This is a genomic window from Pseudomonas sp. GW456-E7, from assembly GCF_059424105.1.
Genome location: NZ_JBWKZB010000045.1, coordinates 1 through 49,778, shown reverse-complemented (window position 1 = coordinate 49,778; position 49,778 = coordinate 1). Strand labels below are relative to the sequence as shown.

Annotated in this window: 38 protein-coding genes; 11 read left to right on the top strand and 27 right to left on the bottom strand. The window is 59.9% G+C overall.

The window, feature by feature from the left end; genetic code table 11:
- Nucleotides 1–60 precede the first annotated feature (60 nt).
- The 5 genes from AC07YV_RS23910 to AC07YV_RS23890 form a co-directional block, all read right to left on the bottom strand.
- Complete coding sequence (locus AC07YV_RS23910; protein ID WP_102701670.1) at nucleotides 61–966, bottom strand: AraC family transcriptional regulator; 906 nt, start codon at nucleotides 964–966, stop codon at nucleotides 61–63.
- A 108-nt stretch (nucleotides 967–1,074) separates the two neighbouring features.
- Nucleotides 1,075–1,953 (bottom strand): phosphatidylinositol-specific phospholipase C domain-containing protein, encoded by an 879-nt coding sequence (locus tag AC07YV_RS23905; protein WP_102701669.1) that lies wholly within the window; start codon nucleotides 1,951–1,953, stop codon nucleotides 1,075–1,077.
- Nucleotides 1,954–2,130: 177 nt separating this feature from the next.
- Nucleotides 2,131–3,006: a phosphatidylinositol-specific phospholipase C domain-containing protein gene (locus AC07YV_RS23900; protein ID WP_102701668.1), complete on the bottom strand. Its 876-nt coding sequence runs from the start codon at nucleotides 3,004–3,006 to the stop codon at nucleotides 2,131–2,133.
- A 212-nt stretch (nucleotides 3,007–3,218) separates the two neighbouring features.
- A complete protein-coding gene (locus AC07YV_RS23895; RefSeq protein ID WP_102701667.1) occupies nucleotides 3,219–4,514 on the bottom strand; it encodes a glycosyltransferase in 1,296 nt (431 codons plus the stop codon).
- Nucleotides 4,515–4,588: 74 nt separating this feature from the next.
- The gene (locus tag AC07YV_RS23890) at nucleotides 4,589–4,951 is read right to left on the bottom strand and encodes a response regulator (protein ID WP_102701666.1); all 363 of its coding nucleotides are present in this window, start codon (nucleotides 4,949–4,951) and stop codon (nucleotides 4,589–4,591) included.
- Between the two features lie 257 nt (nucleotides 4,952–5,208).
- On the opposite strand from AC07YV_RS23890, the gene AC07YV_RS23885 reads away from it, so the two are divergent.
- From AC07YV_RS23885 to AC07YV_RS23865, 5 genes are all read left to right on the top strand, one after another.
- Nucleotides 5,209–8,700, top strand: coding sequence for a response regulator (locus AC07YV_RS23885; RefSeq protein ID WP_102701665.1), 3,492 nt, complete (start codon nucleotides 5,209–5,211; stop codon nucleotides 8,698–8,700).
- On the top strand, nucleotides 8,700–9,515 hold the full coding sequence (locus AC07YV_RS23880) for a CheR family methyltransferase (RefSeq protein WP_102701664.1): 816 nt from the start codon (nucleotides 8,700–8,702) through the stop codon (nucleotides 9,513–9,515). The genes AC07YV_RS23885 and AC07YV_RS23880 overlap by 1 nt, the downstream gene beginning before the upstream one ends.
- A complete protein-coding gene (locus AC07YV_RS23875) occupies nucleotides 9,512–10,105 on the top strand; it encodes a chemotaxis protein CheB (RefSeq protein WP_102701663.1) in 594 nt (197 codons plus the stop codon). Before AC07YV_RS23880 ends, AC07YV_RS23875 begins: the two co-directional genes overlap by 4 nt.
- Nucleotides 10,099–11,280, top strand: a complete 1,182-nt coding sequence (locus tag AC07YV_RS23870; protein WP_102701662.1) for a hybrid sensor histidine kinase/response regulator — start codon at nucleotides 10,099–10,101, stop codon at nucleotides 11,278–11,280. Before AC07YV_RS23875 ends, AC07YV_RS23870 begins: the two co-directional genes overlap by 7 nt.
- Before the next feature lie 77 nt (nucleotides 11,281–11,357).
- Nucleotides 11,358–11,735: a response regulator gene (locus tag AC07YV_RS23865; RefSeq protein ID WP_007970583.1), complete on the top strand. Its 378-nt coding sequence runs from the start codon at nucleotides 11,358–11,360 to the stop codon at nucleotides 11,733–11,735.
- 4 nt (nucleotides 11,736–11,739) lie between these two features.
- Here AC07YV_RS23865 and AC07YV_RS23860 read toward each other — a convergent pair whose 3' ends face one another.
- The 3 genes from AC07YV_RS23860 to AC07YV_RS23850 form a co-directional block, all read right to left on the bottom strand.
- The gene (locus AC07YV_RS23860) at nucleotides 11,740–13,410 is read right to left on the bottom strand and encodes a response regulator (RefSeq protein WP_102701661.1); all 1,671 of its coding nucleotides are present in this window, start codon (nucleotides 13,408–13,410) and stop codon (nucleotides 11,740–11,742) included.
- Nucleotides 13,407–14,909: an ATPase domain-containing protein gene (locus tag AC07YV_RS23855; RefSeq protein ID WP_102701660.1), complete on the bottom strand. Its 1,503-nt coding sequence runs from the start codon at nucleotides 14,907–14,909 to the stop codon at nucleotides 13,407–13,409. Before AC07YV_RS23855 ends, AC07YV_RS23860 begins: the two co-directional genes overlap by 4 nt.
- A 184-nt stretch (nucleotides 14,910–15,093) precedes the next feature.
- Nucleotides 15,094–16,149 carry a tetratricopeptide repeat protein gene (locus AC07YV_RS23850; protein WP_102701659.1) on the bottom strand — a complete coding sequence of 352 codons (1,056 nt, stop codon included), beginning with the start codon at nucleotides 16,147–16,149 and terminating at the stop codon, nucleotides 15,094–15,096.
- Nucleotides 16,150–16,426: 277 nt separating this feature from the next.
- Between AC07YV_RS23850 and AC07YV_RS23845 the strand changes: the two genes are divergently transcribed.
- The 4 genes from AC07YV_RS23845 to AC07YV_RS23830 all read left to right on the top strand — a co-directional run bounded on the left by AC07YV_RS23845 (nucleotide 16,427) and on the right by AC07YV_RS23830 (nucleotide 24,070).
- Nucleotides 16,427–20,689 (top strand): hypothetical protein, encoded by a 4,263-nt coding sequence (locus tag AC07YV_RS23845; RefSeq protein ID WP_102701658.1) that lies wholly within the window; start codon nucleotides 16,427–16,429, stop codon nucleotides 20,687–20,689.
- Nucleotides 20,690–20,774: 85 nt separating this feature from the next.
- Nucleotides 20,775–22,910 carry an FUSC family protein gene (locus AC07YV_RS23840; RefSeq protein ID WP_102701657.1) on the top strand — a complete coding sequence of 712 codons (2,136 nt, stop codon included), beginning with the start codon at nucleotides 20,775–20,777 and terminating at the stop codon, nucleotides 22,908–22,910.
- The gene (locus AC07YV_RS23835; protein WP_095966728.1) at nucleotides 22,900–23,100 is read left to right on the top strand and encodes a DUF1656 domain-containing protein; all 201 of its coding nucleotides are present in this window, start codon (nucleotides 22,900–22,902) and stop codon (nucleotides 23,098–23,100) included. Before AC07YV_RS23840 ends, AC07YV_RS23835 begins: the two co-directional genes overlap by 11 nt.
- Nucleotides 23,101–23,104: 4 nt before the next feature.
- Nucleotides 23,105–24,070 carry an HlyD family secretion protein gene (locus AC07YV_RS23830; protein WP_102701656.1) on the top strand — a complete coding sequence of 322 codons (966 nt, stop codon included), beginning with the start codon at nucleotides 23,105–23,107 and terminating at the stop codon, nucleotides 24,068–24,070.
- 206 nt (nucleotides 24,071–24,276) lie between these two features.
- Here the strand turns inward: AC07YV_RS23830 and AC07YV_RS23825 are convergent, their stop codons facing one another.
- From AC07YV_RS23825 to mexE, 3 genes are read right to left on the bottom strand one after another with little or no spacing between them, the layout of a single operon-like run.
- Nucleotides 24,277–25,698: an efflux transporter outer membrane subunit gene (locus tag AC07YV_RS23825; RefSeq protein ID WP_102673809.1), complete on the bottom strand. Its 1,422-nt coding sequence runs from the start codon at nucleotides 25,696–25,698 to the stop codon at nucleotides 24,277–24,279.
- A complete protein-coding gene (locus AC07YV_RS23820) occupies nucleotides 25,698–28,877 on the bottom strand; it encodes an efflux RND transporter permease subunit (protein ID WP_102701655.1) in 3,180 nt (1,059 codons plus the stop codon). Before AC07YV_RS23820 ends, AC07YV_RS23825 begins: the two co-directional genes overlap by 1 nt.
- A gap of 12 nt (nucleotides 28,878–28,889) precedes the next feature.
- Complete coding sequence (mexE, locus tag AC07YV_RS23815; protein WP_102701654.1) at nucleotides 28,890–30,143, bottom strand: multidrug efflux RND transporter periplasmic adaptor subunit MexE; 1,254 nt, start codon at nucleotides 30,141–30,143, stop codon at nucleotides 28,890–28,892.
- Between the two features lie 459 nt (nucleotides 30,144–30,602).
- Here mexE and AC07YV_RS23810 point away from each other — a divergent pair, with 459 nt between their 5' ends.
- Nucleotides 30,603–31,610 (top strand): Ldh family oxidoreductase, encoded by a 1,008-nt coding sequence (locus tag AC07YV_RS23810; protein WP_102701653.1) that lies wholly within the window; start codon nucleotides 30,603–30,605, stop codon nucleotides 31,608–31,610.
- A gap of 125 nt (nucleotides 31,611–31,735) precedes the next feature.
- On the opposite strand, the gene AC07YV_RS23805 is transcribed toward AC07YV_RS23810, so the two are convergent.
- From AC07YV_RS23805 to AC07YV_RS23730, 16 genes are all read right to left on the bottom strand, one after another.
- Complete coding sequence (locus tag AC07YV_RS23805) at nucleotides 31,736–33,316, bottom strand: aldehyde dehydrogenase (NADP(+)) (protein ID WP_102701652.1); 1,581 nt, start codon at nucleotides 33,314–33,316, stop codon at nucleotides 31,736–31,738.
- A 140-nt stretch (nucleotides 33,317–33,456) separates the two neighbouring features.
- A complete protein-coding gene (gene abaF, locus AC07YV_RS23800) occupies nucleotides 33,457–34,851 on the bottom strand; it encodes a fosfomycin efflux MFS transporter AbaF (RefSeq protein WP_102701651.1) in 1,395 nt (464 codons plus the stop codon).
- Between the two features lie 72 nt (nucleotides 34,852–34,923).
- Nucleotides 34,924–35,841 (bottom strand): dihydrodipicolinate synthase family protein, encoded by a 918-nt coding sequence (locus AC07YV_RS23795; protein WP_102701650.1) that lies wholly within the window; start codon nucleotides 35,839–35,841, stop codon nucleotides 34,924–34,926.
- 126 nt (nucleotides 35,842–35,967) lie between these two features.
- Entirely contained in the window at nucleotides 35,968–36,996 is a 1,029-nt protein-coding gene (locus tag AC07YV_RS23790) for a trans-3-hydroxy-L-proline dehydratase (RefSeq protein ID WP_007997730.1), read from the bottom strand.
- Nucleotides 36,997–37,111: 115 nt separating this feature from the next.
- A complete protein-coding gene (locus tag AC07YV_RS23785; RefSeq protein ID WP_047530195.1) occupies nucleotides 37,112–37,834 on the bottom strand; it encodes an amino acid ABC transporter ATP-binding protein in 723 nt (240 codons plus the stop codon).
- Nucleotides 37,827–38,477, bottom strand: coding sequence for an amino acid ABC transporter permease (locus AC07YV_RS23780; RefSeq protein ID WP_007997727.1), 651 nt, complete (start codon nucleotides 38,475–38,477; stop codon nucleotides 37,827–37,829). Before AC07YV_RS23780 ends, AC07YV_RS23785 begins: the two co-directional genes overlap by 8 nt.
- A gap of 10 nt (nucleotides 38,478–38,487) precedes the next feature.
- Nucleotides 38,488–39,153, bottom strand: a complete 666-nt coding sequence (locus AC07YV_RS23775; protein WP_007997725.1) for an amino acid ABC transporter permease — start codon at nucleotides 39,151–39,153, stop codon at nucleotides 38,488–38,490.
- Nucleotides 39,146–40,924: a cis-3-hydroxy-L-proline dehydratase gene (gene lhpI, locus AC07YV_RS23770; protein WP_102701671.1), complete on the bottom strand. Its 1,779-nt coding sequence runs from the start codon at nucleotides 40,922–40,924 to the stop codon at nucleotides 39,146–39,148. Before lhpI ends, AC07YV_RS23775 begins: the two co-directional genes overlap by 8 nt.
- 10 nt (nucleotides 40,925–40,934) lie before the next feature.
- Nucleotides 40,935–41,753, bottom strand: a complete 819-nt coding sequence (locus AC07YV_RS23765; protein WP_102701649.1) for an ABC transporter substrate-binding protein — start codon at nucleotides 41,751–41,753, stop codon at nucleotides 40,935–40,937.
- 377 nt (nucleotides 41,754–42,130) lie between these two features.
- Entirely contained in the window at nucleotides 42,131–42,880 is a 750-nt protein-coding gene (locus AC07YV_RS23760; RefSeq protein WP_102701648.1) for an AraC family transcriptional regulator, read from the bottom strand.
- Nucleotides 42,881–42,954: 74 nt separating this feature from the next.
- Entirely contained in the window at nucleotides 42,955–44,211 is a 1,257-nt protein-coding gene (locus AC07YV_RS23755) for an NAD(P)/FAD-dependent oxidoreductase (protein WP_102701647.1), read from the bottom strand.
- Nucleotides 44,208–44,444, bottom strand: a complete 237-nt coding sequence (locus tag AC07YV_RS23750) for a (2Fe-2S)-binding protein (RefSeq protein ID WP_102701646.1) — start codon at nucleotides 44,442–44,444, stop codon at nucleotides 44,208–44,210. The genes AC07YV_RS23755 and AC07YV_RS23750 overlap by 4 nt, the downstream gene beginning before the upstream one ends.
- The gene (locus tag AC07YV_RS23745) at nucleotides 44,437–45,552 is read right to left on the bottom strand and encodes an NAD(P)/FAD-dependent oxidoreductase (RefSeq protein WP_102701645.1); all 1,116 of its coding nucleotides are present in this window, start codon (nucleotides 45,550–45,552) and stop codon (nucleotides 44,437–44,439) included. Before AC07YV_RS23745 ends, AC07YV_RS23750 begins: the two co-directional genes overlap by 8 nt.
- Nucleotides 45,549–46,481 carry a 4-hydroxyproline epimerase gene (locus AC07YV_RS23740; RefSeq protein WP_102701644.1) on the bottom strand — a complete coding sequence of 311 codons (933 nt, stop codon included), beginning with the start codon at nucleotides 46,479–46,481 and terminating at the stop codon, nucleotides 45,549–45,551. Before AC07YV_RS23740 ends, AC07YV_RS23745 begins: the two co-directional genes overlap by 4 nt.
- 114 nt (nucleotides 46,482–46,595) lie before the next feature.
- The gene (locus AC07YV_RS23735) at nucleotides 46,596–47,279 is read right to left on the bottom strand and encodes a GntR family transcriptional regulator (protein WP_056724751.1); all 684 of its coding nucleotides are present in this window, start codon (nucleotides 47,277–47,279) and stop codon (nucleotides 46,596–46,598) included.
- Nucleotides 47,280–47,429: 150 nt separating this feature from the next.
- The gene (locus AC07YV_RS23730; RefSeq protein WP_053160139.1) at nucleotides 47,430–48,344 is read right to left on the bottom strand and encodes a LysR family transcriptional regulator; all 915 of its coding nucleotides are present in this window, start codon (nucleotides 48,342–48,344) and stop codon (nucleotides 47,430–47,432) included.
- A gap of 269 nt (nucleotides 48,345–48,613) precedes the next feature.
- Here AC07YV_RS23730 and AC07YV_RS23725 point away from each other — a divergent pair, with 269 nt between their 5' ends.
- On the top strand, nucleotides 48,614–49,636 hold the full coding sequence (locus AC07YV_RS23725; protein WP_102701643.1) for a zinc-dependent alcohol dehydrogenase family protein: 1,023 nt from the start codon (nucleotides 48,614–48,616) through the stop codon (nucleotides 49,634–49,636).
- Nucleotides 49,637–49,778 lie beyond the last annotated feature (142 nt).

Below are 49,778 nucleotides of genomic sequence, written 5' to 3'. Positions count from 1 at the left end.
GCCTTCGGCAGCTCCTACAGGAGGGTGTAGGAGCTGCCGAAGGCTGCGATCTTTTGATTTTTACCCGAGGTTTTGCTCGGTCAACCGCTGCACCACCAATCGCCGGTAATGCGAAGGCGTCATGCCCTTGAGCTGCTGGAAGCGCCGGTTGAAGTTGGAAATGTTGTTGAAGCCGGATTCGAAGCACACGTCCGTGACCGGTTTGTCGCCATCGGCCAGCAACTCGCAGGACTTGCTGATGCGCAGGCGATTGACGAATTCGATGAAATTGCGTCCGGTGGCCTGCTTGAATACGCGGCTGAAATACGTGGGTTTCATGCCCAGATGTTCGGCGACTTCTTCCAGCGGCAATTCCCGGCCGTAATGGGCGAAGATGTAATCCACCGCACGGTTGGTACGATCGATGTTGTTCTCGTCGGCCAACTGTGGCGTCGTGGCGCCGGAGAGCAATTGGTAGTCGTCGGTGGCGGCGAGCAATTCGAGCAGGATGAAAAAATGCCCGAGCCGGGTCATGCCGCTGGTATCGGCAATACGCTGCATCAACTGCATGGCCTGGACAATGGTGTGCTTGCTGCGAAACTCGATGCCGTATTGCGCGCGTTCCAGCAAGGGGGCCAGGGTCTTGAGCTCGGCGAACACTTGATAGCCGCTGTCGAACAACTCGTCGGTGAAGTTGACCAGCATGTCGCGCTTGGGCACCACTTCGTCCTCGGCCACCTGGCTGATCCAGTTGTGGGGCAGGTTGGGGCCCGTCAGGAACAGGGTTTGCGGATAGAAGTTGCCGATGTAATCGCCAATGAACACCTTGCCGGAACTGGCGACGATCAGGTGCAACTCGTATTCCTTGTGGAAATGCCAGCGCACCAGCGGGCAGGGGAAACCATGCTGGCGGTAAATGATGGACAAACCATTGTGGTCGTCCATCAACTCATAGGAAGGATCGGTGACTCTGGCAATACGGGGCATGTCGATGCACTTTTCTTGTTATCGCGTCCTGATCATGCCTCCTGTGGGGGGGCTAATGCCAGTTGTCGATGTCGCGCAACCTGACCGGAGCCTTCTCGGCTTTCGCGACTATCTGGCTTTTCTGGCTCTTCTGGCATTTATCAAGCTCGCGCTTCGGCAGTAGGCAACCAATTGCGACTCCTCCATGAAATCGACATTGATAATGTTGCACCTTTCGCTTCGGTCGTGGGAGGCGGGATCAAACCAGTTATCCAGTTCATCATGGATATCGACGGGGCCTCCAGCTATTGAGTAGCTTGTGGCGGACAGTGACCACAAGCTGGTACGCGGAGGTGGCGCCCTCAACACGTTCGTGATGTGCTGCTCGAGTTCCTTGACACTGGTGTCGCCAATCCCGCTCCATTTGTGTTCGATTTTATTGCAGAACCAGTCGGGATTTAACTCCGGATGTTGTTGGGCCGTTACCAGAACTCGCTGCTTGCCGCTGATTTTCTTGAGCACGCCAAGTGGCAGGCCTCTATTGCCGGTAGGGATTATTCTCTGGCCAAGATAACGGAGCATCATCTCGTTGAAGAGTGCGTAGTCGAACGATTGTTCCCCGTCCTTGAGTTGATGAAAATCCAGAATCACAAACTCGTCAGGGTTATCGCGTAAAAACAGATTCACTGCAGCAAATAAATCCAACAGGTTACGAGATGAGCGATAGCCATTGTGCTGGAATCGGAATTTTTCAAACTCTATGGCCGGGCCGTCAAAGTCCAGTCGTAAATCGAGTACGCGTGAACCGTTGTTGAGTTGAGCTGCGAACGAACCGTGCTGGCAGGCCAGCCAGTGCGCGCCGGGGATCAGTGGATAGCTCGCTTGCCAGTCGCACCCCGCATTGTGTGTGCCGGGTAGTGTAAGTTCACCAAGCGAGAGGTTATCGATTGCCGGTGTAGCGCTCATCCAGTTATTGAGTGCGTAATCGTTTCGGGTCGTATTGTTCATTAATGCGTCCTTGCATTGATTGATGAATAACAAGTTGCGCCAAAGTAGTGTTGATTGAAGGCGATCAAGTATTTTGTGGTGGGACGCGCGCGGTCAATCATCAACTTCATACGGGATGTTCGGTAGCGGCAGGCCAGCGATTGCCGGTCCTGCGCACTTTATTGTTTCTCGCCTCGATCATGTCTTGTGCAGTGAGAGGCCGTAAACAGCTTTCATGCTGCTCGCACTCCAGCAGTAACGGACAATTTCAGATGTGTCGAAAAAGTCGGTATTGATGATGCTGCAACGCGTCACCCAGTCTGCGGTGGTATTGAACCAGTCGTTGATCTTTTCTTTGATATTCCTTGGTCCGCCAAATAGCGTGTATGCAGTTGCCGACAATGACCAAAAAAATGTGTCGTAAGGCGCATCTTCCAGGGTTTTCGCAATATGGGTCCGCAGATCGCCGGAGCTGGTGAATGCACTGTCGCGCCATTTGTGGGGGATGCGCGGCCAGAAATAGTTATCGTCCAGACCCGGCCTGAACTGCGCTGCCATGACAATTCGCCGACTTGTACTGGAGCGCTTGAGTTCGCCCACGGTGGCATACCTGTTGGCGGGAAGTATGACCCGCATCCCGAGACGCCGCACCAGTTGGTCGTTGAGCTTCTTATAATCGAAAGGCTTGCCGCCATCCCTGAGTTCATGAAAGTCCAGTACGAGGAATTCATCCGGGTTGTGATCAAGAAACGACAGCACTGCCTCGATCAACTCGTCCAGTACCCGACCCGAGCGATGCCCACTGTGCTGAAAGTGAAAAACCGGTTTCGGATCTTCCGCGTATTCGAGGCGAATATCCAAGGCCCGTGCGCCATTGGCCAGTTGCCAGGCAAATGAATCGCTCTGGCAAGTGGTCCAGTTACCGGTCACATCATCAAAATCAGGTGCTTTTTTGTCCATGCCGGCGTTATGGGTGCAGGGCCAGACAATATCGGTGAGTTTTAATCTGTCTACGTCGAGGATGTTGCTCATCCAGTTCTGTTTGTAGATAAATTCCGTTTTTTTGACTGTCATGATTGTTCCTTTGTCTGAATGCACTGGCAACCTGAAGGCTTCAGGTTCCAGGCAGCCCGAAACTATCCGCAGTGACAAAGGGAGGGGTGTTACTTATCTACAGCGTCGCGGTGCCTTGAATAGGTTAGCCACCCTGAAATGCAAAACGCCGACGGAATTCAGTGAGTATCCTGTCGGCGTTTTGATGGGGATATGGACGAGCGCTACAAAATTTATGCTTGATTGCGATTTTTTTCCTCGATCCATTGCGCCATGTACTGGGTACTTTTGTGTTGATGATGGCGCAACATGCTGCCGGTAAAGTTATCGCGCCTGATCTGTGGCAGATGCCTTTGGCATTCGATCAGCCTTTCGATCAACGCAGGGCCATGGGTGGACTGCGGGTAGCGGCTGGCCAATAGGTGACGGGCCTGGGTCTGGGCGACAAGCCACTGCGCCTTGTCCTGATAAAGCCGCACGGCGCTGTCGGCGAATTCGCGCGCCGTACGGGTTATGGCACCGGGCCAGGGCTCTTGATCGTGCATGGCTTCCGCGCCCACTGGCGTGGTGACATTGGGTGTTCCACAGAGCATCGCATCGACGATCTTGCCTTTGATGCCGGCACCGAAACGCAGCGGTGCCAGGCACACCCGCGTCTTCGACATCACCTGCAAGGCATCTTCTGCCCAGTTCAGCACATGAAAGCCCTGTGCCGCGTTGTGCAGGGCAGTGGCCTTGGGCGGGGTGTACGCGCCATAGATGTGCAACTGCGCATCAGGCAGCTGCGCGCGAATCAGCGGCCAGATCGCGGTTTTCAGCCAGAGCACGGCATCCCAGTTGGGCGCATGGCGAAAGTTGCCGATGTGCAGAAAATGCGCGCGATCTTCGTACTCTACTGGCGCGCCGGCCGGAAGATCGACCATCAATGGGCACCAGTGCAGCAAGTTGCGCGGAATTCTGAACTGCTCGACCAGCAATTCGATTTCCACTTCGGAAACCATCAGCGTCAAATCACAACGATAAAACGAGGCGATTTCGCGCTTGGCCAGATCGGTATTGGCCATGTGTTCAAATTCTTCACGCGACGCCGGGGCGAACAGGCCGCTGAAGTCATTGTTGTCTTCACTGGCCTTCAAGCGCTCCTTGAGGCGTTGATGCCGACCCTGCCTGAGGCTTTGCAAGTCGCAACTTTCCAGCACGCGCAAGGCATCGGGACAATACTTCTCGACCCGCCAACCGAACTGTTCCTCCATCATGAATTGATCGAACAGCACGATGTCCGGCGCCAGTTCACTGATGAATGCGTCGAAACTGCTGTTGTTCAGCTCGATGGGTACTTCACGAATACCCAGCGCCGTCAGGTCTGCGCGCTGTTCGCCGAAACCTGCCGGGCTACTGAAGGTGATATCCCAGCCTTGCTCCAGGAAAATCTCGAGAATCTGCATGACATGCCCGCTGGCCGCGGAAGAGCGGGGCTCGGGCCAGACGTAACCAATGACCAGGACTTTGGTTGCGCGGGGCTCACTCATGTACGGAATTTCCTTGAAGCGAAGACAGGGCAGGGACAAAAACGGCGCGCATTAAACCACAGTGGATCGCCAGGTCACCCGATAATGCTTTTTACCTTGTCGCGCAACTGATCAATGGAGAAGGGTTTGCCGATCACGTGCATGTCGGCGGGCACGTCGATGCTTTCGGCATAACCGCTGGCAAACAGGATGGGCAGGGCAGGACGCAAGACACGTGCTTCCTTGGCCAGTTCGCGGCCATCCATGACCGGCAGGCCGACATCCGTCATCATCAGGTCTATGTGTTGGTTAGAGTCCCTGAGCGTCTCCAGCGCCTGTTCGCTGCCGTCGGCTTCCAGCACCTTGAACTCCAGTTCCTCCAGTACGTCGACAATCAGCATGCGCACGATGGCATCGTCTTCGACGACGAGGATGGTGGAGGCGTTGGCGGATGACATAGTGGACTTCCTGAAAAAGATTGGCATTGCCGGTCGCTGGAAATCACCGGCCTCTTGCATCAGTAAGTGGCAGCTCCAGACAAGTTCCCGAGGCGGCGCAAAAAAGCAGGCGACGCAGGTCAGCAAGGATAACCCGCTGTTTAGCGTGGGCGCAGCGGAATGTAGGAGTTTGCGCGAAAACATGTCAGAAAAATGGATCCATGTACCAGTTTTGGGGCAAACTCCTTGCATTCTGATAGTACGACAAGGCCTGCCCCATGACCTCCGCGTCCTCGGTTGATGAGCAACGATTTCGTAAACTCCTGAGCCGCAATATCAGCCTGCCGTTGGGGCTGGGCCTTATCAGCGCGGTGTTCTTCGTTTCGCTGATCAGCTATCTGCTGTCGACGATCCAGTGGGTGGAACACACCGACCGGGTGATCAATAACGCCAATGAAGCGGTCAAGCTGACCGTGGACCTGGAAACCGGGATGCGCGGTTTCCTGCTCAGTGGCGACGAGCATTTCCTCGATCCCTACGAAACCGCCAAGCCGCGGATTGCCGTGGCCCTCAACACCTTGCTCGAGCTCACTGCCGACAACCCGGTGCAGACCGACCGCTTGCTGCGGTTGCAGGCGTTGCAACAGGAGTGGGCCAGCTATGCGCAATCGATGATCGATCTGCAGCGCAGCAGCGGTGATTATCGCTCGGTGGTGAAGGCCGGGCGCGGCAAACGCCTGACCGATGAAATTCGCAAACAGTTCGAGGAGGTGATCGACAGCGAACAACAGTTGCGCACCACGCGCAATGATGAGGTGCGGCGCACCACGGTCTGGAGCATCAGCCTCTATCTGTTGTTCATCGCCGGCGTCAGTGGTTTGCTGGCGTATGTCGGGCGGCGCGATTTGCTCAGCCTTTCACAAAGCTACAGCGTCAATCTCGCTGCCCAACAGGCCAGTGCCCAGCGCCTGGAGCAACAGGCCTGGCTGCGCAACGGCCAGACCGAACTCGCCGAGCAGGTGCTGGGACAGTTGAGCCTGAACCTGTTGGGACGCAACATCCTGCAGTTTTGCGCGCAGTACCTCGGTACCGCCGTGGCGGCGATCTATGTTCGGGAAGACCACGGCGGTCTCAGACGCATCGCCAGCTACGGTTTTTCCCGCGAACAGGAAGAGCGGGATCAGCAGATTTACAGCGATGAAGGCATTGTCGGCCAGGTGGCGCAGCAGGCGCGGCTGATTCGCCTGGACGAGGTGCCAGGGGATTATTTCAAGGTCAGCTCCGGCCTCGGTGACGGTTTGCCGCGCAGTGTGCTGGTGGTGCCGACCAGCGACGACGACCGGGTCAATGGCGTGATCGAGTTGGGTTTCCTGCGTCCGCTGGATGACCGCGATGTCGCGTTGCTGGAGTTGATTGCCGGCAACATCGGCACGTCCATCGAGGCCGCTCGCTATCGCCAGCGCCTGCAGGAAGTGCTGGCCGAAACCCAGCAGCTCAATGAAGAGTTGCAGGTGCAGCAGGAGGAGCTCAAGACCGCCAACGAAGAGCTCGAAGAACAGTCGCGGGTGCTCAAGGAGTCCCAGGCGCACCTGGAAACCCAGCAGGTGGAACTGGAGCAGACCAACGAACAACTCGCCGAGCAGGCAGAAGTGCTGGCCGAGCAACGCGACGCCATGGACCTGAAGAACACCGAACTCAATCAGGCGCAGATCCAGCTCGAAGAGCGCGCGCTGGAATTGCAGCGTTCGAGCAAGTACAAGTCCGAATTCCTCGCCAACATGTCCCACGAGCTGCGCACGCCGCTCAACAGTTCGTTGATCCTCGCCAAGCTGCTGGCGGAAAACCCGGAAGAAAACCTCACGGCCGAGCAAGTGAAGTTCGCCGAGTCGATCTACTCCGCCGGCAATGACTTGCTCAACCTGATCAACGACATTCTGGACATTTCCAAAGTCGAGGCCGGCAAGCTGGAAATCCGTCCGGAGAACACCAGCGTGGCACGCCTGGTCGATGGCCTGCGCGGCCTGTTCCAGCCATTGGCCACGGACAAGCAGCTGGATTTCCAGGTGGATTTGCTCGACGGCGCGCCGCCGATGCTGTTCACCGACCGCCAGCGCCTGGAGCAGGTGCTCAAGAACCTGTTGTCCAACGCCGTGAAGTTCACTGAAAGCGGCAGCGTCGGCCTGTCCGTCGCCGCGGCGCCGAATGACGGCATCGCGTTCAGCATCCGCGATTCCGGGATCGGCATCGAGGCGGATCAGCACGACAGCATTTTCGAAGCCTTCCGTCAGGCCGATGGCACCACCAACCGGCGTTACGGCGGCACCGGGCTGGGCTTATCGATCTCCCGTGATCTGGCCGCGTTGCTCGGCGGTTCCATCAGCGTGACCAGCAAACCGGGGCAGGGCAGTGTGTTCACCCTGGTCTTGCCGCAGCAGTACGTGGAACCGGGCGAAGTGCCTGTCGAACCGATGCGTGCCGTTGCGGTGGCGGCTGCACCGGATGCAGTGCCGCCCGCGTTGTCGCCACCGGTGGCCGAAGTCGACATTGCGCGTTTCGACGACGATCGCCACAAGGGGCCGTTCACCAGCCGTTGCATTCTGGTGGTGGAGGACGAGTCGAACTTTGCGCACATCCTCTACGACCTTGCCCATGAGCTGGGTTATCAATGCCTGGTGGCCCATGGCGCCGACGAAGGCTACGACCTGGCCAAGGCGTTCATCCCCGACGCGATCCTGCTGGACATGCGGCTTCCGGATCATTCCGGCCTGACCGTGCTGCAACGCCTGAAGGAACACGCTGAAACCCGGCACATCCCGGTGCATGTGATTTCGGTCGAAGACCGGGTCGAAGCGGCGATGCACATGGGCGCCATCGGCTATGCGGTCAAGCCCACCACCCGTGAGGAACTCAAGGACGTATTTGCGCGCCTTGAGGCCAAGCTGACCCAGAAGGTCAAGCGTGTGCTGCTGGTCGAGGACGACGACTTGCAACGCGACAGCATTGCCCGCCTGATCGGCGACGATGACATAGAAATCACCGCCGTTGGCCTGGCGCAGGAGGCACTCGACCTGCTGCGTACGTCGGTCTTCGATTGCATGATCATCGACCTCAAGCTGCCTGACATGCTCGGCAACGACTTGCTCAAGCGCATGTCCACCGAAGACATCTGCTCCTTTCCGCCCGTCATTGTCTATACCGGGCGCAACCTGACCCGTGATGAAGAGGCTGAACTGCGCAAGTACTCGCGTTCGATCATCATCAAGGGCGCACGTTCACCGGAGCGGCTGCTGGACGAGGTGACACTTTTTCTGCACAAAGTCGAATCACGGTTGTCCCATGATCGGCAGAAGATGCTCAAGGTCGCCCGCAGTCGCGACCGGGTCTTCGAAGGCCGCAAGGTGCTGCTGGTGGATGATGATGTGCGCAACATTTTCGCCCTCACCAGCGCGCTGGAGCAAAAGGGCGCAATCGTGGTCATTGGTCGCAACGGCCGGGAAGCGATTGAACGACTCAATGAAGTGGAGGACATCGATCTGGTGTTGATGGACGTGATGATGCCGGAGATGGATGGCTTTGAAGCCACCGTTGAAATCCGCAAGGTCCCGCGTTGGCGCAAATTGCCGATCATCGCAGTGACGGCCAAGGCCATGAAGGACGATCAGGAGCGCTGCCTGCAAGCTGGGGCCAACGATTACCTGGCCAAGCCCATCGACCTGGACCGCCTGTTTTCGCTGATTCGCGTGTGGTTACCGAAGATGGAACGCATCTAGTGGAGCGAAGCAGTGAAATCGAATTGCGCTTGTTGATCGAGGCGATTTACCTCAAGTACAGCTACGATTTTCGCGATTACTCCGGCGCGTCGATCAAGCGTCGGGTCAACCATGCGTTGAGTCAGTTCGAGTGCCAGACCATCTCGGCGTTGCAGGAAAAGGTCCTGCACGATCCGGCCGCTTTCATGCAATTGCTGCAATTGCTGACCATCCCGGTCAGCGAGATGTTTCGTGACCCCTCGCACTTCCTGGCCATCCGCAAGGAAGTGGTACCGCTGCTGCGAACCTACCCCTCGATCAAGATCTGGATCGCCGGATGCAGCACCGGGGAAGAGGTGTATTCGATGGCCATCCTGTTGCGCGAAGAGGGCTTGCTCGACCGTACCATCATCTACGCGACCGACATCAATCCGCGTTCCCTGGAAAAAGCCAAGCAAGGGATTTTCTCGATGGAGAACGTCCGCGCCTACACTGCTAATTACCAGCAGGCCGGTGGCCAGTGTTCGTTTGCCGACTACTATACGGCGGCCTATGGGTACGCGATTTTCGACAAGACACTGCGCGAGAACGTGACCTTCGCCGATCACAGCTTGGCGACGGACAGTGTGTTTTCCGAAACTCAATTAATTTCATGTCGTAACGTATTGATTTATTTTAATAAAAAACTCCAGGATCGGGCGTTCGGACTGTTTCATGAGTCCCTCTGCCATCGCGGATTCCTGGTGTTGGGCAGCAAGGAAACCCCGGATTTCTCGGCTTTTGGCGATGAATTCGAGCCGCTGGTCAAACAAGAACGGATCTATCGAAAAACATGAACAGTGCAACGAGCCTGCCAGCTGTCGAAGCGATCGTGATCGGTGCCTCCGCCGGTGGCGTCGAGGCGCTGTTGAACATCCTCGGCCCGCTGCGCGAAGGTTTTGCGTTGCCGATCATTGTCGTGCTGCACCTGCCGGACGAACGCCGCAGCCAGCTGGCGGATGTGTTTGCCCGCCGGGTTGCCATGCCGGTGCTGGAGGCCTGCGACAAGACCGCAGTCGAGGCCGGCACGCTGTATTTCGCCACGCCCGGTTATCACCTGTCGGTGGAGCGGGACCGCAGCTTTTCCCTGAGCCTGGAGCCTCGAGTGCATCATTCGCGACCCGCCATCGATTACCTGTTCGAATCGGCTGCCGATGCCTACGGCACCGGGCTTGCTGCTGTCTTGCTCACAGGCGCCAACCGCGATGGCGCGCGCGGGCTGGCCCAGGTCAAACAGAACGGTGGCATGACCATCGTGCAAGACCCGCAAGAGGCTCAGGTCGCCACCATGCCCCAGGCTGCGCTGGATATGCATCAGCCAGACCACATACTTTCTGTACGCGGCATCGGCCGTTTGCTTGTCGAGCTGGAACGAATCGCATGCTGAGTAATATCCAGGCCAAACTGCTGATCGTCGACGATCTGCCGGAAAATCTGCTGGCGCTCGAAGCGCTGATCAAGCGTGAGGACCGGATTGTGTACAAGGCGCTGTCCGCCGACGAAGCCTTGTCACTGCTGTTGCAACACGAATTCGCCATGGCCATCCTCGATGTGCAGATGCCGGGCATGAATGGCTTCGAGCTGGCCGAGTTGATGCGCGGCACCGAAAAAACCAAGAACATCCCGATCGTTTTCGTCAGCGCCGCCGGGCGTGAAATGAACTACGCGTTCAAGGGCTACGAAAGCGGTGCCGTGGACTTCCTGCACAAACCGCTGGACATCCACGCGGTCAAGAGCAAGGTCAATGTGTTCGTCGACCTGTATCGCCAGAGCAAGGCGATGAAGGAGCAAGTGCTGGCCCTTGAGCAAAGTCGTCGCGAACAGGAAGCCCTGCTGGAGCAACTGCAGAATACCCAGCTGGAACTGCAGCAGGCGGTGCGCATGCGCGATGACTTCATGTCCATCGTCGCCCACGAAGTGCGCACGCCGCTCAACGGCCTGATCCTTGAAACCCAGCTGCGCAAGATGCACCTGGCCCGCGACAATGCCGCCGCCTTCACCCTGGACAAGATGCACGCCATGGTCGACCGCGACGAGCGGCAGATCAAAAGCCTCATTCGCTTGATCGAGGATATGCTCGATGTCTCGCGCATTCGCACCGGCAAGCTGTCGATCCGGCCGACGCGGTTCGATCTTTCGACGCTGGTTCGCGATTTGCTGCACAACTTTTCACGGCAGATCGACGCCGCCGAAACGTCGGTCACCCTCGATGCCGAGCAACCGGTGATCGGAAACTGGGATGAATTTCGGATTGAGCAGGTCATATCCAACCTGTTGACCAATGCCTTGCGCTACGGAGCCAAGAGCCCGGTCACGGTGAAGGTATACAGTGAAGGAGGCCAGGCGCTGGTAGACGTGCGCGACCAGGGGATCGGGATCAGCGAAGAAAACCAGACGCGCATATTCCAGCAGTTCGAGCGCGTATCGGCCAGGCAGGCCGTCGCCGGACTGGGCCTGGGATTGTTTATTTCAGAACAGATCGTGACCGCCCATGGCGGTACAATCACCGTCCAGAGCCGGATTGGCGAAGGCGCCTTGTTTCGCGTTTGTCTGCCGCTGTAGGAAAACAGCCAGATAAACGCAACCTCTGATCGACCCCACGGTCGTATCAGCAGCAATTGACCGAACAAAGGCTTCCCATGAGCGAAGATGCACAAGACGTAGTACTCGTTGTCGAGGACGATCCCTCGATTCTGATGGTGCTGTCCGCTTACCTGTCGGGCGAGGGTTATCGCGTATTGCAGGCCGAAAACGGCGAACAGGCGTTTGAAATCCTGGCGAGCAAACCCCACCTGGACATGATGATCACCGACTTCCGCCTGCCCGGTGGAATCTCCGGCGTGCAGATCGCCGAACCCGCCGTGAAGCTGCGACCGGAACTCAAGGTGATCTTCATCAGCGGCTACGCCCAGGAAATCCGTGAGACCGATAGCCCGATCACGCGCAAGGCGCCGATCCTGGACAAGCCATTTGATCTGGATAAATTGCAGGAACTGATGCAGGACATGCTTTCGTAAGCATTCAGGCGCTGATCATCTCCCGCACCTTCGCCGTCAACAGATCGAAGGTGAACGGCTTGGTGATCATCTGCATGCCCGGATCGAGGAACCCGCCGCGCACGGCGGCGTGCTCGGCGTAGCCGGTAATGAACAGCACCCTGAGGTCGGGCCGCAACTGCCGGCCGATTTCCGCCAGTTGCCGGCCATTCATGCCGGGCAGGCCGACATCGCTGATCAGCAGGTCGATGCGCTGGGTCGAATCGAGTATCGGCACGGCGCTATCGCCATCACAGGCTTCGACGAAGGCATATCCCAAGTCGCTCAACACCGTGCTGACCAGCACCCGCACCGCCGGATCGTCCTCGACGATCAATACCGTCTCGCCATTGTTGGCGAAGGGCGAGTGTTCGACATTGACCGGATGCTCCTGAGGCAGGTCGCCCCCGAAGCGTGGCAGAAACAGACTCACCGTGGTGCCTTCGCCCACGACGCTGTGGATGACGACGTGACCGCCTGACTGCTTGCTGAAGCCGTAGATCATGGATAGACCCAGCCCGGTGCCCTGGCCGATGGGCTTGGTGGTGAAGAACGGGTCGAAGGCGCGGTTGACGATGCTTTGCGCCATGCCGCAACCGGTATCGGTGACGCTGAGCACGACGTAATCACCGGCATCGAGATTGCTCTGGGACTGAGCAAAGTCCTCGTCAAGGTGCCGGTTCGAGGTAGAGACCACCAGCCTGCCGCCATTGGGCATGGCGTCGCGGGCGTTGATCACCAGGTTGAGCAGGGCGCTTTCCAGTTGATTGGGGTCGGCTTCAGCCACCCACAGTTGCTCATCGAGTTGCATGTCCAGGCGAATGCTTTCGTTGATGCTGCGTTGCAGCAGTTCATCCATGGAGATCACCAGGGCATTCATCTCAACGGGTTTGGAATCCAGCGACTGGCGGCGGGAAAACGCCAGCAGGCGGTGAGTCAGGGCCGCCGCGCGGTTGGCCGAGGTCACCCCCAGGTCGATCAGACTGTCCAGATCTTCGGTACGCCCCCGGGCCAGGCGTCGACGCAACAATTCCAGGCTGCCGATGATGCCGGTCAGCATGTTGTTGAAGTCATGGGCGATGCCGCCGGTGAGCTGGCCGACGGCTTCCATTTTCTGCGACTGGCGCAGCGCCTCTTCGTTGTGACGCAGTTGCGCGGTGCGCTCTTCCACCTGCTGCTCAAGGGTTTCGAGGGTGTTTTGCAGGCGCAGTTCACTCTGGCTCAGGTCGATCAGCCGATCCCTGGCCTCGTACTGTCGTCGTCGTCCGCGCAAGGCGGTGGTGACCAGACTGATCAGTGTGATCGGGTGAAAGGGCCGTTCGAGGAAGGTGACATTGCCCAATTGCGGGCCGAAACGGGATGCCGGATTCTGTTGCGGGCCGCCATGGTGCGTCATCAACACGATCGGCAGGTCCGACCATGCGGGCTGCTGTTCAATCAGCCGGATCAGCGGTTCGAGATCACTGCCCAGCAGCGCTTCGCTGGAAATCAGCAGCAGGCCGGCACCGAGTTCCAACTCGGCGCACAGTCCGGGCAGGTCCTGGCTGATCACCCCGTGAAACCCGGCTTCGTTGAGCATCATCAAGGCAATCTGGCTGTCACGCCCTCGCGGCGCAAGGATGAGGGTGCGCTCGGGTGTCGCCAGCAGCGCAGTCACCGGATATCTTCCGCAAGCAAGGGGTTGCTGGCCCCGAGATAGGTGGGCACCCCGCGCAGTACGCCCTGGAAGGCTTCCAGCGGTTCACCGATGGTCATGCCCTGGGCGCTGATACGGTATTCACGGATGGTCGATTCATGGCTGCCGGTGCGTTTCTTGATGATCGAAATGGCCCGGCGTACCTTGCCCAGGGCTTCGAAGTAACGCAGCAGGATCACCGTATCGGCCAAGTAGGTGATGTCGACCGGGGCCTGCATGTCGCCGACCAGGCCATGCTGGGCCACCGTCATGAAGGTCGCGGCGCCTTTTCGATTGAGGTACAGCAACAACTCGTGCATGTGCAGCACCAGGGCGTTCTCTTCCGGCATTGCCGCCTGATAGCCATTGATGCTGTCGATCACCACGGTCTTGATATTGCCTTCGTCGACACAGCGCCGGACCCGGTGGGAGAACTCGCCGGGAGACAGCTCGGCGGCGTCCACCTGTTCGACCAGCAGATTGCCGCTGTCTTGCAGGGTCTGCAAATCGATGCCGATGTTCTTCATGCGCTCGTACAGCAACCCCAGCTCTTCATCGAAGATGAACAACGCGGCTTTTTCACCCCGGGCCACCGCCGCGGCGGCGAACACCATGGAGATCAGCGATTTGCCGGTCCCGGCCGGACCGAGAATCAAGGTGCTGGACCCGGTTTCGATACCGCCGCCCAGCAGCGCATCCATTTCCCGGATGCCACTGGTCAATTGCTGGCGCAGGTATTGACCGCGATGTTCGGCGGCCACCAGACGCGGAAATACATGCACGCCGTCGCTGGTGATGGTGAAGTCATGAAAGCCGCCCCGGTATTTCTGGCCGCGGTACTTCACCACGCGCACGCGCCGTCGCTCGGCACCATAATTGGGCGTCAACTCTTCCAGGCGAATCACGCCGTGGGCGACGCTGTGCACGGTCTTGTCCAGTGACTCGGTGGTCAGGTCGTCGAGCAGCAGGACCGTGGCGTCATAACGCACGAAATAATGCTTGATGGCCAGGATCTGCCGGCGATAGCGCAGCGAGCTTTGTGCCAGCAGACGAATTTCGGAAAGGCTGTCCAGGACGACGCGGGTCGGTTTGACCCGTTCGACCACTTCGAAAATCTGCCGGGTGGCCTCGCCCAGTTCAAGGTCGGAGGAATACAGCAGCGTCTGCTGCTGTTCGGCATTGAGCAGGTTTTCCGGAGGCGTCAGCTCGAAGATGTGGACGTTGTCATCCATCTCCCAACCATGGGACAAGGCGCCCTGGCGCAGCTCGCGTTCGGTCTCGGACAGCGTGATGTACAACGAGCGCTCGCCGGCTTGCGCGCCGGCCAACAGGAAGTGCAGCGCCACCGTGGTCTTGCCGGTTCCCGGTTCGCCTTCCAGTAGAAACACATGGCCGCGGGACAATCCTCCATCGAGGATATCGTCCAGGCCTTCGATACCGGTGGCCGCCTTGGTACTGTTCAATTCGTTGGTTAGAGACAAATAAGTGTCCTCTCGTGGCCAGGAGCAATGAGGCAGCCAATTGGAAGTACCGCAACGGGCTGCCTTTTCACTTGACCCCTGGCCCGGACGAGCGTTCAACCTTTTTTAACGCAAAAGGATCGCAGCCTTCGGCAGCTCCTGCACCTACCCTGTAGGAGCTGCCGAAGGCTGCGATCTTTTGCTTTTAAAGCCCCTGTTGCAACGACGGATCATCAGGGTTCATCTGCTCGAGCTGGGCCGTCAGGATCTGCACGTTTTGCAACTGCCCGCTTTCCTTCCAATAGTTGATCAGCAGCACCCGTGCCTTGCGATCGTTCGGATGGCGCTGGACGATTTCCTGCAACTGTATCTGCGCCGCTTCGAGTTCCTGCTCACCGCGCAGCGTGGTCGCCAGGTCGTAGCGGTAATCCCGGTTATCGGGCTCAAGCTCAACGGCCCTGGACAGGCCGAGCAGGGCGAATTCGCTTTGGTCGTGATGCAGTAGCCAGAGCCCCAGGGCATGTTGCAGATAGGCCGAGTTGGGCTGTGCCTGCAGTTGCCTGGCCAATAGCTGCCGGGCGGCGTCGTTCTGGCCCTGTTTGTCCAGCACTTCGATTTGCAGCACCAGCGCCGGCAGGTTGTCCGGCGCCAGGCGCAGGGTGTTGTCCAGTGCCTGTTGCGCCTCCTTGAGTTCGGCGTTGTGCAGGTGCAATCGGGCCAGCTGGTATTGGTTTTCCGCGCTTTGCGGTTCGCTCTTGAGCACCAGCTCCCAGGCATCGATGGCTTGCTCCAGCGGCCCGAAATACAAGCCGAGTTCATCCGGGGACAAGCCCAGCAGCGCATTGATTGCCGCCAGCCGCACGTTCTGTTCGCTGTCGTCGAGCAATGGCCCCAGCAAAAGACTGCGCTGGCCGTTCGGTACCAGGGCGCTGATGCTCCTGATCGCGGCGATGCGCACTTCGGGCGACTCGTTCTGCAAGTCGGCATCCGCCAGTTTCAGGGCCACCGAGCTTGGATAATTGGGCAGCTCGGCATGCAGCCAGACACGGCGCTTGGGGGACAGGTCCGGACGCCCCAACTGCTGATAGAGCACCCGCGCGGCACCGGGTTGACCACCCCGGGCCGCTGCCAGCGCTTCGCTGTAACCGTGTTTGATGGCTTCGGGAACCACTGGCGTGGTATCGCGCAGGAAAAACCCTGCAAGGCCGATGACGAGCAGGGCGAAGAGGCTGATAAACAGATAGCGGCGGGACTGGGGCATGCAAAAATCCGGAAGATGAGGCATCAGCAAAAGAGTGCCAGCTTCGATCAGTCCGGGAAGGGAGTCAAACCTGCGTGGCTCTGAGTTGCCGTCGCCATGTTCCTGGTGGGCGGTTCAGTAGCGTTTTTTACAAGTTGTTTACCGTGACAGTGCTTAAGCTCGAGACGACTGAGTCAGCTGAAACGGAAAATCCCGAGTGCCTCTCCCTCCTAGCGTCACAAGCATCAGACATGCGTCACCCACAACTTCTTCAACCTGCGATCAAAAGAAGCGAACGTTGGTTTCCGACGAGGTCCGGCATACCGAGAACACGCCCCTGGTTCTGCACAAGTCCGGTCGTGCACCTGCAAGGTCCACGGGCGCTAATGTCGATATTCCACCCCCAATGCTCGCGCGCAACGCCTTCGAAGATCGCTTCACCAGTCAGGATGATCTCGAACAGCAGTGGTCAGAACTCAAGGCGCAATTGCAGACGGCGTCTCTTACCGAGCAAGAAATACTAGCTGTTCTGAGAAGCGGTATTTTGCAAACGAACACAGGCCAAGCCATTGCCGATCTATTTGCAGACGCAATGTTACGTTTTATCCGACCATTGGGATCGAGGACCGACAATCGTTTGAAAGATATAGTTGATGTGGTTTGTCATTTGCCGCCCGGCCAATGGCAGTTGGAGCTGGGTGAAAACATTGGGCTTACGAGTGGACAAAACACCGAGCGGGTGACGGGCTTTATCCAGTCACAGCTGGATCGTTCAACAGCGCTGCTGAATGAACGAATCGCAAACAACGAGTTGCTTACAGACTCCCAGTGGGCGGCTTTCAAGCAAATTACAAAGCAAGCCCGGAGCTATATTCGTCCTTCAGGTGAAAGCGTGCTCAAAAGCGCCCTGATGATGCTTGAAGACGCGTGCGTTGTTCGGCCTTCTCCCAAGGACGCGCATCAGCAGTTGGTCAAGTTCCTTGATGAACTGCGCAAGCCGGAACAAAGCGAGCGAGTGCGGTGGCCGAACCGCTTTCCGATAGAGGTCGAGGCGATCTGCAATCAGCTTGAACCTGCTGAAGAGTATAAACAGACTTGGCAGGAGTGGCTGATCGACCCCCGCTGGTTGGAAAGCCCGCTCGAGCCACCGAATTCATTTTCAACGCCGATGAACTCATCGGAACCCGCGCAAGATGCAAAGCCAACCACCGAGAAGTCCACGCCTCTGCTATCGACCTTGCAGGCATTCGAGCGCAACGCCGACTTTTACTTGAACGTCAGCACAAAAGGCTCGAGCATTCCCGAGGGTTTTGCTGCCAGGCTTTTGTGGGTCTGCAATGTGCTGGATTCGTTCGGGGCGTTGAGATTGGACAGCAGGCATATTGCAATCGGTCGACCCGCTTCGACACAAGACGACCAGACGAGCAGGGGGGCAACCGAAGATCTGCCGGCATCCTCGGCTGATTTGTCGGGACATCAACCCGATGCCGCCTCCCATTCGTTCGAACAGTTTGCTGCGCAGTTGGACGGCGTTTTAACCCGGGCCATCAACAGCATTACGCCCTGGAACAGCGCTTATGCCGTAGAGTTTGAAGAGGTTAAAGTTCTGCTGAATGAAAAAGTCTACAGCCCGACAACCGAAGCTCTGCCATCCGATTCACTCTGGTCCCGTATGCCCGACATGGACGCACTGGGAAATCAACTGGGCAATTGGCTGAGTGCAATGAGTGGGCGGTTGCTCAGCACGGGCGTCGCGGTCCTGAGCCGAACGGGAGACTTGATAGAGCGCAATCCGCTCGTTCCCGCAGGAGCCTTTGCTGCCTACGTGGCGATCAGCAACTTTTACATCAGTTGGCATCTGCCTGCCAATGACGAAACTGCCGAAGCAAGACAATCGAACTCGAAACCTGACTTTGAACCTGATGAAGCATTCGTTGTTCATGAAAATACAATAGAGGGCATCACTGAGCTCCTTGATGAACAGCCAGACTTTGCAGATAGGGTTCTACAGCGTATCAGCGAATCCGACTATCTTGATCCGGGCGACGATCCACAGCTGATAGACGATATCGAGGCGCTTTTAAAGCAGGCCGTCCACGGTAGTGCCGATGTAACTTACCAGGATTATCTCGAAGAAATTATCCAGTTGGCGGCTGCCGATGCTCACGAGGAGTTCGAAGAATTCGAGGAATATTCAGGAGGAGGTTCAACCACGGAGCATGCTTCAGCTCAGGTGGAAACTGATGACATCCATGGTGGCGTGCGCAGGAAGCGAAGCCTGGGCGGTTTGCCTTACATTGAAGCAAAAATACAAGTAAATGAAAAAGGCGTATACGCACATGCTTCTGCTCGTTGGCTAATCGAGGCGGGACAACACTCATTAAACGCTCGCGCACCAGGTCGCTCGGACGAGGAAATAGCGCCTGGCATGACGATTGGTCAGGCAGCTGAGAGCTTCATCAATGCGCTTGAAGGTCTGCAAAAGGTTTCCGATCCTTCAGTTTTTATACGGACAGTCATCAAGGACACCATCGCTGGTTCGAATCTGCCGGAGGACATAAAGTCAACGCTGGATTATAAAACCAAATTCAAAGTTCAGTTTCGAGCGTTGGCAGTGGCGCACGGGCCTACAGAGATTGTTAACAAAGAGTTTGATCTGGCACAGTTATTTGCGGGGCAACATAAAAAAGAAGCTGCGGGCAAATCAATTTTCATATCGTGGCCTGATCGTTACACGTCGCAGTTTATTGCACAGGTTGACGGGATGAACTTTCAGGAGTTGTACAAGGAGCAGTCGCAGGAAGTATTTTCACAGCCAGGTGTTTTCGATTTTTGGAAGATTGGCAAGCAAAAAGAACTGGAGCGCGCCCTGAAAATATTCCTGCGGGAAGGTAAGGGCTCAGCGCAAAATATGGATATTGCAAAGAAATTTCTTGAAGGCAAGATCAAGGCGCGAACGATCTCGATTCGTGATGGTGCTCTCAGTAACCCTGACAAAGTGAGTAACGCTGTTTTTTTGCACGACGGGAGTCGTACGGGAGGGTTGTTCGTTTTTTTGGGTGGGAACAGCACGGTGATCGAGCACCCTCCAGAATTGAGAGAAAGAACGAAGTCAATCGAAGAGTTTCCAGAGTTGCGAGGTAATTTGTCCATGCGAATTGCTGTGAATGAACTTTTGGGGCGGGACGAATATGACTTCAAGTATAGTCTTGGTTTTATCGATCCTGAAAAATTAAAACCGAAACCAATTGATTTTCTTGGCTTGTTTAACCTTCCTTTGCATTTCTCACAAAAGATAGACGGGAAGTTACCCTATGAGCCTATTCTGTTTGGATGGGAAGACAGTGATGTCGAACCGATTTATGAGGAGCTTTTCAAAAGACAAGGTGATCAGGTCAAGGCTGCCATAGACATGTTGACCTCAACCACAGCCGAGCGCATAACAGATGCCATGTTGAACTTCGTATCCGATGCACTTGCCATGCTGTCGATGTGCACCGCATTTATTCCTGGCCCTGGTGCTGTAGCAGCGGGACTGTCGATGTTGTTCGGCGTTGGCTCGGCAGCGGCAACTTTTGTACGAGGTGAACTGGAGGACGATCCGGGCCTGGCAGCCCAACACAAGGCCAATGCGTTGCGTGGAGCCATTTTCGAACTTGTCGGGCCATTTATAGGGAAAGTGACTGGTAAAGCTATTCCCAAGTCTTCATACAAAAAAATTGGCAATGAAGTAATCGAGCGGATGGCTTCGTCAGGGCGTGTGTCGGATGATGTAGCTAAATATTTACCGATAAAACCCCCAAAAAATCCCATTCTGGAAGCAGTAAAGAAAATGCCCGGATGGGTCGCTCCTGTGGAGAAGGATTTCCTGGAAATACTTTCAAAGGTTGACTGGAAGTTTATAAGTTATCGAACTGCAAACAGGTTTATGCGATTGAATCGTGGGCCGCAGGTGGCGCAGAAATTAATGGATAGCACGGGGGTGACGTATTTTGCTGGGCCATCAAAGGGTTATATGTATAGGGGGGTCGTCATGCGAGGGGATATGCGCCCGCCAAGCGAAATTTTCAAGGAAGGCTTCAAGTTACGCAAGGAATATACGGATATAAAGCAGATTAATGGAATGCAGGGTGGTTTTGGCGGAGATGCAAATGCACTTGGTCTGGACGGGAAGGGGATATCAACTTCTGCTTATTATGAGGGAGGTAAAGAGGGGGCGTTTTATTATGGGGGTAAAAAAGGAGGGTATACGTATGTCGTTGATGGTCGAGATATAGACGGTTTTCACATGTATTACAATCAAGAGTTGGCAACTAATCCCGGTTCAAAACATAAGAAAAAGGCCTACGAAATCAACTACCCAAATGACATTCCTCCTGAAAAAATACTAGGCGCTTATGACGCTAAAAGGAATTTCATCCCTAACCCAGCGGCCATCGGCAGAAGTGTTGCACTAAGCACTCCTAAATATGGTTCAAATGTTAAACTTCCGATGCAGAAAGCAGCAACTAATAGTACAGGCATTACTTTTCCTCTGAGCGGCGAGCGGGCCAACCAATAAACCTGAACATCGCCTCGGCAGGGATTCCTGTCGAGGCGCCGCACAAATGACTACGCTTGCTGGAGACAGTCCGACAGGCTTTCCCATGCAAGCGCTACTGCAATACTTCAAGGCGATGCTCAACCCCGGCCCCGGGGTGCTGTTGTTTGCCTTGCGAACCATCGCAGCCGGGTTATTGACCCTGTACCTGGCGTTTTTGTTCGATCTGGACCAGCCCAAGTGGTCGATCATGGCCGTGGTCATCATCAGCCAGCCACTGGGGGGCATGGTGCTGGCCCGCAGTTTTGGCCAGGTGATCGGCACCACGTTGGGCGCAGCCGTGGCGGTGTTGATCATGGCGATCTTTCCCCAGGCTCCGCTGCCGTTCATTACCACCCTGGCATTGTGGCTGGCGTTGTGCACTGCCGGTGGCACCTTGTTGCGCTATACCAGTTCCCAGGCGTTTGTCCTCAGCGGCTACACCGCCGTGGTGGTGGCCTTGCTGGCGGTGCCGGATCAGGACGGCATGTTTCTGCTGGCGGTGACCCGCGTCACCGAGACCTTGCTGGCGGTGGCCTGCGTGTGTCTGGTCAGCCTGCTGACCGCCAGGCCGGAAACCGTGGCCCGTGACTACTTCGCCAGGATCGACCAGATCATCCGGTTGCTGGCCACCCATGCCAGCGCCGTCCTGCGCACCGAAGAGAGCGAAGCCGATTTCCAGCAGCGACAAATGCAGCTGTTGGGCCAGATCAGCGGCCTGGAGGGCGTGCGCCGGCACATGTACTTCGATGCGCCGCGGTTGCGCAGTGCCAACGGCCTGGTGCAACTCTTGGGCAACCAATTGGTGTTGTTGACCGCGCGGTTGACCGCCCTGCGCCATCAGCGGCTGTTGTTGACCGAGCGCTGGGAGGGCGAGTTGCCTGAGGAAATTCAACGGATACGCGCCGAAGAACTGGCCTTTCTCGATGAACTGGCGCAGCAGGGGCGTTCGCTGTCCAGTGAACAGCGCCATCATTTCACGTCGTTGCAACAACGCTTCGATGAACTGGCCTACAGAGCCGAACAATTGACCGAGCCGTTGCCGGCCACCTTGCGCTCGCTGGCCTGGTCGTTGCGCTGGGAACAGGCTCGCCTGCTGCAACAGCTGGAGCAGATTCTGGAATTGAGTGATGCCATCCAGAGCGGGCGACCGGCCAGCAGCGTGTTTCGCGGGCGGGAAAATCCGCTGCACCTGGACTTCACCCTGGCGACCATGAATGCCATCCGGGCTTTTTCCGCGCTGTTGATTTGCGGCCTGATCTGGATCGAAACCGGCTGGGACGGTGCGCGAGGTGGGATGGTGCTGGTGGGTATCCTTTGCTCGCTGATGTCGACCTTTCCAAGGCCGCTGCTGGCCGTGCAAAGCTACGCGAGGGGCTTCGGGCTGGCACTGGTGGCCTCGGCGCTCCTGCAGTTCATGTTCGTGCCGATGATCAGCAATTTCGAGATGCTTGCCTTGCTGTTGGCGCCCTTGCTCTATGCCGTTGCTGTGGGGCTGGCCAGTCCGGCCACGACAGGCACCGGCATTGGCCTGGGGCTCACGACGTTTCTGCTGCTTGGTCCGTTGAATGTGGGGATCGGTCAAAACACCGCGATCCAGTGGTTCGAATTTGCCGGGGCCTATACCTGCGCGACCGTGCTGGCGTTGAGCGTCTATGCGCTGATCTTTCCGTTCAGGCCGGATTTGCGCATGAGACGGCTTTATAAAGAGAACTGCGAGCAGGTGTACGCCTTGCTGAAAACCGCGCCGACCGATGAACAGCAGTTTGCTTTCGAGAGCCGCATGGTTGATCGCCTGACCATGATGCTGGGGCTGCTGCCGGCAACGCAGGAGCCACAATCCCGTGAGCGCTTTCAAGTCAGCCTGGCCTGCATGGCACTGGGGATTGCCATGAATCAGCTCAGGCAGCAGGGGCAGAACAACGCACTGTTGAGTCCGGATCTGCAAAGTCGCCTGTTTTCCACCGTCCGGGAAACGGGCAGGCTGGTCGCCGGCCGGCCCGGGGTCGAAGTGGTACAGGTGCTCGATAGCCTGCACGCCCTGGGCGACGAACTGGATGCCTTGCATACCGATGTCCATGAGCGTTTGTGGTCGGTGTTCCGCATGCGCGTGGCGCTGTTGATCGTGGTGTCGTTCGTCGAGCGTTATCGCGGCTACTTTCAACCCTCCGCCATTGAAGGAGACCCTGTCCTTGCCCATTGATCTGGAAGTGGGTGGCGCCTATCTGCCCCCGATTGCCCAGGCGTTGCTGCTGGGTTTGCCGATTTTCCTGCTGCTGGACTGGGTGCTGCGGCGCTTCGGTGTGCTGCAGTTCGTCTGGCATGAGGCCTTGTTCGAAGGCGCGTTGTACGTCTGCGTCTGCGCCACGTTGATACTGGTGATGGGAGTCTGATGCCTTGAAGAACATCCTTCCCCGACTTACGACGCTGGCGGTGGTACTGCTGGCCCTGATCCTGGGCTGGTTCGCCTGGGAGCATTACACCCGCGCCCCCTGGACCCGGGATGCCCGGGTGCGTGCCGATGTGGTGACTCTGTCCGCCGATGTTTCGGGGCGTATCGTCAGCCTGGCCGTGCAGGACAACCAACATGTGAACAAGGGCCAGACGCTGCTGGAGATCGATCCGGCGCGTTACACGCTGGCGGTGGAGCATGCCAAGCGTGCCGTCGAGGTGTCGAAAGCCTCGCTCGGACAGGCCCAGGCGTCCATTACCGCCAGCGAGGCCTTGCTCAAGCAGCGTCAGAGCGAGGAGCAACGGCGGCGCACGCTCAAGGATCGTTCGGCGATTTCCGGCGAAGAGTGGGAAAAAGCCAACACCGATGTGTCGGTGGCCCAGGCTGATCTACTGCGAAATCAGGCCAACCTGGTGCTGGCCCAAGCCAACGTGCAACTGGCCATCGCGGCCTTGACCCAATCGGAGCTCGATCTGCAGCGTACCCACGTCGTCTCCCCGGTGACCGGCTTTGTCACCAATCTGCTGACCCGGGAGGGCGACTACGCCTCGGCCGGGGGGCCATTGCTGGCGCTGGTGGACAGCGATTCGTTCTATGTCAGCGGTTACTTTGAAGAGACCAAGTTGCCGCGGATCGGCGAGGGCGACCGGGTCAGGATCGAGTTGATGAGTGGCGAAACCTTCGGCGGCAAAGTGCAGAGCATTGCCTTTGCCATTGCCGACCGGGAAAACCTGCCAGGCGGTCGCCTGTTGGCCAACATCAACCCCAGTTACACCTGGATCAAACTGGCGCAGAGGGTGCCAGTGCGGATCGAGATCGATGCCGACTATGCCGGTAAAGACAAACTCAGGGCGGGGACCACGGCCACCGTGACCGTTCAGGAAAACCAAAAATCCAAAGATCAACAATAACCCCTGTGGGAGCGGGCTTGCTCGCGAATGCGGTGTGTCATTTGACATTTGCATTGCCTGACACACCGCCTTCGCGAGCAAGCCCGCTCCCACGAGGGATCTACATTACCGTTGAAAAGGCAAGAAAAGCCCCGCGACCGAATGAGACGCAGGGCAAAGGAATTGGTTGGTTGCGGCCAACCAAAGGAGCGCTTCAAAGCTTCGGGTTAATTGCTGGCGACCGTCTCGGGCTGCCAGCCGCCACCGAGGGCCTTGTAGATCGCGACGATGCCGCGATACAAATCGACTTCAGCCTGGGCCTGGGTGTCTTCGGCCGCCAGGCGTTCACGCTGGGCGTCGAGCAGAACCAGGAAATCCGCCGTGCCTTCGCGGTAGCGAATCTCGGCGAGATCGGCAGCTGAACGGCTGGACTCGCTCTGACGAATCAGCGAAATCAGGCGCTGTTGGCGCTTGCCGTAGTCGCTGAACGCGTTTTCCGATTCTTCCAGCGCCAGCAACACTTGCTGCTCGTACGTCGCCAGGGCGCCTTCGGCATCAGCGTCGGCGGCGCGCAAACGGGCGCGCACGCTGCCCAGGTCGAACGCTGCCCAGGTAATGCTCGGGCCCAGCGCCCAGGCGTTGGCCGCCGAGGAACCGATTTGCGAACCACGCCCGGCGGTGAAGCCAAGGAAGCCGCTGAGGCTGACTTGCGGGAACAGGTCGGCCTTGGCTACGCCGATCCGCGCCGTGGCCGACGCCAATTGGCGCTCGGCACTGCGAATGTCCGGCCGGCGTTGCAGCAGTTCACCCGGATCACCGATCGGCAAAGCCTTGGCAATCGCCGGCAAGTCTTTCGGGCTCAAGTCCACGGTCAACTTGTCCGGACGCTCGCCCAGCAGCGTGGCGATACGGTTCTTTTCCCGAACCTGCTCGGCCTGCAATTGCGGCACGCTGGCTTCGACCGATGCCAGTCGCGCATCGGCACGTTCCACATCGAGTTGATCGCCGACGCCGGCATCACGCAGGTTGATGGTGATCTTGCGCGACTCCTGTTGGTTCTCCAGGTTGGCCAGGGCGATCTTTTCCCGCAGTTGTGCGCCGCGCAGTTGACCGTAGGCATCCACCAGTTCGGCAATCATGCTCACCTGCAGCTGGTACAGATCGGCCTCAAGCGATTGTTGCTCGGCATTCGCCGATTCCAGGTTGCGCTGGATGCGGCCAAACAGGTCGATCTCCCAGGCCATGTCCAGGCCCAGGTCGTAGCGTTCGCTGTTGACCCGGTCGGTGGTCTGGCCCGGAATCTGGCCTTTGCCCAAGTCACTGCTGACACGGCTGGTGACGACCGGCAAGTTGTCGTTGCTGATGTCATCGCGGATCGCCCGTGCGGCTTTCCAGCGGGCAAAAGCGACGCGCAAATCACGGTTGCCCTTGAGCGATTGCGTCACCAACTGGTTGAGGGTCGGGTCTTCGAACTGCTGCCACCAAATGCCTTCGAAACGCGAACGGTCAAAGTTCTTCTGGCCGGCGGCGCCATCGGTGGCGGCCGTGATGTTGGCCGCCTCGGTGTTGGGCGTCTGGTAATCCGGACCCACGGCACAGGCACTCAAGGCCAGGACCAGCAGGCTCGGCAGGAAGGCTTTCAAACTCATCAGTGCGACTCCAGCTTCAGGGCGACCTTGGCGGCTTTGCGCGCTTGGCCACGCTCGACAAAGTTACGAATCAATACGTAGAACACTGGCGTCAGCAACAGACCGAAGAAGGTCACCCCGAGCATCCCGGAGAACACCGCCACACCCATGGCGTGACGCATTTCGGCACCGGCACCGCTGGAGAACACCAACGGCACAACACCCATGATGAACGCGAAGGAGGTCATCAGGATCGGCCGCAGACGCAGACGGCAAGCTTCCAGTACCGCGGCCAGCGGGTTGAGGCCCTCCAGCTGTTTGTCCTTGGCGAACTCGACGATCAGGATCGCGTTCTTGCACGCCAGGCCCACCAGTACGATCAGGCCGATCTGGGTGAAGATGTTGTTGTCACCGCCGGAAGCGATCACACCGGTGATGGCCGACAGCAGGGTCATCGGTACGATCAGGATCACCGCCAGTGGCAGGCTCCAGCTTTCGTACTGGGCCGCCAGTACCAGGAACGCCAGCAGTACGCAGAGCGGGAACACGAACAGCGCGGTGTTGCCGGACAGGATCTGCTGGTAGGTCAGGTCGGTCCATTCGTAGGTCATGCCGTTCGGAAGTTCTTCCTTGAGCAGTTTCTCGATGGCTTTTTCGGCCTGGCCGGAGCTGTAGCCGGGGGCTGCCGCACCGTTGATTTCAGCGGTGATGAAGCCGTTGTAGTGCATCACGCGGTCAGGGCCCGAGGTGTCGCTGACCTTGATGAAGGTCGCCAGCGGGATCATCTCGCCTTTGTTGTTACGCACTTTCAGTTGGCCGATCTGGTCGGATTCGAGGCGGAACTGTTGCTCAGCCTGAACGTTGACCTGATAAGTGCGCCCGAAGCGGTTGAAGTCGTTGGCATACAGCGAACCCAGGTAGATCTGCAGGGTGTCGAAGATGTCGCTGACGGCCACGCCGTGGGTCTTGGCCTTTTCCCGGTCGATGGCGGCATCGACCTGCGGCACGTTGACCGTGTAGCTGGTGAACAGGCCAGCCAGTTCCGGCACGCTATGGCTCTTGGCGATGATGTTCATGGTTTCCTTGTACAGCTCTTCATAGCCCAGGTTGCCCCGGTCTTCGATCTGCAGGCGGAAACCACCAATAGTGCCCAGGCCTTGCACCGGCGGCGGCGGGAAGATCGCCATGTAGGCTTCCTGGATGTTCGCGTACTGGCCGTTCAAGGCACCGGCAATCGCACCGGCGGACATGCTCGGGTCTTTGCGCTCGTCGAACGGTTTGAGGGTCACGAACACGATGCCGGCGTTCGGGCTGTTGGTGAAACCGTTGATCGACAGGCCAGGGAAGGCCACCGCGCTTTCCACGCCTGGCTGCTTCAGCGCCAGGTCGGACATGCGCTTGATCACGTCTTCGGTACGGTCCAGGCTCGAGGCATCCGGCAATTGCGCGAAGGCCACCAGGTACTGCTTGTCCTGGCCGGGTACGAAACCGGTCGGGGTGCTGGAGAAACCGAAGAAGGTCAGGACCATCAGGCCGGCGTACAGCAGCAGGGCGATGCCGCTAGAGCGGATCACACGGGCAACGGTGCCGACATAACCATGGCTGGCTTTCTCGAAGAAGCGGTTGAACGGACGGAACAGCCAGCCGCCAAACATCTTGTCCAGCACCCTGGAGAAGCGATCCTTCGGTGCGTCATGGCCCTTGAGCAACACAGCAGCCAGTGCCGGCGACAGGGTCAGGGAGTTGAAGGCCGAGATCACCGTGGAAATCGCAATGGTCAGGGCGAACTGCTTGTAGAACTGCCCGGTCAGGCCGGAGATGAACGCCGCCGGAACGAACACCGCACACAGCACCAGCGCCGTGGCAATGATCGGGCCGGTCACTTCACGCATGGCGCGCTTGGTGGCTTCAATCGGGGTCAACCCGAGCTCGATGTTCCGCTCGACGTTCTCCACCACCACGATGGCGTCGTCGACCACGATACCGATGGCCAGTACCAGGCCGAACAGCGACAGGGCGTTGAGCGAGAAGCCGAACAGGTGCATCACGGCAAAGGTACCGATCAGCGAAACCGGCACCGCCACCAGCGGAATGATCGAGGCGCGCCAGGTCTGCAGGAACAGGATCACCACCAGTACCACGAGGATCAGTGCTTCGAAGAGGGTGTGAACCACCGCCTCGATGGAGCCGCGCACGAAGATCGTCGGGTCATAGACGATGCTGAAGTCCATGCCTTCGGGGAAGCTCTTCTTCAGTTCGGCCATTTTTGCCCGGACTTCGTTGGAGATCTCGATGGCATTGGAGCCAGGGCGCTGGAAGATCGGGATCGCCACCGCCGGCTGATTGTTCAGCAGCGAACGCAGGGCGTACTGGCTGGAACCCAGCTCGACGCGAGCGATGTCCTTGAGGCGAGTGATTTCACCGTTGTCGCCAGAGCGAATGATGATGTTCTCGAACTCTTCCTCACTGACCAGGCGGCCCTGAGTGTTGACCGACAGCTGGAAGCTTTGGGCATTCGGGGCAGGGGGAGCGCCCAAGGCACCGGCGGCCACCTGGCGGTTCTGCTCACGAATGGCGGTGACCACGTCAGTGGCGGTCAGGTTGCGCGAAGCGGTCTTGTTCGGGTCGAGCCAGACCCGCAGCGAGTAGTCGCCCATGCCGAACAGTTGCACGTCGCCGACACCGCCCAGCCGCGCCAGCTCATCCTTGATGTTGAGGATCGCGTAGTTGGACAGGTAGAGCATGTCGTAGCGTTTGTCCGGCGAGGTCAAGTGCACCACCATGGTCAGGTCGGGCGATGCCTTGTCCACGGTGATACCGATGCGCGTCACTTCCTCGGGAAGTTTCGGCTCGGTCCGGGTCACGCGGTTCTGCACCTGTACCTGCGCGTTGTCCAGGTCGGTACCCAGGGCAAAGGTGATGGTCAGGGTGATCTTGCCGTCGGCGGTCGACTGCGAGGACATGTACAGCATGTTCTCGACGCCGGTGATGGCCTGCTCCAGGGGAGCGGCCACGGTTTCACCGATGACCTTGGGGTTGGCACCCGGGAAGTTGGCGCGCACCACCACGGTCGGCGGCACGACTTCCGGGTATTCGCTGATCGGCAACTGGAACAGCGAGATCGCACCGGCGATCAGGATCAGCAGCGATAGAACCGCTGCGAAGATCGGCCGCGAAATGAAGAATTGGGAAAAATTCATCGTAAAAATCCCTTAACCGCGTGGGGTCGTGGCAGCCAGTTTCACAACCGTGCCCGGCGCGACCTTGGCAGGCGCGACTTGGGGCAGGTTGCTGGCTTCCAGCGCTTGGCGTTGTTGTGCGAGTGCCGCGAGGGTTTGTTCGCTGGCCATCGGAATCACTTCAGGGGTGACCGGTGAGCCGGGACGTACCCGTTGCAAACCCTTGACGATGATGGTGTCGTCCTTGTTCAGGCCGTTGCGCACGATGCGCAAGCCTTCGATCTTCGGCCCCAGTTCCACCGCGCGGTAGGCGGTCTTGTTGTCGCCGTCCATCACGATCACGAACTTCTTGCCCAGGTCGGTACCCACTGCTTCATCGTTGATCAGCATGGCGCTGTAGGTGCCGCTGCCCACCAGTTTCAGGCGGGCATACAGGCCCGGGGTGTAGCTGCCATCGCTGTTGTCGAACACGGCGCGGCCACGGATGGTGCCGGTCTTGGGGTTGACCTGGTTATCGACGAAATTCATCACGCCCTGGTGCGGGTTGCCGTCCTCGTTGGACAGGCCCATGTAAACCGGGGTGGTGGCGCCGCGTTTGCCCTGGCGAGCAAGCTCGGTGTACTTGAGGAACACACGTTCGTCCGCGTCGAAGTAGGCGTAGACCTTGTCGGTCGAGACCACGCTGGTCAGCGGCGTGGTGTCGGCGGTCACCAGGTTGCCGGCGGTGATTTCCGCACGGCTGACACGGCCGCTGATCGGTGCGGTGACGCGGGTGAAACTCAGGTTGAGCTTGGCCAGGTCGAGCTGTGCCTGAAGCGCACCGACGGCGGCGCGGGCTTCCTGGGCGGCGCTGGTGCGCGAATCGGCCAGCTCGGCGGAAATGGCGTTGCTGGTGCGCAGGCGCTCACCGCGCTGGGCTTCGTTTTCGCTGCGGGTGGCATTGGCACGCGATTGTGCAACCAGGGCTTCGAGGCGGCGGACCTCGGCCTGGAACGGACGCGGGTCGATCTGGAACAGCAGGTCGCCTTTCTTGACCAGGGCGCCTTCAGTGAAGGCCACTTCATCGATCTGGCCGGAGACCCGTGGACGAATCTCCACCGTTTCCGGGGCTTCCAGGCGCCCGGTGAATTCGTCCCACTCGTTGACCGGTTGTTCCAGCACCTTGGCCACGCTGACCTTGGCCGCTGGCATCGTGGCGGCGGTTTCCGGGGCCTTGCCGCAAGCGCTGATCACCACGACGGCCAACAAAGCCAACGGGAAGCGCAAATGTTTGAATGACTGTTCCATGGATGCATCCGCCAATGTGTTGAGATTGGCGAATGATGCGCGGCGGGTTTGTATCTCACGAATCGAATGGGGCGAAGGTAACTATCATTCGGAATGATATAAGACCCGAGCCAGCCCTCTAGATTGCGCCTTTGATCAATCGGCGATCAATTGGATTGATGACAATTGTGTGTTGCATTGGATGCAATAGTCAGACTTGAAACCGTGTTGCGGTCATCGCGAGCAAGCTCGCTCCCACACTGGTTCTGTGGTGTACATGATCCCCTGTGGGAGCGAGCTTGCTCGCGAAGAGGCCAGCAGCCTTCTACACAATCAGGATCAGGGACCCGTCATCAGCCATTGGTTCAACGGGGGCCAACGACCTGCACTGTGCCAATTTCGTCACCGCCAATGCCCAAACCCATCAAGCCATGACGCCTCGGATAGACCACCCTGACCGGTCTGTCCAAGGAGATGACCATGATCCGACTGACCCTGATCGAAGCCCGTGAGTTGGCTGAAACGATCTTGTTGCACAACGGTTTTAATCTGGCCCATGCACAAGCGGTGGCGGCGACGGTGGTGGTTGGCGAACGTGATGGCTGTGCCTCCCACGGTTTGTACCGGATTCTGGGGTGTGTGAATTCCCTGCGGGCCGGCAAGGTGTCAGCCGATGCCGAGCCACAGGTGATCGACCAGGCGCCGTCGATCGTGCGGGTAGATGCTGGCGGTGGGTTTTCGCAGTTGGCGTTTCAGGCGGGGTTGCCGTTGCTGGCGCAGAAAACCCGGGCCAACGGCATTGCGGCGTTGGCAATCAACCGCTGTGTACATTTCTCGGCGCTGTGGGTGGAGATCGAGCAGCTGACGGCCGCCGGTCTGGTGGCGCTGGCGTGTAATCCGAGCCACGCCTGGGTGGCGCCGGCTGGAGGACGACTGCCGGTGTTCGGCACCAATCCCATTGCCTTCGGTTGGCCGCGTGCGGGGCAGGATCCGTTTGTGTTCGACTTCGCCACCAGCGCGATTGCCCGTGGTGATATCGAACTGCACCGGCGTGCCGGCAAGGCGATTCCCGAAGGTTGGGGCGTGGACGCCCAAGGCCAGCCGAGCACCGACGCCAACGTGGTGCTGGATAGCGGCGCGATGCTGACGTTCGGCGGGCACAAGGGGTCGGCGCTGGCGGCCATGGTGGAGTTGATTGCCGGGCCGCTGATCGGTGACCTGACCAGTGCCGAGTCGTTGGCTTACGACGGGGGCAGCAAGTCGTCGCCGTACCATGGCGAGTTGATCATCGCCCTGGACCCTCGGCGCTTTCTGGGGGACGCCACTGAAGAGCATTTGGCCCGGGCCGAAACGTTGTTCCAGGGCATTGAAGGGCAGGGCGCACGCTTGCCTTCGCAGCGACGATACGCGGCGCGGGCTCGCAGCCTGGTGGAAGGCGTGCAAATTCCCGAGGCGCTGTACAACGACCTGAAAGCACTGCTGGCTTGAATGGAATGGGTGCGCCCACTCCTGTGGGAGCGAGCTTGCTCGCGATGAGGGCATCAGACTCAACATTTTCGTCGACTGACACACCGCTATCGCGAGCAGGCTCGCTCCCACAGGAGGTCGTGTTGTTAAACCGGCTCGCGTTGGCTGCTGCCATCCACCAGCCGTGCAATCCCCAGTGGGTTGGCGTTTTTCAAAGCGTCGGGTAGCAAGGCGTCCGGGCAGTTCTGGTAGCACACCGGCCGCAGGAATCGCTCGATGGCCAGGCTGCCAACCGACGTGCCACGGGCGTCGGAGGTTGCAGGGTAAGGCCCGCCATGGACCATGGCATCGCAGACTTCGACCCCGGTGGGGTAACCGTTGAACAGTACCCGGCCGACTTTTTGCTCCAGCAGTATCAGCACGTCCCCATGGGTCTGAAGATCCGATGCTTCGCCAATCAATGTCGCGGTCAGTTGCCCGTGCAATCCGTTCAACGCCTGCCGCAGCTCAACCTTGTCCGCCACTTCAACGACAATGGTGGTCGGCCCGAACACTTCTTCCTGTAGCAGCGGATCCCCATTGAGCAGCAGGCTGACGTCGGCCTTGAACAGTTGCGGCCGCGCCTGATTGCCCTGCTGGTCGTGGCCCGCCAGGTGCGTCACGCCCGGGTGCTCGAGCAAGGCCCGCACCCCTTTTTCATAGCTGCCGAGGGTGCCAGCATTGAGCATGGTTTGCGCTGGTTGTTCGGCCATCAGGTTGCTTAATCGCGCAGTGAACGCCGTCCATTCAGGGGTCCGAATACCAATGACCAACCCCGGATTGGTGCAGAACTGCCCGCAACCCTGGACCACCGATGCCACCAGCTCACCGGCGATTTTCTCGCCCCGCGCGCGCAAGGCTTCGGGCAATACCAACACTGGGTTGATGCTGCTCATCTCGGCGAACACCGGGATGGGTTGTTGCCGTGCAGCGGCCATGTCGCAAAGGGCACGGCCACCTTTGAGCGAGCCGGTGAAACCGACGGCCTGAATCGCCGGGTGCTTGACCAGCGCTTCACCGACACCAGCGCCGTAGATCATGTTGAACACACCCTTGGGCATGTCGGTCTGCTCGGCGGCGCGCAGGATCGCATTGGCCACGCATTCGGCGGTTGCCATGTGCCCGCTGTGGGCCTTGAACACCACCGGGCAACCGGCGGCCAGGGCCGCTGCGGTATCGCCGCCAGCCGTCGAAAAGGCCAACGGAAAATTGCTGGCGCCGAACACTGCCACCGGGCCGACGCCGATCCGGTACTGGCGCAGGTCAACCCGTGGCAGCGGCTGACGCTCCGGCAGGGCACGGTCGATGCGTGCGCTGTAGAAATCGCCCCGACGCAGGACTTGGGCGAACAGACGCATCTGGCCGCTGGTGCGGCCGCGCTCGCCCTGAATCCGGGCGCTGGGCAGGGCGGTCTCGCGCGTCACCAGGGCCACGAACTCGTCATCCAGGGCATCCAGTTGCGCGGCGATGGCTTCAAGGAATTGCGCCCGGCGCGTCGCCGGCAAATTACGAAAGTCTGGATAGGCGGCCGCAGCGGCCTGGGCGGCCGCGTCGACTTCTTGCGCGGTGGCTTGCATGAAAGAGTAGGGCAGTGCTTCGCCGGTGCTGGCGTCATGGCTGTTCAGGATGATGCCGCCAGCGGCGCTGCGCGCTCCGCCGATATAGTTGTGGCCAAGGATCTCAGACATCAAAAAAGCTCCTGTCGAAAAAATGGGGTAGCAACACAAAACCTCTGTGGGAGCGAGCTTGCTCGCGATGAAATCAAAGACGCCGCGGGGTATCAGGTTCCCCGCGTTATCGTTGACGTCCATCGCGAGCAAGCTCGCTCCTACGCCAGAGAATCGGCCCGGCGTGGGCTAGTCGGGGCTGGGTCCAGCGCCGCAACCCGCGCCGCCGACTCGGCATCCACCTGGCGCAATGACTTGCCACGGGTCTCGCGGGTCAGGCCGACAGCCACCACGGAAATCAGCGCGGCGCCCACCAGATACCAGGCGATCGGAGTTGAGCTTTGGTACTTGTTGAGCAAGGTGATGGCGATCAGCGGTGCCAGGGAACCGGCGAAGATCGGCGCCACCTGGTAGCACAGGGACAGAGCGGTGTAGCGTACGTGGGTCGGGAACAATTCAGCCATCAGCGCCGAGTAAGGCGCATAAGTCATCGACTCGATGGCCAGGCCCAGGGTGATGGCGGCCATGATCAGCCAGTTGTTGCCGGTGTCCATCATCGGGAAACCGATGAAACCCCAGAACGCTGTGAGCACCGCGCCGGTCAGGTACACCGGCTTGCGCCCGATGATGTCCGACAGATAGCCCATCAGGGGAATCAGGAAAAAGTGCACCAGGTGCGCGCCGAACATCAGCAGCAGAATTTGCGAAGTGTCCTTGTGCACCACCAGTTTCAGATAGGTAATCGAGAACGTCACTACGGTGTAGTAGAGGATGTTCTCGGCAAAGCGTGCACCGATTCCCACCAGCACCGAACGCCAGTGATGGCGCAGCACTTCCACCACACCGAGCTGTTGCTGATTGGTCTGGGCCTGACGGGCCTGGGCTTCCTTGAAGATCGGCGCGTCATCGACGCTGGTGCGAATCCAGTAACCGATCAACACGACTACTGCCGAGAACCAGAACGCCACGCGCCAGCCCCAGGCAAGGAACTGTTGCTCTGACAGGTTCGACGACAACAGCAGCAGGGCGAGCGTGGCCACCAGGTTGCCGGCCGGCACCCCGGCTTGCGGCCAACTGGCCCAGAAGCCCCGACGATTGTCCGGGCAGTGTTCGGACACCAGCAGAATCGCGCCGCCCCATTCGCCACCGAAAGCGAAGCCCTGGATCAACCGCAACAGCACCAGTAGCACCGGTGCTGCGTAACCGATCTGGTCGAAGCCAGGCAGGCAACCCATCAGGAAGGTGGTGATGCCGACCACTACCAGGCTCAGTTGCAGCAGGCGTTTGCGGCCGAATTTGTCACCGTAGTGACCGAACACCAAGCCGCCTAACGGCCGGGCGAGAAAGCCGACCGCGTACAAGGCGAAGGCGGCAATGATGCCGTCGATGGGGCTGTCGGTCTGGCGGAAGAACAGCTTGCCAAAAACCAATGCCGAGGCGGTGCCGTAGAGAAAGAATTCATACCATTCGGCGACGGTGCCAGCCATGGCGGCAGCCACCACGCGTTTGAGTCCCGAGGGTGTGGTTGCGCTTTGCGTGTGTTGAGGATTCGACATGCTGACGTACCTTGTTGAGACGCAAAAAACGGGCAGCCGGGCGGGGCCGGTAAAGGCCCGCCCGGCAATCACTCAGAGACCGACGTCCGGCAGTTCCGGGCGGTTGGCCAACGCCTTGGCCATGATCTGCTCGACGAATACGCGGTCGGCTTCCGGCAGGGCCAGGCGTGGCGGACGGGTCAAGGCGCTGCCGCGACCGGCAATGGCTTCACACAGCTTGATGCACTGCACCAGGTCGGCACGGGCATCGAGGTGCAGGATCGGCATCAGCCATTCGTAGATCGGCATGGCTTCGGCGAAACGACCGGCCTTGGCCAGGCGGAAGATGGTTTCGCCTTCTTTCGGGAACACGTTGGACATGCCCGAGACCCAACCTTCGGCACCCACGGCGATGCTTTCCAGCACCACGTCGTCGAGGCCGGCGAACAACACGAAACGGTCACCGACTTCGTTGCGCACGTCGATGAAGCGGCGGGTGTCGCCGGAAGAATCCTTGAAGCACACCACGTTGTCGCAGTCGGCCAGGGAAATCAGGATGTCCGGGGTGACGTCGTTCTTATAGATAGGTGGATTGTTGTAGACCATCAGCGGCACGTCGGCGTTTTTCGCCACGTAGCGGTAATGCTCGGCGGTTTCGAACGGCTTGGAACCGTAGACCAGCGCCGGCATCAGCATCACGCCATCGACGCCGACCCGGCGTACGGCATTGGCGACCTTGGCCGCTTGTAGGCTGGTGAACTCGGCCACGCCGCAAATCACCGGTACGCGGCCACGGGCGGCATCGACAGCGACTTCAGTCACGGCGATTTTTTCTTCGGCGCTCAGCGAGGTGTTTTCACCCACCGAGCCGCAGACCACCAGGCCAGACACGCCGTCGCGGATCACGTTGGAAATCACCTGATGGGTTTTTTCCAGGTTGATGGAGAAGTCATCGTTGAATTGAGTGGTCACCGCTGGGAAGACGCCACTCCAGTTAATGCGCTTGCTCATTGTTACCTCCGGTTCGTTAATTGTATTTCGTATACGATATTTAAAATGACAATGCTCGGCTAGTGCTTTTTTTGGTTTTTCAGGGGTTTTTACTGGCCGTTGGTCTGGGGGGCAGGGATTGCGTGATCAGGCGCCGGGCCAGGTGTCGGACAGGCGATAGCCTTGTGGCCACGGATCGCTTGGGTCGAGCAGCAATTGATGGGTGCCGGTGATCCACGCCCGGCCGGAAATGCACGGGTAAATCGCGGCGCGGCCGGCGACTTCGGTCAGCGAATCAATGCGGCAGTGGAACTCCGAGCCGATAATCGAACGGCCGACAAAGCGCTCGCCAACCTGCATCAAGCCTTTGGCTTGCAACACCGCCATGCGCGCCGAGCAACCCGTGCCGGTGGGGGAGCGGTCGATCTTGCCCGGCTGAATCACCACCGCATTGGCGCCGGTGGCGATGCCGTTCTCATGGACGATGGGCGCGGCGATCTGGCAGAAGGAAATGTGCGACCACTCGGGATTCAGCGGATGCACGAAGCCCAGTTGTTCGTTGGCCGCTCGAGTGATTTTCAGCCCGACCGCGACCAGATCGGCCGCTTCATCCGGGCGGATGGAGAAACCCAGGCCTTGGGCATCGGCAATCACAAAACTGTCGCCACCGTAAGCGGTGTCAACCTTCAGCGAGCCGATGCCTTCGACTTCAATCCACGCATCCAGGCGATCAGCGAAGGACGGCACGTTTTTCACTTCCACTCGTTGCACCTTGCCATCGCGGCAGTCGGCCACGGCTTCGATCAGGCCTCCGGGCGCTTCCAGCACCAGGCGGGTTTGCGGCTCGGTCATGGGCAGGATGCCGCTGTCGAGCAATACGGTGGCGACGCACAACGAGTTGGAGCCGGACATCGGCGGGGTGTCCGCCGGTTCCATGATGATCCAGGCCATCTGCGCCCGTGGGTCCTTGGCCGGGACCAGCAGGTTGACGTGGCGGAACACCCCGCCGCGGGGTTCGTTGAGGACGAAGTTGCGCAGGGTTTCGTCCCGGGCGATCCAGCGCGACTGTTCCCACACTGTGGCGCCGGGCGGCGGGGCGACACCGCCGACGATCACGTCGCCGACTTCGCCTTCGGCGTGGCAGCTGACTACATGAATGACTTTTGATGAACGCATGGTTTGCTCCTTGTTTTGTCTGTGAAGGCCTCATCGCGAGCAAGCTCGCTCCCACAGGAATGAGTGGTGTACACAAAACCTGTGGGAGCGAGCTTGCTCGCGATGAGGCCAGTCGCTATTTCACCGATTTCAGAAACGCTGCAGTTTCTGCATGCACCGGATTGCCAATCACCTGATCCGGCGAGCCAATCTCATGCACCAGGCCATTGCGGAAGAACGCCACACGGTCGGACACGTCCCGGGCAAAGCGGATTTCGTGGGTCACCAACACCATGGTCATGCCGTCTTCGGCGAGCATGCGCATGGTGTCCAGCACTTCACCGACCAACTGCGGGTCGAGGGCCGAGGTGGCTTCGTCAAACAGCATGTAGTCCGGTGACATCGCCAGGGCGCGGGCGATGGCCATGCGTTGTTGCTGTCCACCGGACAGCTTGCCAGGGAAAGTCTTGAGCTTGTCGCCCAGGCCGACGTGGGTCAGTTGCTTCACCGCTAGCTCTTCAGCCTCAGCCTTGCTTTTGCCCAGCACTTTGCGCGGAGCGAGCATGACGTTTTCCAGCACCGTCAGGTGCGGGAAGGCATTCCATTGCTGGAACACAATGCCAATCTTCTGCCGCAGGCGATTGAGGTCGGTGGCGCTGTGATGGACCTCGACGCCGTCAACGCGGATGTTGCCTTTCTGGATCGGTTCCAGGCCGTTGATGCACATCAGCAAGGTCGATTTGCCGGAGCCGGAGCCGCCGATGATCGACACCACTTCGCCCTTGTTCACCGTCAGGTTGACGCCCTTGACCACTTCGAGGTTGCCGAAGGATTTATGTACGTTGTCGATCTCAATCATTTTCTTGCCACCTTCTTTCCAGACGAGCGCCCAGGCGTGCGACCACCAGGCTCATGACGTAGTAGATAAGGCCCGCGATGCACAGCACCAGCAACGGTTCCTGGATGCGGGTGACGATGGTTTGCGAGGCGCGCAGCAGTTCGACGATGCCGATCCACATCACCAGGGCGGTGTCTTTCATTACACCGAGCACCAGGTTCAGCCAGCCGGGGAACGCTACCCGAGTGGCCATCGGCAGGACGATCCAGCGCAAGTCCTGCAAGAAGCTCAGCCCCAGCGAACGGCTGGCCCGGCGCACGGTGAACGGCACCGCCAGCACGCCGGCACGCACGATCTCGGTGAAGTACGCCGCAGCGTAAACCCCCAACACAATGCAGCCGACGCTGAAGGCGCTGATGTTCAGGCCGATGATGCTTTTGAGTGAGTTGAACAATACGAACTGGATCAGCAACGGCACGCTGCGAAACACGTCCAGCACCCAGGCCAGCGGCTGGCTGGCCCGTGGCAACAAGGCCCGCAGCAGGCCGAAGAACAACCCGGCCAAGGAACCGAGAATGATCGACCAGAACGTCAGTTGCATCGTGACCCACGCACCGTTGAGCAGGAACATCAGGTCATTCGAGGAAAAATCGGTGGAAAACATGGACAGCTCCTCAGTAACGGAACAACCGCCAGGCCATCAGCCGGGCTGCCGCGACGATCGCCTTGGCAATCAAGTAATACAGCACCGCTGCGATGGCGAAATACTCGAAGGTGCGGAAGGTTTTGACGTTGTATTCCTGGGTCACACCGGTCAGGTCATTGTTTAGCCCGACGATCACCCCCAGCGACGTCATCAACACCGCCCAGACCATCTGATTGGTCAGCGGGTAGAACACGATCCGCAGCAGTTGCGGGACGATGATCATGCGGTAGGCCTGGAAGGCACTCATGCCGAGGGAACGCGCCGCACGCACCTGCGTGTCAGGCACGGCCTTGAGGCCGCCGCGAAAGTTCTCCGCCAGATACCCGGCATTGTTGAAGGTGATCCCGGCCAGCAGGGCGAACCAGGAACTGACGTGCAGGTTCAGCGAGCCGAGGCCGAAGTAGAGGATGTAGATCTGGAACAGCGACGGGGTGTTGCGGGCAATCGACACCCAACCGTTGCCGAACCCGCGCAGTAACGGGTGTTTGGCCTCGCGCATCACTGTCAGGGCCAGGGCGATCAGCACGCCGAAGATCATCGACAGCGCGGCGGTTTCGAAGGTGACGATGGCACCGGCAAGCATGTCCGGCAGGGCGCGCAGGGCGGAGCGCCATTGGAAGCTGTAGTCAAACATGCGCAGGGCTCTCCAGTAGGGCAGCAGGTTGTAGCCAGGCCGGCAAACGTCCGCTGGCCGTTGCGGTGCAGGCCGCGTCGACGCATTCGGCAAGGCTGGCGAAGTGCACCTTGCGGCCGACCAGGCCCGGTGCGTAGTGGGCGTATTTGCCCGAGTTGGTCATCAGGGTTTTAGCCGCCAGGGGGATTACGGGTTCGCCGAGCATGCACCAGCAGGTGTCGGTGACCAGGGTCGCGCCAAACGCTTGGATCACGGCGATGTGCCCGGCCTCGCGGGCCTGCTCCAACACGGCACGGCCGCAGGTGATGGCAAGCACCACATCCGGGTGTCTTTGTCGTCCCCGGCACAGTTGCGCCAGGTGAGCGAACTCGCTGAGGGAAAAGTGCGGGTTACCCAGCGACACCACATCCACCCGGTTATCGCGAGCACTGTTGAGTTCGCGCCAACTGCGCAGCAGGTCCTTCAGGCGGATTTTTTCCACGGCAATGGAAATGTCCGCATCCAGCACCTGCGCCGGGTCAATGGCCTCCGGCGTGACCCCGGCGATGTGGAACAGTGGCGCCGCAGAGGTGGTGGCGAAGGCCGCGCCAAAGGCTTTGAGGTCGTCCAGGCTCGGCTTGCGTTTTTCCAGTCCCAGCACCAGCGGCACGCGACTGCCGGCCAGGGCACCAATGTGGTAACCCAGCAGCGGGTAGAAGGCATCGTCCAGTTCACCGAGTGCGGGCAACTCGATCTGCAACCGGGCCTTGCGTGGCGCGTCCAGGTGGCAGCCGATCAGCGGGGCGCGACCGGTGAGGGCGATGCAGATGTCCAGGTAATCCGGGTATTTCAGGGTGCGTGCACCGAGCACGCTGTTGGCGTAGACCACTGCGTTGGATTCCGCCCAGACGATTTGCTCGCCAGCCTTCGGTGCAGTGTCGAGCAGGTACGGCGCGCAGGTGAAACTGAGCTGTGCGCCCATCGCCATATAGGCATCGCCCAAGGCACTGGCCGGTTCACCCAGTGCCGGGTCGATACCCAGTTCGCGCCAACGGCGCTGGTCGACGGAAATTGAATTGAGGGTGGTGGGCACTCGTACTTTTGCTCCCCATTGCACCAGTTGCCCGGCAAAGCGCAGGCTCGCCGGTCCCGTGTAAATGCAGCCGTCGATGTGTGCTTGAGTGACATCCACCAAGTGCTCGGCACCCTGCAGTTCGGCCATACGCAGGACGATCTGCATGGCCATTTGCGCGGCCTTGCCATGCCGGCCATCGAGCAGCGCCCGATCGTGCTCGGTGAGCCTGATCGAGGCAGTGCTGTCGGTGTCTGGTAATGGGCTGTCGAGCGCCTGCCAGGCGTCGCCCGGCAGGTGATCGAACAGGCTCAGCGTTGCATTTTCGACCCGGGCGAAGGCCTGGCCGCGCAAGGCGGCGAAGGCCTCCCGACCGATGCACAGCACCGGCAGGGAACGGGCAAAAATGGTTTGCGCCACCAGCACGCCCAAGGTCAGGATCTCGTCGGCTTCGGCCAGCACCAAGGCCGCCGGTGCATGGCCGTTGCTGATCAGTTCCATCAATACACTGCTGCCGGTGCACGAGCCGCGGCCACTGGGAATCGCCAGCACGCGGCCGGCCAGGTGTTGGCCGCTGAGCGGGTGATGGCGGTCGATGACTTCACCCGTGCAGGGATCGACTCCGCCCCAGAAACTCAAGCCGACATCGGCGAACAGCAGGGCGCTTTGCGCAGCACCCGCCACCAGGCTGCGCCCGGTCAGAGACATTGGCCTAGGCATGCCGGACATCTCAGTAGTAGACCTGAGGCACGGTCAGGTTGGTCGGCGAGATCTCGGTGCCGACCCATTTAACGAACAGCTCCTTGTAGCGACCGGTGCGCACCTGTTGGTTGACGAACAGGTTGAGGTAGTTGAGCAGGCCGTACTCGCTGCGCTTGGCGCCCAGGGACACGTAGTCGATGACGTAAGGGGCGTTACCGGCGACTTTCAGGTTTTTGTATTTGCCCGACTTGAGGGTGGCGGCGGCCACGGTGTTGGTGACCACGGTGGCATCGATGTGGCCTTGGGTGACGGCCAGCAGGGTATCGTTCTGCGACTGGTAGGCTCGGAAACTGCCCGAGCCCCAGTTCTTCACGTCTTTCTCCAGGGCGATGGCCTCATAGGTGCCGCTGGTGTTGCCCACTGCTTTGCCCTTGAGGTCGTCGAAGTCGTTGATGCCGGTGTCGTCGCGGGTCAGCACCACCATCTGGAAGGCAAAGTAGGGCACGGTGAGGCCAACGGTCTTGGCGCGTTCGAGGGTGTCGGAGGTGGACGCGACGATCACGTCAGCCCGGCCGGAGACCAGTGCCGGAATACGATCCGGGAACGGCGTTTCCACCACTTCGGCCTCGACCCCGAGGATCTTCGCCAGGTCGCGGCAATAGTCCACATCGAAGCCGGCCGGCGAGTTGCTGGCATCGCGAAAGCCCATGGGCGGGAAGTCCAGGGTCACGGCGCAGCGCAGCTTGCCCGAACCGATGATGTCGTCGAGCTTGTCGGCCTGGGCAGTGGCGATAAAGGAGGTACCGAGAACAGCGCTGAGGGCTACGGCAAATGCGGGGTTTTTCATAGAGGCCTCGTTGATGTGAAGTGCTGTTGAATATCGTATTGGGGATTTCGTATACGATATTAACAATAGCAATCAACGTGCCTATTTCCAGTCCTAGGGGGGAATTAGTTGTCAGGCCTTGGCGTAGAGGTTTTGTAGCGGTGCAACCCGTAGCGAGGTGACGCCAAGGCAGTGAGGACAGGTGTTACGTATGGGAGCAGCGGTAGCGTGGACGCACCTTTAAGGAACACTGGCAGGTGAGCCGTGCGTGCCTGCTTATCGGTTCATGGCAGGTTTTGTGGTGGATGGGCTGGCCTCATCGCGCAAGGTAAATGCGATCCCCTGTGGGAGCGAGCTTGCTCGCGATGAGGCCCGGAAGAACACTCTTCATCACCCGCCTAACGCTGATTATCGCGATACTGACTCGGCGACAAACTGGTCAGCGCCCGAAACTGCCGGCTGAAGGCACTGTGGTCGGTGTAACCACAGCGCAAGGCAATCTCGGTAATCGGCAACTCGGTGTGCAGTAACAACCGCGAACCTTCTTCCAGGCGCGCCTTGTGAATCATTTGCCGTGGGGTGAGCTGGAACACCCGTTTGCAGTGCCGCTCCAATTGCGCCACGGAATAGCCAGCGATCGCAGTCAGTTCGGCGAGGCTGATGGAGCGGGCGAAGTGGCGGCGGATATGGGCATCCACGGCGGCGAGTTTCTGGAAAGCCGGATGGTTCGACTGCGGTGATTGCAGGTCGCGGGAGATACCGGCCAGGCCCACGATCCGACCCTGCTCATCCTTCAGGGCGAGTTTGTGGGTCAGGCACCAGATCGGCTGATTGCCATAATACAAATGCAACTCCAGCTGATCGGCCAGTTGGCGACCACTGGACAGCACTCGCCGATCCTGCTCGGTGTACAGCGGACCGAAGCGTTCCGGGAAGACCATTTCGGCGGTGCGCCCCAGCAGCTCGTCCCTGTGTTTGAAACCACAACGCCGGGCCAGGGTCTGGTTGACGAAGGCGTAGCGGGCCTCGCAGTCCTTGATGAAAAACACCACGTCCGACAAGGTATCGAGCAACGGCGCGATGGGCTGAAGGCTGTTCAGCAGCGTCGGCAGATCGCAAGGTTTGAAGGTGGTGAGCGATGGATACATGGCGCCGGGAGTCTGAGGGTGACCCCCGGGATCATAGAGACTCGGCAGCGTGGCCGAAACCCCAGGCGTGGTCATCACGCCGGCGGGGTATCGTCCAGGGACATCAAGGTTTCGATCCGCGCCGGGCTGAAGGGTGGGCGCGGTGCCGAGGACTGCCAACCAAACAAATGCTGCACTGCGCCGCCACACACCCGACCCTGGCAGGCGCCCATGCCACAGCGACTGGCGAGTTTGGCTACGCGCCAGTCAGAGTGACCGGTCAATGCCGCGTAGGGCACGTCTTCGCAGCGGCAAACCAGGGTGTCGGGTTGGGCCAGGGACTTGAGTCGCGGGTCGAGGGCGAACGCGCTGTTCAGCGCCTTGGCAAAACCCTGCCAGCGCGCCCGGCGCGGCCACAATTGCCTGGCGGCTTGCAGATTGCCGACCGCAGCGTGGCCGGCAATCGCACCTTCCACCAAGGCCAGCTCACTGCCGCCGAACCCTGTGCATTCGCCCGCCGCATAATGATCGGCGCGATTGCTGGCCTGCCAGGCATCCACCGCGATGGCTTGATCTTCGATGGCGCAACCCAGTGCCTGACCCAACTGGATGTTCGGAATCAACCCGAATCCACAGGCCAGCCGATCACATTCCAACTCAACGATGTTGCCTTGTTGTTGCAGGCGCACGCCTTCCACTCGGTCGGTGCCAAGCGCCGCCAATACGTGGGTGGCAGTGCGGTAGCGGTGGTCGAACAGGCTGAACGATTGCAGCCATTTGCCGGGCCAGCGCGGCAGTTGCGCGGCGAAACCGGCGACGGCGCTGCGGCTGGCTTGTTCGGCGATGCGTTGCACTTGCGCGCCATGCTGTTTGGCGGTGGCGGCACTGGCCAGTAACAGCGGGCCGCTGCCGGCAATCACCACGCGCTCGTCCTGCACCGGCAAACCCGCCTTGATCAGCGCCTGCAAACCACCCGCACCGGTGACACCCGGCAGGGTCCAGCCGGGGAAGGGCAGCAGTAATTCACGGGCGCCGGTGCACAGAATCAGTTTGTCGTAGCTGATCAGCCAGCCATGGTCGTCATCTTCCACCAGCAGTTGTTTCGCGCCGGGCTCGGCGATCACCCGAGTACCGGCGTGATGGCGGATGTTGTCGCACGACGCCAGACGCTCGCGCAGGCGCCGGGCCTGACCGGGTACGTTGGCTTGAGGTCCGTCGCGCCAGATTTGCCCGCCCGGCAGTGGGTTGTCGTCGAGCATGACAATGCGGGCGCCGCTGGGGGCGGCGGCAAGGGCGGCGCTCATCCCGGCAGGGCCCGCGCCAATGATCAACAGATCAGCGTACTCATTCATGGGCGAGTCTCCACCTGCATGCCGTCACGGCACAGGGTCTGGCAAGCCAGGCGACGCCGGCCATTGATGGTCACCCGGCATTCCTGGCAAATGCCCATGCCGCACAGTGGCGCACGGCGCTGACCGCTGACCGAGGTGCGCGTGCATCCGTCACTGGCCAAACTCAGGGCAGCGGCGACGCTGGTGCCTTCGGCGACTTTCAGGGCGTGGCCGTCCAGCAACAATTCAGGCATAGACCGGTTCTCCGAGAAAACGCTGGGGCAGATAAGGTTGTGCGGCCAGTGGCGGGGTTTCGTTGAACAGTTGCGCCACCAGTAAATCAGCGGTGCCGGGGGCGGTGGTTACGCCCAGTCCTTCATGACCGACTGCCAGCCACAAGCCTTGATGTTGTGGATGCTGGCCCACCAGCGGCAAGCCGTCGGGGCTGGCGGCGCGGAAACCGGTCCAGGCACGGATGCCATTGAGCCGGGCCAGCCCCGGCATGTACTCGGCGGCACGCTTGAGCATCTTCGCGAGCATCCAGCCTTCGACCTGCGGGTCGGTGGTTGCGAATTGCCGCGAGGCCCCGATGAACAGTTGCCCGGTGGGGCGCGGCTGGATATTGCAGGCGGTCGACGGCCCCGTGGCGTTGTGGGCACTGGTGACGTAACCCAGTTCCACCAGGGTATGGGTGACGCTGCCGGGGTAGCGGTCAGTGATCAGCAAGTGGCCTTTTTTCGGCTCGATGGGCAATTCCGGGCACAGCTCGTTGGCTTGAATACCGTTGGCCAACACCACGGCATCGGCACTCAACCAACGACCATCATCGAGGCAGACGCGGTTGCCATCGACCGCATTGACCCGCGCCCGGCGCTGGCGGATGTTCGGTGTTTCGAGCATCCATCCGGCCGTCGCCGGGGCGTATAGAATGCCGTCGCCATTGATCAGCAAGCCGCCTTCCAGTCCTTCGCGCAGTTCCGGTTCGCGCTGGCGCAAGGCATTGGCGCCGATCAGTTCGCAAGCCACGCCCTGGGCTTGCAGGTTCAGGAATTTGCTGTGGGCCACCGCCATTTCTTCGGCATTGGCCGCCAGCCACAGCGTGCCGTTGCAGCGGTAGGCACAGCTGCCGGGCAGGTCCGCGCCCAGTTCGCGCCAGCGCTGCAACGAATATTGACTCAGGGCCAGTTCGGCGGGGTTGTCGTCGAGTACCAGCAAGTGGCCCATGCCGGCGGCCGTGGCCCCGTGCAGGCCAGCGTCCAGTACCAGCACCTGCAAGCCGCGACGGGCCAGCGCCTGGGCACAGGCGGCGCCGATAATGCCGGCGCCGATCACGATCACATCGGCCACCTGGCCCTCGTTCATGGACGAATGCCCCAGGCGAACGGGTCGTCCTGTTCGATGATCAGGCTCGCCTCGGCACTGATGAACGCGCGACCACGAATGGTCGGCACGATGCGCTCACCCTGCAGTTCGTAGGAACCCTCGAACTCGCTGCCGATGACGCTGGCCTGGCGCCAGATCTGCCCCGGTTGCAACTTGTCGTCGGCCGCCAGGCATGCCAGTTTGGCGCTGGTGCCGGTGCCGCAGGGCGAACGGTCGTAGGCTTTGCCGGGGCAGAGCACGAAGTTGCGGCTGTCGGCGTGATCGTCGTCGGCGAACAACTCGACGTGATCGATCAAGCCGCCGTCTTCACCGCGAATGCCTTGGGCTTCCAGTGCCTGCTGCACGGCGAAGGTGTAAGCGGTCAGCGCTTCGAGGTTGTCGCCGGCCACCCGCAGGCCGTGCTCGGCGACCAGGAAAAACCAGTTGCCGCCCCAAGCGATATCACCGACCACTTGGCCGATGCCCGGCACCTGCACCGCCAGCGCCTTGCGATAACGGTAGGCTGGCACGTTGCGCACACTCACCGAATGGTCTTCGTGCAGGGTGGCCTGCACCGTGCCCACCGGCGTTTCGATGCTGTGCACGCCGGGGCCGATCTTGCCCAGGTGCGCCAACGACGCCACCAGGCCGATGGTGCCATGGCCGCACATGCCCAGATAACCGGTGTTGTTGAAGAAAATCACCCCGGCACAGGCACCAGGGTCCACCGGCGCGCAGAGCAGGGCGCCCACCAGTACGTCACTGCCCCGTGGTTCCAGCATACAGGCGGCGCGCCATTGATCATGCTGTTCGGCCAATACCTGGCGCCGTTCGGCCATGCTGCCGGTGCCCAGGTCAGGAAAGCCGGCGGTCACCAGGCGGGTCGGTTCGCCGCCGGTGTGGGAGTCGATCACTGAGATGCGTTTCATGGGAGGGCCACGTCCATTCGGTTGAGTGAACGCAAGAGTGGCCCGTGCGGCGGGGCGTCGGCTTGATGGATTTAGTCTGTGTCGATGACGAAATCGGCACAGCATCCGTCGCTGTCAGTGGCTGTGGGGCAGGTGCTCGAACAGGGTCGTGCAGACGCCGGCAATGTGCTCGTCCAGAAGCTTCACCGCCAGGTCCACATCCCCGGCGCGGCAGGCCGCCAGGATCTCGCGATGTTCGTGATCGGCCCGTTCCTTACCGGCCGACAAGCTCATCTGCATGCGTAGATAACGCTCCAGCTTGTCGTTGACCGAACGGATCAGACTCACCAGGAACGGTCGCTGCGCTGGCTCGTACAGGCAGGAGTGCAGCTCCCAGTTGAGCTCGGCCCAGCGCCCCACGTCGTCCTCGCCGACGAACTCCTGACAGATGCGCTCGGCACGGGCGAAGGTTTCTTCGGTCATGTTCGGAATGGCCAGGCGCAGAATCTTGTCCTCCAGCAACATCCGCACTTCGAACATTTGCGCCAGCTCCGCATCGGAAACCCGCGTGACCATCGCCCCGCGATTGCGCTGGAACATCACCAACCCTTCGGCCTCCAGGCGCTTGAGGGCTTCGCGCACCGGGATCTTGCTGACATTGAACTGGCGGGCGATGTCGTCCTGGCGGATCGGCTCATCCTCGGCAAAATGCCCGGCGACAATCGCATCCCGCAGATGGCGGGTGATGATTTCCGAAGTCGAAGGCGTGTTACCAAGGTCGGGTGCGTTGAGTTTGGGTAGGTTCACGGCGGCGGTCATTTGGAGTGAGATAGCGCTAGGGTATACGAAATTCTTTTGCTGATCTTCCCCGGTTAGACGTCGGTGCACCCGATGCCGGTCATGCCACTCGCTACAACAAAACGGGCGCCAGTCAGGGCGCCCGCTTTCATTCAGGCTTGCGCCGCCTTCTCAGAGACTATCCGGATCCCCAAAGAACATCTGAATCCGCGACCGCAACCAGCGCTCCCCCGGATCATTGTCCTGCGACCCGCGCCACGCCATGTGCAGTTCAAAACTGCGCACCGGCAACGGTGGATCTTCCGCGCGCACACCGCCGGCGGCCGTCAGCGCGTCGGCCGTGTAGTCCGGCACGGTTGCGACGATGTCAGTGCCGGCCAGCAAGGTGCTAAGGCCATTGAACTGCGGCACCGCGAGCACCACATGACGTTTGCGTCCGAGCTTTTCCAGTTCTTCATCTATGAAGCCGCTGAGGTCGCCGGCGAACGACACCAGTGCATGGGGGCGCGCGCAGTAATCATCCAGGCTCAATGGCCCCGGCACGGTGTCGGCGCGCAACAGCTTGGGCTGGCTGCGGCGCAGTACCTTGCGCTTGGCGTTGGCCGGCAGGTCGGTGGTGTAGCTGACGCCGATGGAGATCTCGCCGGAGGCCAGCAACCCTGGCATCAGGATGTAGTTGACCCGACGCACCACCAGCACGATCCCCGGCGATTCGGCGCGCAGGCGCTTGAGCAGCATGGGCAGCAAGGCGAATTCGACGTCGTCCGAAAGGCCGATGCGGAACACGGCGGTACTTGTGGCAGGATCGAACTCGGCCGCACGGCTGACCGCGGTGGAAATCGAATCCAGTGCCGGCGAGAGCAGGGCGAAGATCTCGATCGCCCGGGCGGACGGCTCCATGCTGCGGCCGGTACGCACAAACAAAGGGTCATCGAACAACCCGCGCAGGCGCGAGAGCGCCGCGCTGATGGCCGGCTGGCCGAGGAAGAGTTTTTCCGCAGCACGGGTCACGCTGCGTTCGTGCATCAATGTTTCAAAAACGATCAACAGGTTCAGGTCGACACGACGCAGGTCATTACGATTCATCTGGAGTCCTGGCAGAGTCAGCAAACTTGACGTGGGCGGCCATATGAGAACAATGGCCAGCAGGAATATTACGGGGAAAGGCTGGTACTCTGCACCGGGTAATTCAGATTTCCTGCAAAGGTGGCTTCGGTTTCTTGCGGCATTTCACAATGTCGCCGCCCCTGCGGAATCAATGACAGGCATGTCGACTATTAATACCCACTGATAGTGTTGGGTTGAAAGCCCAGCTAGAGTTCAAGGCATTAGAGGTTCAATTGGCGAGGTTTGCGATGTCCCGCACGATTCGTTTTCACAAGTTTGGTCCAGCCGAGGTGCTCAAATGCGAAGAGCATGCGGCGGCTCTGCCTGCACCGGGCGAAGTGCAGGTGCGCGTCGAAGCGATCGGCATTAGTTGGTATGACACGCTCTGGCGCCAGAACCTGGCGTCGTCCCGCGCCCGTCTGCCTTCCGGCCTTGGCCAGGAAATGGCCGGTATCGTCACGGCTGTCGGAGAAGGTGTGGATGACCTGGCGATAGGTGACAAGGTCGCCAGTTTCCCGGCCCAAAGCCCGAACGACTATCCGGTCTACGGAGAACTGATTGTCCTGCCGCGCTCGTCGCTGACCCGTTACCCGGACGTACTGAGCCCGATCGAAGCCAGCGTGCATTACACGCCGCTGTTGGTCGCCTATTTTGCTTATGCCGACCTGGCACGGGTCAAGCCCGGGCAATTCGCCCTGGTGACCGACGCCAGCCATTGCGCCGGACCTTCGTTCGTACAGCTGGGCAAGGCCTTGGGTGTTCGAGTGATTGCCGCAACCAAGTCAGCAGAGGAGCGTGAGTATCTGTTGTCGCTGGGTGCCGAAAAAGTCATCGTTACCGAGGAAGAAGATCTGCTGGTACGGATCAACAAGATCACCGATAACCGCGGTGTGGATGTGGTCTTCGATGGTTTGGGCGGTCCTCAGATGTCGTTGCTGGGCGATGTGCTGGCGCCTCGCGGCAGCCTGGTGCTGTACGGCCTGCAAGGTGGCAACCAGACGCCATTCCCGGCCTGCGCGGCGTTCCAGAAGAACATTCAGTTCTTCGTGCACTGCATCGGCAACTTCACCGGCAAGCCGGAGCTGGGCATCATCCAGGACCAGGTCGCACTGCAACGTGCCTTGCGCGACATCAACCAGTTGACCGCTGACCGCGTGCTGCTGCCACTCAAGACTCGGGTCTTCCCGTTTGCCGAGGTGGTCGAGGCACACCGCTACATGGACGAATGCCCTTGCCGCGAGCGGGTCGCCCTGCAAGTCGAACCGGCGTAGCACTTACCCCAAGCGCCGACGCAAAAGCCCCCCCAAGAGTCCGTGCCCACACGGACTCTTTCGTTTGTGCCCCCCCCAAAAAAAAGGTTCTTCACGGAATCCCGGGGGAACACAGATAAAAAAATATCTGTAGGAGCTGCCG

Excerpts from the sequence above, each read along its gene's own strand:
- AC07YV_RS23910 (WP_102701670.1), bottom strand. The coding sequence starts at position 966 with ATGCCCCGTATTGCCAGAGTCACCGATCCTTCCTATGAGTTGATGGAC.
- AC07YV_RS23905 (WP_102701669.1), bottom strand. The coding sequence starts at position 1,953 with ATGAACAATACGACCCGAAACGATTACGCACTCAATAACTGGATGAGC.
- AC07YV_RS23900 (WP_102701668.1), bottom strand. The coding sequence starts at position 3,006 with ATGACAGTCAAAAAAACGGAATTTATCTACAAACAGAACTGGATGAGC.
- AC07YV_RS23895 (WP_102701667.1), bottom strand. The coding sequence starts at position 4,514 with ATGAGTGAGCCCCGCGCAACCAAAGTCCTGGTCATTGGTTACGTCTGG.
- AC07YV_RS23890 (WP_102701666.1), bottom strand. The coding sequence starts at position 4,951 with ATGTCATCCGCCAACGCCTCCACCATCCTCGTCGTCGAAGACGATGCC.
- AC07YV_RS23885 (WP_102701665.1), top strand. The coding sequence starts at position 5,209 with ATGACCTCCGCGTCCTCGGTTGATGAGCAACGATTTCGTAAACTCCTG.
- AC07YV_RS23875 (WP_102701663.1), top strand. The coding sequence starts at position 9,512 with ATGAACAGTGCAACGAGCCTGCCAGCTGTCGAAGCGATCGTGATCGGT.
- AC07YV_RS23870 (WP_102701662.1), top strand. The coding sequence starts at position 10,099 with ATGCTGAGTAATATCCAGGCCAAACTGCTGATCGTCGACGATCTGCCG.
- AC07YV_RS23865 (WP_007970583.1), top strand. The coding sequence starts at position 11,358 with ATGAGCGAAGATGCACAAGACGTAGTACTCGTTGTCGAGGACGATCCC.
- AC07YV_RS23850 (WP_102701659.1), bottom strand. The coding sequence starts at position 16,149 with ATGCCCCAGTCCCGCCGCTATCTGTTTATCAGCCTCTTCGCCCTGCTC.
- AC07YV_RS23840 (WP_102701657.1), top strand. The coding sequence starts at position 20,775 with ATGCAAGCGCTACTGCAATACTTCAAGGCGATGCTCAACCCCGGCCCC.
- AC07YV_RS23825 (WP_102673809.1), bottom strand. The coding sequence starts at position 25,698 with ATGAGTTTGAAAGCCTTCCTGCCGAGCCTGCTGGTCCTGGCCTTGAGT.
- AC07YV_RS23820 (WP_102701655.1), bottom strand. The coding sequence starts at position 28,877 with ATGAATTTTTCCCAATTCTTCATTTCGCGGCCGATCTTCGCAGCGGTT.
- mexE (WP_102701654.1), bottom strand. The coding sequence starts at position 30,143 with ATGGAACAGTCATTCAAACATTTGCGCTTCCCGTTGGCTTTGTTGGCC.
- AC07YV_RS23810 (WP_102701653.1), top strand. The coding sequence starts at position 30,603 with ATGATCCGACTGACCCTGATCGAAGCCCGTGAGTTGGCTGAAACGATC.
- AC07YV_RS23805 (WP_102701652.1), bottom strand. The coding sequence starts at position 33,316 with ATGTCTGAGATCCTTGGCCACAACTATATCGGCGGAGCGCGCAGCGCC.
- abaF (WP_102701651.1), bottom strand. The coding sequence starts at position 34,851 with ATGTCGAATCCTCAACACACGCAAAGCGCAACCACACCCTCGGGACTC.
- AC07YV_RS23795 (WP_102701650.1), bottom strand. The coding sequence starts at position 35,841 with ATGAGCAAGCGCATTAACTGGAGTGGCGTCTTCCCAGCGGTGACCACT.
- AC07YV_RS23790 (WP_007997730.1), bottom strand. The coding sequence starts at position 36,996 with ATGCGTTCATCAAAAGTCATTCATGTAGTCAGCTGCCACGCCGAAGGC.
- AC07YV_RS23785 (WP_047530195.1), bottom strand. The coding sequence starts at position 37,834 with ATGATTGAGATCGACAACGTACATAAATCCTTCGGCAACCTCGAAGTG.
- AC07YV_RS23780 (WP_007997727.1), bottom strand. The coding sequence starts at position 38,477 with ATGTTTTCCACCGATTTTTCCTCGAATGACCTGATGTTCCTGCTCAAC.
- AC07YV_RS23775 (WP_007997725.1), bottom strand. The coding sequence starts at position 39,153 with ATGTTTGACTACAGCTTCCAATGGCGCTCCGCCCTGCGCGCCCTGCCG.
- lhpI (WP_102701671.1), bottom strand. The coding sequence starts at position 40,924 with ATGCCTAGGCCAATGTCTCTGACCGGGCGCAGCCTGGTGGCGGGTGCT.
- AC07YV_RS23765 (WP_102701649.1), bottom strand. The coding sequence starts at position 41,753 with ATGAAAAACCCCGCATTTGCCGTAGCCCTCAGCGCTGTTCTCGGTACC.
- AC07YV_RS23760 (WP_102701648.1), bottom strand. The coding sequence starts at position 42,880 with ATGTATCCATCGCTCACCACCTTCAAACCTTGCGATCTGCCGACGCTG.
- AC07YV_RS23755 (WP_102701647.1), bottom strand. The coding sequence starts at position 44,211 with ATGAATGAGTACGCTGATCTGTTGATCATTGGCGCGGGCCCTGCCGGG.
- AC07YV_RS23750 (WP_102701646.1), bottom strand. The coding sequence starts at position 44,444 with ATGCCTGAATTGTTGCTGGACGGCCACGCCCTGAAAGTCGCCGAAGGC.
- AC07YV_RS23745 (WP_102701645.1), bottom strand. The coding sequence starts at position 45,552 with ATGAACGAGGGCCAGGTGGCCGATGTGATCGTGATCGGCGCCGGCATT.
- AC07YV_RS23740 (WP_102701644.1), bottom strand. The coding sequence starts at position 46,481 with ATGAAACGCATCTCAGTGATCGACTCCCACACCGGCGGCGAACCGACC.
- AC07YV_RS23735 (WP_056724751.1), bottom strand. The coding sequence starts at position 47,279 with ATGACCGCCGCCGTGAACCTACCCAAACTCAACGCACCCGACCTTGGT.
- AC07YV_RS23730 (WP_053160139.1), bottom strand. The coding sequence starts at position 48,344 with ATGAATCGTAATGACCTGCGTCGTGTCGACCTGAACCTGTTGATCGTT.
- AC07YV_RS23725 (WP_102701643.1), top strand. The coding sequence starts at position 48,614 with ATGTCCCGCACGATTCGTTTTCACAAGTTTGGTCCAGCCGAGGTGCTC.